This window comes from Deltaproteobacteria bacterium (assembly GCA_016235345.1).
Lineage (GTDB): Bacteria > Desulfobacterota > Desulfobacteria > Desulfobacterales > Desulfatibacillaceae > JACRLG01.
Genome location: JACRLG010000028.1, coordinates 210,809 through 268,139 on the forward strand (window position 1 = coordinate 210,809; position 57,331 = coordinate 268,139).

The window sequence follows — 57,331 nt, forward strand, 5'->3', positions numbered from 1 at the left end:
GGGAGATGAACACGTCAGCGCGGTCGGACGCACCAATTCCCTGAGCTTCTTTTTTTCTTCTTTCTTTCCCTCTTACCCTACCGGCGGGGCCTGGGGGGGCTCACGGGAGATGAACACGTCAGCGCGGTCGGACGCACCAATTCCCTGAGCTTCTTTTTTTCTTCTTTCTTTCCCTCTTACCCTACCGGCGGGGCCTGGGGGGCTGAGGGAGATGAGATGCAAGGAAGGCGAGGAGGGCGGGAAGGACGCGTACTAAAAGTACGCGACGCGCCGCCCGACGAAGTCTGACGCCGCAGCTCGCTCCCTCAGCCCCCCAGGCGGCAGGCGGGGCAGAGGAATTGGTTGTCCTTGGCCGCCATGCACTTGTCGCAACAGGGCTTTTTGCACTTGGGGCAGATCACGTCCGCGAAGCGGTCCGGGTGCCAGGGGCAGATGTTGGCCCCGGCGCGTGGGGGCGCGGGGCTTGAGAGCGCTGCTTCGACTGCCTTGGCCGGTGAAAAAGAGGGCGGGGTGTCGCGGGAGCCGGGGGCCTCGTCTCCGGTCTTTTGGGCCGGGCTCACCGGGCCTTCCTCCTTTGGGGAGGGAAAAGAGCGCGTTTCGATGGTCCCGGACAGCGCGGATGCCTGCTCCTCCTGCTCCTTTACGGGCGACGGCGCGGAAATGGCCGGGCCGTTTACGGGCGGCGGTTTGGGGGCCGGGGAGGGCTTGGGGGCGGCCATGTTGTTCAAGTTGTGGAAAAGGGTCTTGTCCGCCGGGTCGTCGTCCTGTATCGATTCGTCGTCAATGCGTTCATCCGGCCTCACGAAGCGGTATTTCACCGTGTCGAAGGCGACGGTCATGCCGGATTCCAGGCGCACCCTTGTGTGGGGGCTTATGGGCTTGTCGTTTATTATGGTCTTGTTGGCGGAATTCTGATCCTCTATGTAATAGGCTCCGTCCTTGAATTCTATGACGGCGTGAAAGCGCGAAATGGCGGGGTTGTCTATCACCACCTCGTTGCCCTTTTTGCGGCCTATGCGGGTAATGGGGTCGCGGATGATGATGGGCAGAAAATCCGGCGTGCCCGAAAGAGGGAGCATCTCGGCCTTGGGCTGGACGGGCTTTCTGGAAAGATCGGGGCTGCCCAGAAATATGGCGTCCCGTCTGAGTATTACGCTCTTGTGGGTTCTTTTCCTGTGCATGAAAAACAAGACTGCGGAAAGGCAGGCGGCAAGCAGGAGGCCGCCCAGAAGCACAAGGCCGGAACCGGCTTTTTCTTCGGCTGGGGGCGTTGCCGGGCTGGCGGGGGGCCGGACGGCGGGGGCGGGCTGCGGTACAGCGGTCGCGGTTTCAGGGGCTTTTTCGGTCTCGTCGGGCGCAAGGGCCGCTTCGAGGACCTCGTTAAAGACGCCCCTTATCTCCTCCGGCAAAATTGCCCTGTAGTAGCCGCCCGAAGTGCGTTCGGCAAGGCTCTGGATGAGCTGGTAGTCGGCTTCCTCGGTGAAGGCCGCGCCGAATATGCGCACCCCGTTTTTTTTGCACTGGGCCGTGATGTCGGTTAAGAGCCACTCCCTCTTTCTTGCGTCCTCCTGCCTGTCGCCGGTATCCACTATGCCGTCGGTGAGGAAAACGATGATCTTGCGGCTTTCCGGCCTGCCCTTTTTAACAAGCTCGTAAAGGGCGCGTTCGATTCCCGCCGGGCTGTCGGTGAAATCATCGGAATAATCAACTGCCGTGATTCCCGAAAAAAGCGCGTCAACCGCGCCCGCGCCCGAAAGCAGGATAAGGGGCACGGTCTGCCTGGCCAATTTTCCGAAGACCACCATGCCGCAGGCAGAGCCTTCGGGCAGGCTCTGGATGAAGTTTTTCACAAGCTCCCGGCTCAGAAACTTCGGGTCGTTCTTCCTCATGCTCCGGGAGTTGTCCAGAACCAGCACAACGTCAAGAGTCGCGTCGCCCGAAGGCTCAGCCGAAACCTGGCCGGGAATCCCGAAAGCCGCCGCCAGAAGAACAAGCATCAAAAGGCCCGCGCCAAAACGCCGCATAAGTCCGTCCCCCCCTTTGTCCTGTATCGGATCATTATCATTTACACCAAAAAGCGGTTTCGGGCAATTCCTCAATAAGGGTTGGCTGCATCGGCGGGAAAAAATGCATCGGAAGGGCGGCCCGCCTTTTTCCCAAGGCCCCGGATTTCAATAAAAATCATATTTTTGGGCCAATCGTTGACACTCGTGTTGCCTTGATGTTTTTTTCCGTGTTATACATTTTCGTTTATGAGAATTTACCGTGGGGAAAGGCGCAAGCCCAACTCTTTTCCACCCAAACCTGCCAAGGAAGAACCATGACACTGGATGAAAGACGCAAAGACGAACTTACCGGCTTAGGCCTCACCAACCTTGGACAAATTTACTGGGACAAGCCCGCTCCGAGCCTTTACGAGGAGATAGTGAGGCGAAGGGAGGGAATAATCTCCTTCATGGGGCCGGTGGTGGTAAGAACCGGGCATCACACCGGGCGTCTTCCCCACGACAAGTTTTTCGTCAAGGAGCCCACGAGCTGCGACAAAATCTGGTGGGGGGATGTGAACAAGGGCATGGAAGAGGCCAAGTTTGACATCCTCTACAGAAGGATGCTGGCCTATCTCCAAGGCAAGGACCTCTTCATCCAGGACTGTTACGGCGGCGTCGACCCGCGTTACCGGGTGCCCATCAGGGTGATAACCGAAAACGCCTGGCACAGCCTGTTCGCCCGCAACATGTTTTTGAAGATCAGGGACAGGGACGAGCTGGAGGCCTACCGGCCCGAATTCACCATAATAAACGCCCCGCGCTTTCACGCTGTGCCCGAAATCGACGGCACGCGCTCGGAAGCCTTCATCATAATCAACCTTGGCCGCAAGATCATACTGATCGGCGGCACCAGCTACGCCGGGGAGATCAAAAAAAGCATCTTCACCCTCATGAATTACCTCCTGCCCCAGAAAAACGTGCTTTCCATGCACTGCTCCGCAAACGTGGGGGATAAGGGCGACTGCGCGGTGTTTTTCGGGCTTTCGGGCACGGGCAAGACCAGCCTTTCGGCGGACCCGGAACGCAAACTCGTTGGCGACGACGAGCACGGATGGAGCGACAACGGGGTCTTCAACTTCGAGGGCGGCTGCTACGCCAAGGTGATAAGGCTCTCGCCCACAGCAGAGCCCGACATCTACGCCACCACCCGCATGTTCGGCACCATCCTGGAAAACGTGGGGATCGACCTGGAAACCAGGAGGATCGACCTCAACGACGCCAGCCTCACCGAAAACACCAGGGCGGGCTACCCTCTAACCCACATAAGCAACGTGGTGGAGGAAGGCTTTTGCGGGCACCCGAAAAACATCGTGATGCTCACCTGCGACGCCTTCGGGGTCATGCCCCCCATCTCCAGGCTCACCCCGGAGCAGGCCGAGTACCACTTTCTTTCGGGCTACACCGCCAAGGTCGCCGGAACCGAGGTGGGCCTCACCGAGCCGTCCACCACGTTCTCCACCTGCTTCGGCGCGCCCTTCATGGCCCTTCCCCCAAGCGTCTACGCCACCCTTCTGCGGGAGAAGATAAAGGCGCACAAGGTCAACTGCTGGCTTCTGAACACCGGATGGATGGGCGAGCCCGCAGGAAAAACCGAGCGCATCCCCATACGCTACAGCAGAGCGCTTGCCAAAGCGGCCCTTTCCGGCGAGCTTGACGGCGTACCTTACGAAACAGAGCCCTTTTTCAGGCTTTCCATACCCCAAAGCTGCCCCGGCGTGCCGCCCGAAATACTCAATCCGAAAAACGCGGCAAAGGACTGCGCGGAATACGAAAACCGGGCCAAAAGCCTTCTGGGCAGTTTCAGGAAGAATTTCGACCAGTTCGCGGATTGTGTGTCGCCTTCTGTGCGCTGCCTTCTGGATTAGCAGCCCGTCTAAAAAGGCAACTATACAGGCTGATCAAAAACGATGAGCCGCAAGGCGTGCGAAAAGCCAATGAGTCAAGCGTACTAAAAGTACGTGACGGAATTGGCTTTGATGCGCGAACACTGCCGGATCGCGTTTTTGGACGGCCTGTTAACTTCCAGGGTCCCCGGACGGAACTTGTCCGGGGCCGGAAAAAGAAAAAACCGTGACCGAAAAAGCCAAACCTTCAATGATAAAGGCCCTGGCCAACCCGCGAATGCTGGTGAGCCTTCTCATGGGCTTTTCCTGCGGCCTGCCGCTTCTTCTCACCATAACGGTGCTCCAGGCCTGGATGAAGCAGGAGGGCGTGGACCTTGGATCCATCGGGCTCATCTCCCTGGTGGGCCTGCCGTACACGGTAAAATTCCTGTGGGCGCCCTTTCTGGACCAGATCACCCTCCCGTTTCTGGGCAGAAGGCGGGGCTGGCTCCTGGTGGCCCAGATCGCCCTTATGGGGGCAATAGTGGGCCTTTCCCGCTCGCACCCGGCCCAGTATCCGTGGCTCATGGCCCTGGCCGCCCTTGGGGTGACATTTTTTTCCGCCTCCCAAGACATCGTGGTTGACGCCTATAGGCGCGAGGACCTCACGGACGAGGAACTGGGCCTTGGCTCGGCGCTTTACGTCAACGGCTACCGTCTGGGGATGCTCCTGGCATCCGGCCCCGGCCTCATAATGGCCGACTACATGCCCTTTTCCTCGGTCTATCTCATCATGGCTGCCTGCATGATTCCGGGAATCGCCACCACCCTTCTGGCCCACGAGCCCAAGGTGGAAGGCAGGCCCCCGCGCACCCTCCGTGACGCCGTGATCCTGCCTTTAACCGAGTATTTTTCACGTGAAAACGCCGTCTGGATACTTATCTTCATCCTGTTCTACAAGCTTGGCGACACCATGGCCTCGTCCATGACCATCCCCTTTTACCTGGACATCGGCTTCACCAAGACCCAGATAGGTGCGGTGGTGAAGCTCTTCGGGTTCTGGGCCAGCCTTGGGGGCTCGCTCATCGGCGGCATTCTCATGGTGAGGCTCGGCATCAACAGGAGCCTGTGGATTTTCGGCGCTCTCCAGGCCGTGGCCCTCATCGGCTTTCCCATCCTGTACTGGTCCGGCACCAACACGGTGCTGCTCGCCGTGGTCATCACCCTGGAGAACCTCTGTTTCGGCATGGGCACATCGGCCTACGCTGCCTTCATGGCGTCAATAACCGACAAGCGTTTCACCGCCACCCAGTACGCGCTGCTCTCAAGCCTCATGGGCATACCCCGCGTGGTGATTTCAGCGCCCACCGGCTTCATGGCCGAGGTCATGGGTTGGCCGGTGTTCTTCTTCACCTGCATGGCCGCAGCCATTCCGGGGCTTCTGCTCCTGGTGAAATTCGCCCCGCTGTGGGCAAAAGAGGCGGCTGACGGGAAAGCGAAAAATGGCATCTGATTTAGGCGAAAGCGATCTTGCCGCACGGGGGCCGGACATTTCGGAGGTTCGCGCCCACCTAATGGCCATGGAGCCCGAAAAGGCCCATGACGCCATTCTGGACCACCCCTGGGCGACCGCCCTGGTGCGCTCCTTGGCGAGCCAGGACTTTTACCTTCTGGTAAAGGAAATCGGCCCGGAAGACGCCATAGAACTTCTGGCCCTGGCTTCCCAGGAGCAGTGGCGGCACTTTCTGGACGTGGAAACCTGGAGCCGGGACCGCCTGGACCTTTCGCGCATGGACTACTGGCTTGACATCCTCCGCCAGGCCGACCCGGACCGGCTGGTCAGCTTTCTGGAAAACGAGGAGCCCGAAGCCTTCAAGTTCTGGCTCAACAAGAGGGCCAAAATAGTGGCCCTGGACGAAGACGAGGACCCCACCGACCTTCCGGGCGACTGGTTCACCCTGGACGGCTCCATGTACCTTCAGACCATTTCGGACGACACGCCCGAAACAACCGCCGGAACCGAACCCGCAACCGATACTGCAACCGAATCGGAATCATCCGGGGTGGACCGGGACAACCTTGTGCGGGCCATTCTGGACCGTCTGGCCGGAAGCGATTACGAGATATACCGGGCCTTTCTGTTCGAGACCAACGTGGTGATTCCGAACGAGACCGAGGAGGAGCTTTTCAGGCTCAGGAACGTGCGCCTTGCCGAGCAGGGCTTTTTGCCCCATCACGAGGCCGTGGCGGTTTACGCCCACCTGTCGTCCAGGGACATGGCAAGGTTCCGAAAGGCCGGGGAACCGGCCAAAAAAGCGGAAACTCCCCAGCCCCTGCCCCTTTTGCCCGGCTTCACCAGAACGGCGGGCCTTTTTACGGACGCCCTGGCCCGGTTGAACGACCCGGAAACCCTTCTTGCGAAGGAGGAGGAATTCGCGGCCCTGTGCAACCTGATCGCCTCTGCGGACCAGATACGGGTTAACGGCAGGGACGACCTGGCCGCAGTGGTGCGCAAGGCCTGCGGCTACATCAGCATGGGGATCGAACGCCTTGGCGGCAGCGCCCCGGAAGCGGCCTCGGCCCATATCGGGCAATACCCACTGGACGCCCTTTTCCGCCTGGGTTATTCCTCTGTTCTGGACATAAGGGCAAAGGCCGTTACATGGCGCAAGGAGGCCTGGTTCCAGCGGGTCGGCCTGCCGCTCGATTTCTGGGGCGAAACCTGGCTCGGCCACTTAGGCGGGCTTTTGCTCAAAAAGCCCCTTTGCTTCGACAACTACCAGTCGGGCAGGCTCTACCGGGAATTCGACAGCCTTAACGACGCCAAAACGGCGGAAAACGCCCTTTCAAAGGTCATGGCGCTGGATTCCTTCCTTTCCGGCTGGAGTGTTGACCAAGGATTTCTCAAGGTTCCCGGCCTTTGCTGGGACGCCATGATTCTTACGGTCTGGGCCAGGGACTTCTGCGGGCTCGCCCCGGAGTTTGCCAGGCTCACCCGGAGCGAGTTCAAGGATTTCTTCACAAATCTGTGGGATGCGAGCCGACCCGTTCAGAGGGTCTCCCTGGAAGCGAAAAAGGCCTTTCTGGAATTTTGCGTCAAAATGAGCGGCTGGGACGAGGAAAAAATCAGAACCGGCTTGGGCGATGTTTTCGACGCCCTCTTCACCGAGCTTGAGGAGGAGTACGGCGCGGTGGCCGTATCGAGCCTGGAGCCCGCTCTGGTGCGGCATCTGTGGGCAATGCCTTGAGCGCCCGTCTAAAAACGCGAATCGCTGTGTCAGACTTCGAGGCGCGGTCCGCCACGTACATTAAGTACGCTTGCTCCCGCGCCACTCGTCAACCTTAGCGCTTCATCGTTTTTATCCAGGCTTAACGTCGCGCCTTCTCAAAGGGTGCTAAAAATAACGTACATTAAAAGCAGGTTGATCGATTTTTTTGACGGGAGTTTTCCGGGGGTCGTTTAAAGGTCAGCATCCGGTTGGCAAGGCTGACCGACATGGGAGGAACGTCTGATGATGCGTGTAAAAGCTGTCCGTTTTTCCGCCGTACTCGGTTTCTGTCTCGTTTTCATTTTCGCTTCTTCGGTTTTTGCGGCAAACGCCCCAAAGGCGAAGGCGGCCCCGGCCAAAAAGGGCAAAATTGTGTGGCGGGTGGCCACTGTGGTTCCGGGCGGCATGGGCTGGAGCAAGAGGGCCAAGGAAATCCTCCTTCCCTACATCGACCGCTTCACCGGCGGCGAGCTTGACGTCAAAATCTTCTGGGGCGGCATCAAGGGCGACGACGACGCCATCCTCAGGCAGGTGAAAAGGGGCGAGCTGGAAGGCGGCGGCTTTTCAGGCTACGGCACTGTTGCGGCATGCCGGGAATTTTCCGTTCTAACCCTTCCCTTTTTGTTCAAAAACTTCGATGAGGTGGATTTCATCAGAAAATCCATGTATCCCGAGTTCGACCGACACGCTGAAAACAGGGGCATGAAGCTCCTCTTGTGGGTTGACCAGGATTTCGACCAGATTTACTCAATGAAACACGATCTCACATCCCTGGCGAAAATCCGGGCTTCCCACTTCGTGCGCTGGTACGGTGACATAGAAAAGCACCTTTTTACCACCCTTGGTGTTAAGTCCACACCGGCAAGCATAACGGACATAAACCGCATAATCGGCAAGGGCGAGGTTGACGCGGCAATCGCTCCGGCCATGTGGGTTTTAGGCTCCCAGATTTTTCCCTTCGTCAAATACATCCTGCCGGTAAAGGTGCGCTACTCGCCGGTGACGGTGATGATTTCCAAAAAAGTCTGGAACGCCGCCCCCGAACAATACCGCATAGATTACATGAAGGAGCGCGAGGCCATAACAAGGGAGTTCAACGATTATTCCCGCAAGGACTCCGAACGCTGTATGCGGGCGATGATAGCCTACGGCATTGTGGAAGTGAAAATCGACCAGAAGGAGGGCGCCCAGTTGCAGGCCATGGCGAAAACCGTCTGGAAACGCGCCGCCGGCGACCTTTATCCCCAGAGCCTTCTGGACGAGGTGATTGCTAAGCTGGAGCAGTACCGCAAAGCAAAAGGCTGACAGGCGAGTGGGCAGACTGGAATCGAATCTTTTGGACATGGCCCGGCTGGAGGACCTGGCGGCGGGCGACAGCTTCGTCCACCGGCTGGACCCCAGGTCCAAGGTCATCGTGACCGCATTTTTCCTTGTCACGGTGGTCTTGCGGGACAGCCGCGACCTTTCGGGCCTTCTACCCCTGGTTCTCTACCCGGTGGCGCTTCTGGCCGTGTCCGGCCTTCCTGCGGGCTACCTTGCGGGAAAGCTCCTTCTGGCAAGCCCCTTCGCCCTTCTGGTGGGAATCTGGAACCCCATCCTGGACCGAGAGATCATAGCCCACGTCGGCCCCTTCGGGGTGTCGGGCGGGGTGATCTCGTTTTTGTCCATCATGCTGCGTTTCGCCCTCACACTTTCGGCGGCCCTCATCCTGGTGGCGGTCACGGGCTTTGACCCCGTGTGCAGGGCCCTCACCAAAATGCGCGTCCCACGGGCCTTCGTGGTGCAACTGGGCCTTTTGTACCGCTACATCTTCGTCCTGGCCCGTGAGGCGGGCCGCATGATGAGGGCCTACTCCCTACGGAACCTCGCGGACGAAAAGCCCACCATGCGCATGTACGGCACTCTTTTGGGGCATCTGCTCCTCAGGGCCATCGACCGGGCCCAGAGGATCCACATGGCCATGCTGGGCCGGGGTTTTGACGGGGAAATGCGGATGATGCGGCCCATGCGCATGACCGGCGCGGATTTCCTGTACATCGCCTTCTGGACCGGCTTTTTCATTCTGACCAGGGTTTACGACCTGCCGCTTCTGCTTGGAAGCCTTGCCACGGGACTTGCGCCATGAGCCATCACATCGTTGAGGTGAAGGACCTTCACTACAGATATCCGGGCGGAAAGCGCGAAGCCCTTTCCGGGGTCGGCTTCCGCATAACCCACGGCGAGTGCGTGGGCATAGTGGGGGCCAACGGGGCGGGCAAGTCCACCCTCCTGCGGCACCTTAACGGCTACTGGGTGCCTGAAAACGGAACTGTGCAGATCGGCGATTTTCCGGTGACCAAAAAAACCGTGAAGTACGTGCGGCGCACGGTGGGAATGGTTTTCCAGGACCCGGACGACCAGCTTTTCATGCCCACGGTCTACGACGATGTGGCCTTCGGGCCGCTCAACATGGGACTTGAACCCCAGGAAGTGGCAGAAAGGGTCAACCGGGCGCTGGAAACCGTGGGCGCAGGCCACCTTGCCGACCGGCCCCCATACCGCCTTTCGGGCGGCGAAAAGCGGGCCGTGGCGGTGGCCACGGTGCTTTCCATGTCGCCGGACATCCTGGTGCTGGACGAGCCCACATCGAACCTCGACCCCAGGGCAAGAAGAAGCGTGATGGAGCTTCTGCGCAGCTTCGTCCACACAAGGATCATAGCCACCCACGACCTCGACATGGTGCTGGACCTCTGCCCGCGAACCATCGTGATGTGTGAGGGAAAGGTTCTCGCGGACGGCAACACCCTTGAAATATTCAAAAACGACGAGCTTCTCTCCCGCTGCCGCCTGGAGCGGCCCCTAAGGCTCCAGGCCTGCCCGGTGTGCTCAGGAAGCGTGTTCTTCCCGCCGGTGTTTGATTGAGGCGAAGTTGCATTCAAATAGAAATGGAAAAATTCCCGGACGAGGATGGGACCGCTTTAGGAAGGAAGAAGGGGTAATATTGTCATCACAATATACATGCACCACATAATCACTATTACTATCTTAAAACTCCACTTATTTTTATCAGCATAAAAAATCCTTAGGTTTGTCTCAACTCGCCCCATTACTAATGAATCACAAATAGAAAACAGAATAATCAAGGAACATAATGCACTTATAGTGACCTCTTTAAAATTATCAGTTTGGATAATATAATAACAATAAATTATAATATTTATTAAATATACAAAAATTACTTTTGACGTAATTACTCTTTTAAATATTATAGATATATTACCATAATATTTTTCCTGGATATATAATTTTTGATCCATTGTTTCAGTTTTTTTTGTGCTACATTCAGATTTATTATATTTAAAAATAGATAGTATAAATGCAATTAACAATAATATAACCCCAAGTAGCTGAAAAATAAAAAATGTTTTTTGCGCGCTACTCAAAAAGCTCATAACAATCATTAAGACGCCGAACCCCAATAGCAACCTTACGATAAAATAACTACTCTTTTTACTTACCATTCCATCGAGTCTTTCATTGAAGATGAATACTATCGTATTCGCACCATTTTCCTCGCTGACGGTCCACTTCCCCTCTCACCCCGCCTGCACGCCGCCTTTGCGCCGTAAAATCCCCAGGGTTTTGGTCATGGGAAGTTCGTCCCAGAGGCCGGAGGCTTTGGCAAGCTCGTAAACGTGGCGGGGGGCCTGTCCGCCCTCGTCGGGATCGAAGAAGATGTCGTGGATGACCAGATACCCTCCGGCCTTCACGAAGCCGCTCCAGTTCACGTAATCGGTGGTGGCCGCCGAAAAGGTGTGGCCGCCGTCGATGAAGACGAGCCCCAGGGGCGTGGTCCAAGATTTGGCCGCAAGGGCGCTTTTGCAGACCAGCGGTATGACGGTGTCGTCAAGGTCCGCGAGGCTCAGGGTCTTGCGGAAGAAGCGGAAGGTGTCCATGAGGCCCGTCACCGGGCAGACCAGTTCCGGGTCGTGGTAGGCCTCGCCCGGCTGCTGCTCCTCGTTTCCCCGGTGGTGGTCTATGGAAAAGAGCACCGCGCCGTTTTCCCGGCAGGCCGTTCCCAGAAACAGTGTAGATTTTCCGCAGTAGGAGCCTATTTCCAGGCAGGGGCCGATTTCCGCCGCCAGAAGGGCTGTTTCGTAGAGCCTTTCCGCCTCTCCATCATCCATGAAGCCCTTCACCGGCAGGGCCAGCAGCCCGCTCACCGTCGTTTCAGCCGTATTTCCCATTAATCCGCCTCCAATAAAAAAGGCCCTCAACGGGGCCTTTCAAAAATCAAAATCAGATGGCTGCCTCACCCAAAAGCCCGATTCCTTACCAGCCTGTTGAAAAAGGGCCGAGAAGACAGCCTGGATAAAAACGATGAGCCGCAAGGCGGGCGAAAAGCCAATGAGTCAAGCGTACTGAAAGTACGTGACGGAATTGGCTTTGAAGCACAACACAGCGGATCGCGTTTTTATCCAGGCTGTCACTGGTAGGTGCGCGTATCCGCCAGGGCCTTGTCCTCCGGTTTGACCTCGGTTCCGTCGGCCCGGAAAACCGCCGCGTCGGAGTTGGTCTGGCGGGCGGCGTAAATATTGTAGATTTCCTTGACCCGGCTTACGTAGGAGCGGGTTTCGGGAATGGACGGGATGCGCCTTCCGCATGAATCCACCGCGCCGGGACCGGCGTTGTAGGCGGCCAGGGCCAGATCGACTTCGTTGCCGTAATTGGCCATCATCTGTGAGAGGTACTTGGACCCGCCCATGATGGAATCGCGGGGGTTATAGGGGTCTTCGATGCCGAGCTTGCTGTAGTTGAAGGGCATGACCTGCATGAGGCCCTTCGCCCCCTTGGGCGAGCGCGCGCGGGGATTGAAATTGGACTCCACCTTTATCACGGCCTTGACGAGCGCGAACTCCAGGCCGTAGGTCTCGGCGGCTTCCCTTATGATGTTGTCGTAGGTGTCGCGGTCGGTGAAGCGCGATTCCCGGCTGGCGTAGTACCTGGCCGCCCGGACCTTTTTGGATGAGGTGCGGGAGCGCTTTTCCCTGATGAAAACCCTGTAGCCCTTGTGCTTGGGGGTGTCCGTGAAGTGGGTCACGCCGTCTTCGTCAACCCAGCGGAAAACGTCGGCAACGGCGTTAACGCCCGAAAAAAAGAAAAAAAGAGCGGAAAGAAACAAGGTTCCCGAAAGAAGAAGCGGAAGGCAGGTATTTCGCTTTTCAGTCATGAAGCCCCCTGGTCAGGGTTTACTCAAAATGTCGGAAAGCCTTTTGGCATCGCCAGGGCTCACGACGGTGAACTTGACCCCCATGCCCACGGGCCTGGCGACCGGATCGTTGGTCTGGCTGCGGCTCCACGCCACCGTTGCGGTGACGGACATGGGTTTTTCATCATCCGGCAGATGAATGTCTAAGGTGAAAATCTCGCCCTGGTTCAGGGGGGTCGGGGTCTTAATGAAAAGACCGGTTCCCGATACGTTGTGCGTGTATGCTTTTACAAACGAGCCCTTGTCCTTGAAGGTGAGGGCCAGTACCTTTGGAATTCGCAGCTCCCGGCGGCAGTCGGTTTTTCCCACGCAGGCGTCGGTGGTCTGCTTGAGCCTTATGGCAAGGCTTTTGATGACGAGCCTGAAGGTCGGGGTCATCTTGTTGTATTCGTGGTCCAGGCTTTTTCGGTCTATGACCCCCACCACAGTGTTCCCAAGGGCCCTTGCCGATGCGGTTCGCGGGTAGCCGCCTATGAAGGCCAGCTCACCGAAAATCTCGCCCTCGCGGGCAACCGCTATCACAACGATTTTTCCGTCCACCAGCCGGTACAGCTCCACGGCCCCCGATTCCACGACGTACACCCAGTCGCCGGAGCTTTGCTCCTCGAAGATGACCTGGCCGTCCTCGTAATGTTCCTCTGAAACCACGTCAATCATTCCGGCCTCGTCGAGCCTTTCCCCGTTCAACCCGTCCCCTCCCTGCCGCTTTCAGCCTTGTGAAAGTGTCTGTTTCCGGTCCATTTCCGGCGGCATATTTCGAGGGGTAAATTCACCTTACCCTAAATTGACGCCTTGTTCAACATTAAAGTGATCTTACGCGAAATCGAAGGACATCTGGGTCGGCCCCAAGGGCCTTTTTTTTGCCGGGCCGCGCGGGCGGTCTTCTTCCAAACAGTCTGAAATCTCAGCTAAAAACGGCGAAATGGCTCGATCTTCGGTGTTGCCGAAAACAATTCTGCGGCTGGCGGCTGTGAACCGCAGGACCCTCCGGGCGCGGGTGGCGGCCACGTAAAAGAGGCGGCGCTCCTCGCCCGGATCGCCCGGTTTTCCGGGCATATGAAGGGGAAAAAGCCCGTCCTCGCACCCGGCCACGAAAACCGCCTCAAACTCCAGGCCCTTGGCCGCGTGAACGGTCATGACGGCCACGCGCTGGGCTTTTGGATCAAAGGAGTCCTCGTCCCTTGCCAGGGCTGAAAAGGAGAGGAAGCGGGCCGTGTCTCCCCCGAAATCATGGGCCTTTTCCGTCAGCCTTTCATATGCGCTTTTCGGGCCGCCCATGGTTTCGGACACACCCAGAAATTTTCCGGCAAGTTTTATTTTTTCCGCCACGGTCCTGCCCTTCATGTTCTCCGACAGGATGCCGAGATCGGTTCCAAGGGCCACGAGCTTTCTTTGCGGGGCAAGGTCCAGGCCCGGCATGGGAAGGCGTCTCGCCTCGTGAAGGGCGTCGAAAAGGCTGGCTCCAAGGCGGGCCGAAAAGTCTTCAAGGGCGCGGATGGAAGCCTCGTTGACTCCCCTCTTGGCGACCCTGAATATCCGGGCCATGTCGGCGTCGGTGGCGGCTTTTTCCGAAAAACGAAGAAGGGAGAGGATGGCCGGGTTGGGCTGGGCGTCGAAGAGATTTTTCCTGTCCACGATCTCAAAGGGGATGCCGCTTCGGGCGAAGGCTTCCGAAATCGGGCCGAAAAGGGCCTTTACCCTGACCAGCACCGCGAAGTCCCCGAAGCCGAAATCCCGTTGATCCGCCCCTGCCCTGCCCGAATCCATGGAAAAATGGCTGGTTCCTCCCACCATGTTCTCGATGGCCGCCACTATGGTTTCGGCCTCGGCTGCGGGGGTGGCCGGGCGCGACAGGCGGATGGGGTTCTCCATCGGGATGCCCGATTCCAGGGGCTTTTTGGGCGTCCACAGGCGGCCTTTTTCCACGATCCGTGAGGCTGCGCCCAAAATGTTATCGCTGCTCCTGTAATTCCGCCAAAGCTCCACCACCCGCGCTTCCGGGTAGTCGTGGACGAAGCGGGTGAAGTAGCCCACGTCCGCGCCCCGGAACCCGTAGATGGCCTGATCCGGGTCGCCGATTGCGGCAAGGCTCGCGCCCGCAGGGCATAGCGCCCTCACCAGCCTGTACTGGCTGGCTGAAACGTCCTGGTACTCGTCCACCAGGACGTGCAAAAAACGGCGCTGGCATTTTTCCCTGAAATCCGGCTCGCTCTCCAGCATCCGAACCGTGCGGTAGAGAAGGTCGTCGGTGTCCAAGGCCCGGTTCCGGGCCAGAATGCCCTGGTAGGCGGAAAATGCTTCGGGATCGAGCCCCTCCCCAAGGTCGGGCTCGGCAACGGGTATCCACACCCTGTCCTTGGCCCGGCTGATTTTTTCCGCCACCTCGGCGGGCTTGGCGCCGGAAACCCCGCAGGCGGCCAGGGCCTTTTCAACGAAGGCCAGCCGGTCGGCCTCCGAAATCACCGAAAAGGGCCTTTCCCGGCCCAGGGTTTCGGTGAGGAGCATAAGCCCCAGGGCGTGGAAGGTGGCGACGGTGACGCCGGACGCTTCGGGCAGAAGGGCGGATATCCGCTCCTTTAGCTCTCCCGCCGCCTTGTTGGTGAAGGTGACCGCCAAAACGCTTTCCGGGGCCGCGCCCAGGTTTTTCACAAGATGGGCCGCACGATATGCCAGTGTGCGGGTCTTTCCGGTGCCGGGGCCTGCCACTATGAGAAGCGGGGCGGGAGGAGCCTCCACCGCCGCAAGCTGCTCAGGGTTCAGTTCCGGGGCGGCGGTTTCGGGCGCGGACAGCTTGGGGTGCGCGGGCTGGTCGGTCTCTTGGGAAATTTCGTCGGAACCGGCCTTTTCAGCTTTCTTCCTCCCTGCCCTCTTGGGCTTCAATGTCTCAGGAGCCCCGAAAAGCGCGTCCTGCCCAAGAAGGCTTTCGCGCTCGCCGGGGGCGAAAAGCCCGATTTCGCCGTAAACCCCGTCGTAGCCCGGAATCAGTTCCACCCGGCCCTGGCGAACCCGGCTCACGGCCTCTGCCAGAAGCGGGATCGGGAGCCTCGAAAGGGCCGCCGTGTCAGCGTTCCGAAGAACCCCGATTTCCGGGCCTATGGCCGTCAGGACAGCCTCGTAGGCCGCGTTCACCCTGCCCGTGTCCGGGCCGCAGGAAAAAATCTCCGCCAGGATTCCCGAAAGCCCTATAACGCTCTCGAAAACCTGCCTTTTCGGGCATTCCGCTTGATTTTTGCGGTCGGCAAGCTCGTTCACCCGGTAGAGCACCCCAAGGGTCAGGGGGTCGCCGCACACGGGGCATCTGCCCGAAAGGCGTACGGATTCTTCGGGATCGAGCCGGACATCGCATTTCCGGTGCCCGTCCGCGTGGTATTTTCCCTCCTCCGGGAAAAACTCCAGGGTGCCGATGAACCTTTCCGGGTCGCCCGTAACCAGCGCATCCTTAATATGATGGTAGGAAAGCTCCGTATCGAAGATGTTGGCCTCGCGCCCCAGTTTTTTGGCGGAATGTGCGTCGGAGTTGGACACCAGCACCCAGGGGTCCAGGCCCGAAACCCGCCGGTTCATGGGAGGGTCCGACGACAACCCGGTTTCGAGCGCCGTGATAAAGCCGGTCAAATCCCCGAAGCACTCCTCTACGGCATCAAAACCCGATTTTTCCCCAAGGAGCGAAAACCAGGGGGTCCAGATGTGGGCCGGGATGAACATGGCTTCCGGCGAGCACTCCAGGGCGATTTCCAACAGGTCCCTGGAATCGAGCCCCAGGATGGGCCGTCCGTCCGATTTTATGTTTCCGATTTTTTCGAGCCTCTTGTTGAAGCGGGAGGCGGCTTCAAGATCGGGGAAAAATACCAGGTTGTGGACCTTGCGGGTCCGCCCATCCTTCTTGTAAATATTTGAAATCTCGACTGATAATATGAAGCGCACCTCCGCCCTGCACGATGGCGGAACCGTTTGATCCACCGGCCCGGCGAAATCGTCCTTCAGGCGGAAAAGGCCGGGTTCGGCGGGAACGAGCTTTTCGGAAATCTCGGCGAACCAGGCCGGATGCGTGAAATCCCCCGTGGCCACGACATTCAGCCCCTTTTTCTGGGCCCAGAAATGGAGGTTCTCGAAATCGAGGTCGCGGGCCGTGGCCCGGCTCCACTTGGAATGAATGTGCAGATCGGCCAAAAATTTCATGGGGCTCTTTCGGGGTTGGCGTTTTCTTGTTGTACGCGAAAATCAGACGGGTTATACACCCCTCGCCCCATCAAAAACAACCTGGAGGAAACATCATCATGGGATTTTTGTCCGCGTCGGTGGCCGTAACCCGATACGCCGTAAACGGCGAGATTGCCGAGCCCTTCATGGAAACCGTGGCCAAGGGCCTTTCCGCCAACGTGATCCAAGAGATCAACGGCGACCCCCAGAAACGCTCGGTGGGCTGGGCTCCATTCGACAAGCCCTACACGCCGGATTTTTCGGCGGCCAGCTTCGTGGTGGCCGACACCGTGGTTTTCTGCCTTCGCATAGACAAGAAATCGCTGCCCGCCGGGACCGTCAAGAAGATGTACGCCGCCGAGGTGGACAGGCGCTTGCGGGAGTCGGGCCGGGAGTTTCTGTCCAAGGATGAGAAAAAGGAAGTGAAGGAGCATGTGGAAAACGTGCTTCTGATAAGAATGCCTTCGGTTCCGGCGGTTTACGACGTTCTGTGGAAGTACGGGGAGCAGCGGCTCTATTTTTTCTCCACCCAGAAGGCCGCCAAGGACGAGCTTGAAACCCTCTTTTACAAGAGCTTCGGCGCGCCTTTGATACCCCTTTTCCCCTTCACCACGGCGGAAACCTCCTGCGGGCTCACCGACGCCCAGATTGACAGCCTGGCCCAGGCCGCCCCCTCCACCTTCGCAACGGAGTAAACCGACATGCTGGACGTTAACTACAGCTTCAAACGCTACGGCTTCCTGGGAAACGAGTTCCTCACCTGGCTTTGGTACCTCACCGAAAACGACCAGAAGGCCGTGGCGGAAATACTCAAGGAATCCATCACCTTAACCCTCGGAAACCGCATAGCCCTGGAAAAAAAGAACAAGGACGACGTGGAAAGGGTGACGGTTAAGGGCGACACGGCCAGCATGGACGAGGGAATCCTGGCCCTGCGCAAAGGCGCGGTGGTGAGCGAGGCCCACTGGGTGATGGAGATGGCCGACTCCAAGTGGACCTTCACCATAAAGGGCGCGAGCCTGGACATCGCGGGCCTCAAAACCCCGCCCACGGCCCCCATAAAGATGAACGCCGAGATCGAGGGCGCGGTGCTGGAAAAGACCTCCCTCATCGACCGGCCCGTGAACGCCGTCAACGCGCTTTTCGCCGCCTTCGCAAAAATCCGCATATCCCCGGAATGGGAGAAGGTGCATGTTACCAGAATGAAGAACTGGATCCAGGGGGTCTGAGGGAGCGATCTGCGGTGTCAGGCGTCGACGGGCGGGGCGTAGCGTACTTTTAGTACGCGTCCTTCCCGCCATCCTCGCCTCCCTTGCATATCATCTCCCTCAGCCCCCCTGGCCGTGGCGTGAATGCAGGCTTGCAGGGTTTATTAGCGGGTCGGGCTGTTCCGCTGGATGGTATTCCTGATTTGATCCGAACCTAACACAACGTAATTCTTGACAAACGCAAAATTTCCGTCCAAAATGCAATCACACTGCATATTGGACGGAAATTTCATGTACAGGCAAAGAACAATCGAAGGATATTTTCGGCGGGCGTCGGAACAGTTTCCGGTGATGCTGGTTACCGGCGCGCGCCAGGTGGGCAAGACCACCTTTCTGTCCCGCATTTCGGAAGAGGGGCGGCGATACGTCACACTTGACGACCCACTTCTTTTAAACCTTGCAAAAACCGACCCCGGCCTTTTTCTCTCGCGTTTTTCCCCGCCGGTCATAATCGATGAAATCCAGTACGCGCCGGAGCTTCTGCCCTTTATAAAAATGGAGGTGGACAGAACCGGCCTTCCCGGCCTTTTCTGGCTTACCGGCTCCCAGCATTTTCACCTGATGAAAGGCGTTTCCGAGTCCCTGGCCGGAAGGGTGGGGATAGTGCGGCTCCTTGGGCTTTCCCGCCGGGAGGCAGAAAACGCGGGCTACGACTCGCCGCCCTTCCTGCCGGACCCCGTTCTTGTCCCGGACCGCCTTGCATCAGGCGGCGGGCTAGGATTGAAGGACCTTTACCGGACCATCTGGCGCGGCTCCTTTCCCGCCTTGGCCCTAAACCCCGGCATGGACCGTGACCTTTTTTACTCCTCCTACGTGGAAACCTACCTGAAGCGGGACGTGCGCGACCTTGCAAGGGTGGGGGACGAGGCGGCCTTCACGCGGTTTCTGCGGGCCTGCGCCGCCCGCACCGCCGGTTTGCTGAACATGGCGGAGCTTGCCAGGGACGCGGACATCGCGCCCAACACCGCCAAAAGCTGGCTGTCCATACTGGAAGCATCGGGAATCGTTTACCTTTTGGAGCCCTTCCACGCCAACGTCACAAAAAGGCTCATAAAGACCCCCAAGCTGTACTTTCTGGATACCGGGCTTTGCGCGTGGCTTACCGGATGGTCCAGCCCTGAAACCCTGGAGGCCGGGGCTCAGGGCGGCCAGATTCTTGAAACCTGGATTTTTGCGGAGCTTTTAAAAAGCTTTTGGCACAACGGAAAAACCGCGCCCTTTTTCTTTTTCCGGGACAGGGAGCAAAACGAGATCGACCTATTAATTGTGCAGGACGGAACCGCATATCCGCTTGAATTCAAGAAAAGCGCCGCGCCCAAAAAGGAGGACGCCAAGGCTTTTCCGGCCCTGTCCAAGCTAAAAATCCCCGTCGGCCCCGGAGGAGTCATCTGCCTCTACCCGGATTTCCTGCCTTTGAGCGATGGAGTGTTTTCAATCCCCGTTGGGGCGGTGTGAGAAGACAGCGGCAGTGGGCAGTCGCAACCGTAGGTTGGGCTGAGGAACGAAGCCCAACAATTGATCCGGCAAGGCGTGTACCTTCTGCCTGCCGCGCTGCCTGTCGGTGTGGAATAAAAGTTGAACCAATCTTAGGTTGGACCAAAAAAATATGGAATGAAATCAATTTGTTGGGCTTCATTCCTCAGCCCAACCTACGAGACCGCCAGCCTTAGACAACAGTGGCACCAATTCGATCTCTCAATCGCGCTATAAAAACTTCAAGTTTATGCTCATCCACCGTATCATCATCATTAGCTTCCCATTCGATGCGGTTTCTATGAGCAAGATCAAAGTGTACGCCTTCGATTTTGGCATTTTCGATTATCGGTTTTCCGTCTTTATTATATAATGTCCCAATTTTATTACTATATTCATCATATATATCTTGATTCTCCGCCCAGTCTTTACGGCAGGTGTATATGACTTGAAGCCCAAGGCCATAAGCGAAACCCGCTTCAAAATAAACCCCGCCACGATATCCGGTAAGATCGCAGACCATGAACTTGCTTCTGCGAATTTCCGCAATTATTTTATCATTTATATCACCATTATGTTCCACATTATCTATTCTAACAGCACGATATTTTGACTTTTCTTGGCCTTTCCCGGTATATTCGACAGCTTTTTCGATTGCTTTATAAATGATATCCATTTTTTGATTGAACCACATTGCAACAAAACATTGATTGCCTTCACCTTTAGTTTTTAATTCAGCTAATCTATTATACCCATTATAAGTAATATTAATATCTAACAACACAGAATTAATATTCAGAACAATTAATTTTGAATCATGTATTAGACTAAAAAATGGGACCATATGGCCTGCATCCAAACAATAAAATAAGGGATAATCATCATATATATTTAATGTTATTTGTTCGCCAACGTAGTTAGTAAGTTTATCTAATCTCAACAAAGCATTATTTATTAATTCAATACTATCCTTAACTTTATATGATTCATATAAGTCTTTTAAATCCTTAATAGATAAAAAATCATTTTTCCCCTTTAAATTATTTTTATCATCTTCATATCTATTCCTAAGAATACTGCATAATATTTTTTTTCTGCCACCCTTGAATAGATCATTAATACGCTGTTCATACGAAATATCGAATATATCACTTTTTGTATAAAGACTAACAAATCCACATTTTTTACATTTGTACTTCAAATAACTTGAGTCTTGGCTATAAGGTCTTTCATCAATTTCTGAAATATTTGAATCGTCACAAAAAAAACATTTATCCATTTCAAATACCTCGCCTTGCGCATGGTTATTAAATACACTGGCCTATCTTGATATTGCAACAAGTAGTCAGCCGCATACCAGAACTAGTGCCAAAATCATTGCTGCACCTCTTGTGCTTCGCACCCCGGCAACGAGTTGCCGGGGCCACCCATAGTTACCTTGGCTTTCAAACAACCCGGTCAACGGAAACGCCGCTGACGAGCGGGTAATTTTCCGGGTTCATGATGATTTCGGTTGTAAGGTCAACGTCCAGGTCGGGCCAGTGGAGGTGGCCGGGGCAAGGCGTTTCCACGTTCAGGATTTTTTTCACGGGCGCGTCCGCAAACCAGGGGAACTTGTCGAAGGATAGAAACATCTCGGAATCATTCAATAAAAATGCTTTCATATGCCCCTGGGGACTGCCGCTGTGTCGAATTCCGTATCCAGCCTTGAAATTTCGCCGTCCTCGGAGAAGGAAAAGTAGCGGTTCGCGCCTATTACAAGGTGATCCAGCACCCTTATGCCCATTACCCGGCAGGCGAAAAGCACCTCGCGGGTGACGGCGCGGTCGTCGGCTGAGGGGCGCGGCTCGCCGGAGGGGTGATTGTGGGCGATTATCACCCCCGCCGCGTGATGGGAAAGGGCCTTGCGCACCACCTCGCGCGGGTAGACGTGGCTCGCGTTCACGGTGCCCTCGAAAAGGGTTTCAACTCTTATCACACGGTTTTGTGAATCGAGAAAAATGGCCGTGAAGCATTCGGTCTTGCGGTCGCGAAGGTGATGATAGAGGTAATCGAAGGTTTCCCGGGTGGAGCGCAGGGGGTCTTTGCCCGCAAGGCCGCTTTCCAGAAATCTCTTGCTTACGGCCTGGACCAGGAGGATGCCAAGGGCGTTTTTGGGGCCGATTCCCTCCACCTGGGCCAGTTCGTCAGCATCAGCCGAAAGCACCCCAGAGAGCGTCTTGAAGCGCGCCATGGCCGCCTTGGCCGCGTCCTTGCAGTCCCGGCGCGGAGTGGCGAGAGTCAGAAGCAGCTCCACCACCTCGTAGTCATGGAAGCCCGTGAGCCCCGATTTCAGGAATTTTTCCCGAAGCCGCTCCCGGTGCCCCTCGCCCTTGTGCCCCGCCTTATCAATCATGTCGGATCCAAAAAATTGAAAATTTCCTTTTTGCCTTAACCCTTCCAAACGGCGCAGCGTTAAGCCTGATCAAAAACGATGAAGTGCAAGGAAGGCGAGCGGCGCGGGAAGGAATAGTACTTTTCGTACATGACGACCCGCGCCGCGAAGTCTGACACAGCAATTCGCGTTTTTGGACAGGCGATCAAGGTCGCAGATCTGCGTCGGCGGACTTGGCTTCGGGCTCCGCCGGAACCCGGCTGCGGATTAAGGGAAGCTGCTGAACCGAGCGCACCACTTTATCGACCTCCCTCATGCTCTGGCGCACGTCGTCCATGCTCCTTTGTGTTGAATCCGTGAGCTTGGGCACGTCGTGGCTGGCCTTTTCCACGTTGGAAAGAATCTGGTTCACCTGGAGCATGGCCTTTGTGACGCCTTCCAATACCTTCTGAAGCTCGGCCAAGTCCACGTGGGCCTGGCTCACGGCCCCGCCCGCCTTGTTGGCCGTGCCGCCGATGCTCTCCACCGCCCCGCCCACCTTGCCCACGGTGCCGGGAATGAGCGCCGTGGCCTCCTTGGTGTGCCGCAAAATGGCGTGGATTTCCGCCATGTTGGCCTCTATGGCCACCAGAAGGCGGTCGCTTCGGATGGCCCCGCCAAGGGTGCCCTCGCCGCGCTCGATGGAGCCGAGAAGGCTTTCGGTGTGGGCCAAGGAGGCGTCCAGCTTGGCTATGGCCTTGAATAGCGGGCCTTCCTGGTCGTGCATCTGGTGAATGATCTCGGTCAATTCCTGAACCGCGAGAACCACCTTTTTCGCGGTTTCCTCCACCCGGAACTCATTTAAGATGTCGGTCACGGATTTTTTGGCCTCGGAGGGGATGACCCCGTTGGGAGGGATTTCCGGGGCCTTGGGGTCTCCGGGCTTGATGGAGACGTACTCCGCGCCTATGAGGGTGGGGCTTTCAACGGTGGTGACAGAGCCTTGCCGGATGCGGGGGGCGTAGGCGGAAAGAATGGCCAGGTCCACACGCACAAGGTCGCCTTCCAGCTCGATTTTCTTCACCTTGCCGATGTTGGCCTTGGCCATTTTCACCGGGGCCTTTTCGTCCAGGTTGTAGGCCTGATGAAAAACAGTGTAATAATGGACGTAGCTTCGGAACCAGTCCTTGCCCCTGCCTATGGCGGCAATGGTGGTTACCAGAAGAAGGGCGGTTATGACCAGAAACAGCCCGACGATTTTTTCCCGCCGCCTGTAAACCAGTTCCACTTTTTCACCTTGCCGGGGATTTTCGCTCGTCCACGTAAAGCGCGCCGCAGCTTATGCGCACGATCTTGGTGGCAAGCTCGTTCATCAGTTTTTGGTTGAAGGTGTAAAGCACCAGGGGCAAGCCCAGGGCCGCAAGCTCCCGGAGCCTTTCCAGGACCTGCATGTGGCTTGGGTGGTCCAGGTGCATGGATGGCCGCTCGATAATGAAAAGATCGGGGTTCTTCGCAAGCTCCCGCACCAGGATTGTGAGCCGCACATCCTCCTCGTAGGCCTGGGCGGGCCTCAGATCGAGCTTTCCCGCTATCTCGAAATGCCCGCACAGGGCCATGATGGCCGGATCGATTACGCTCGCGTCAACCTCGCCGAAATAATGCGCCGAAAAAAGCAGGGTCTCGCCCAGGGTGCGGTTGGAGAAAACCGCCGAATCGGATGCAACGTAGCCCACCCGGCGCTTGTAGGCAAGGGTCCTGCGATAGTCGGAAGCGTCGGCAAGTTGACCGTTATGATACAGTTCCCCCGAAAGCGGGCGCTCCAGGGCGGCCAGTGCCCGAAGAAAAAGGTGGGCGTCCTCGTTTTTGTCCGCCACCACCCCGGCAACCTCCCCCCGTTCGAGGGAAAACGAAAAGGGGGCCAATCCGTTTCCCTGGCCCCAGGGCGCGTAGGAGCAGTTTTTCAGTTCCACCACAGACATTCGCACCGCCTAAAGGTAGAAAAGAATCGACAGGAAGATATTGGCCGCCAGGATGTAAAAAAGGGTTTCCACGGCCCCGCCGGAGCAGGCAACGGGAATGGCGGTCATCTCCTTTTTCACGGTGAAGCCCCGGTGAAGGCTCACCACGGTGATTATCACTCCGAAAAACAGGGCCTTGGCGATTCCCACGGCTATGTCGCGGCCTCCCAGGGCCTTGGCCATCTGGGGCAGAAGCTCCTCCATCTTTATGTCCGTGAGGCTCCAGGCAAGGGCGTAGCCCCCGAATACCGCCGCAAGGTCGAATATGATGAAAAGCCCCAGCATGGCGGTGGTGATGCCCACCAGGCGCGGATAGCCCAATACGTGCATGGGGTCGATGCCGTAAAGCTCTATGGCCTCGATTTCGTTTAGAATCCGCATGTAGCTGATTTCGGCGGTAATGGCAACGCTGCTTCGCAAAATCACGATGAAGGCCGTGAGAAGCGGCCCCACCTCGCGTATGAGTATGAGGACGGTGATTTTCCCGAGGTCGTACTGGCTGGCCACCTTGCCGAACTGGACTATGAGCATCGCCCCGATGAGAAGGGCTATGGGGATGATGATGGGAAGGGCCTGGACGGCGGTGAAGTATATCTGCTCCACAACGATTCGGTGGACCAGGGGTTTTCCCACCAGGGGCTTTCGCACCGAGAGGGAAAAAAGGCGCCACGTGAAGGCCAGAAGGTCAGCCGCGTGGTGAAACCACGTGAGGCCGTACCGGCCCAATGCGCCAAGGGAATTTGAAACGCCTGAGGTTAGTTTCATGGCCCCCGTGATCGATGACGGTGAATACGCCCCGGTTTTCAGGACCGGGAAGCCATTGTAGCCTTAAGGCGGGAATACGTCAACAGCTCCGGGCAGTTGGGCCGCCCGCGTTGAAATTCCGCCCCGGCAACGCTTTTCAAGCACAGCAATGCTAAGGCTGGATACCAGTCTGAATATTGGCGATGAAGCGCAAGGAGAGCAAGAAGCCAATGAAGGAGCGTACCCGCCCAAGAAATCGCAGAGTTCTTGGGCTAAATCATAATGTTTGTACGTGACTGAAATTGGCTTCGCAGCACGACACAGCGATTCGCGTTTTTATCCAGCCTTAGCCCCAGCGGAGAAGCATTCGGAGTATGGCCATCAGGCTCCTGGGATAGGGCGGGCGAAGGAAGCCCTGGGTGTTGGGGGTTTTCTGCCAGAAGACCGCCTGCTTGTGGGAAAAGGCCTCGAAACCCTCCCGGCCGTGGTACTGGCCCATGCCGCTTTCGCCTACGCCGCCGAAGGGCAGCTCGTCCTGGGCCACGTGGAGCATCACGTCGTTCACGCAGGCCCCGCCGGAAACGGTTTTGGACAGGATGCCCTCCACAAGTTTCCGGTCGTTGTCGAACACGTAAAGGGCAAGGGGACGGGGCCTTTGGTTTATGAAGGCGACGGCCTGGCTCAGGTCGTCGTAAGGAACCACCGGCAGGACCGGGCCGAAGATTTCCTCCTGCATCACCCGCATTTCGGGCGTGGGGTCGAGAACCAGTGTGGGGGCGATTTTGCGCCGCGAAGGATAAAGGGTTTCGTTGGTGGGGTTTATGTGCTGGATCCGCGCCCCCTTTTGCTTGGCGTCATCCAGAAGGCCGTTGATGCGCTCGAAGTGGCGCTGGCTGATGATGGAGGTGTAATCCGGGTTGTCGGCCAGCGCCGGGTAGCTCTTGCGCCAGACGGCGGCGACCTTTTCGGCGAAGGCGTCAACCCTGGCCCTTGGGACCAGGGCGTAGTCGGGGGCAACGCAGGTCTGGCCCGCGTTGAATGCCTTTCCCAGGGCCACCCGGTCCGCCGCCAGGGAAAGATCGGCTGAAGGCCCCACGAGCGCCGGGGACTTGCCGCCAAGCTCCAGGATTACCGGGGTGAGGTTTTGGGCCGCTGCGGTCATTATGTGACGCCCAACTGTGGTGGAGCCGGTGAAGAGCAGGATGTCGAAGGCGAGCGCCGAAAAGGCCGCCCCCACCTCCGGGCCTCCGCAGACCGTGCAGACCCGTTCGGGCGGAAAGATTTCAGATAGCATCTCCTTCATGAGGGCGGCTGTGGCGGGCGCTTCCTCGGAGGGTTTCAGCATCACCCGGTTTCCGGCCGCCAGAGCTGTGGCAAGGGGCATGATGGCCAGGTAAAAGGGGTAGTTCCAGGGCGAGATTATTCCGGCCACCCCGCGCGCCCGGTAACGGACGCCTGCTTTTGCGGGCAGGAAGACCTTGTTGACGGGCCGGTTTTCCGGCTTCATCCAGGAAGCGAGATTCTTTTTGATGTGGCGGATACCGGCCAGGGTGGTGTAAAGCTCGGCCACGTAGGATTCGTGACGGCTGCGGTTGCCGAAATCGGCGTTCATGGCGTCCGCTATGTCATCGCATTTTTCGGCTATTTTGGATGCAAGGCGCGAAAGATCGGCCAGCCGGACTTCGCAGCAGGGCTCCCCGTCCTCCAAAAAGGCCTGCCTCTGAGCAAAAAGGGCGCTGGCCAGCTCCTTTTCGGGAGCGCGTTCAACGGTTTTTTCCGGCATTGTGAGCCCTTTCCCGGTATTCCTTGAGATACCCCAGAACCTCGTCCAGAAGCTCTTTCGGGTAATCCTTTCCTGCAAGTTTTTTCCACAGGGGAGCCACCTGTTTTTCCAGGCGGGCAAGCTCCGCCGGGGTCGTCTCCACCCTTTTGACCCCGTAGCGCACCATTGAATCCACGGCTTTTTTCGCCTCGGCGCGGTTTTTGGGGTTGAACTGGGCCGCAAGCTCCTCCCGGCCTTCAACCAAGCGATCCCGGTATTCGGCCTTGAGGGCCTTCCAGGGGCCTGTTCCGATTATTATTCCCGCCGGGGAGTATCTTATCGGAAGGGTGTTTATGTATTTTGTCACGGCGTGAAGCTGGGCCCCCACGGTGTAGAAGACTGGGGCCACGAAGGCGTCGGCCTCCCCGGTGCGAATCTTGGCCGAAAGCTCGGCCACCGAGCCGGAAACCGGAATTGCCCCAAGGGTTTTCAGCACTTCGGCCTCAAGGGGGCCGCACCAGTTCATGAACTTTCTTCCGGCGAAATCCGAAAGTTTCGTTATCGGGACCGAGGCCGAATAGAGTTCGTCAAAGTCCTGGTCGCCGTAATAGAGGTATTTCATGCCCCGGCGTTCGGCGTACCGGTCCAGGGTGGTGCGCAGCCGGTGGATGACGTAATCCACCTCGTCGTAACCCCGGAAAAGGAAGGGAAGCTGGAGAACGCCTGCTTCGGGCACCGCAAGAACCACGCCCCGCCCGGAAAAACCAGCGCCCTGTATGGTTCCCGCGTGTATCTGCTTCACGAAGGCCACGTCGTCGCCTAAAACGCCGTTGTAGTACCACTTGAAGACCAGGGTTCCGTCAGTGGCCTTTTTCACAGCCGGGGCCACCACGGTATCCAGCAAAATGGACCAGCCCACTCGCTTGGGGGCTATGGTGGCCAGTTTCCAGGTAACCGGTTCGGCCAGGGCCGCGCCCGAAAGCGGTGAAACAAGAAGCAGGCAGGCGGCAAGCATGGCCAGGGAAAAACGCCTTGCCGCCGACACGTGTGAAATCATGGCCCCCTCCTCGACGCGGGGAATTTTGTTGGGTGTCACAAACCGGTAATCCAGCGGATGACGTCGTTTACTACGAAAAAGATCATGATGGCAATGAGAAACACCATTCCGGCCTGGGTGGACAATTCCCTGATCCTAAGGCTTACCGGACGCCTGAAAACCGCCTCCAGAACGAAAAACAGGAGGTGGCCGCCGTCCAGCACCGGTATGGGGAAAAGGTTTATTATTCCGAGGCTTGCGGATAAAAGCCCCAGAAAGGAGAACAGGGTCCACAGGGTTCGCACAAGGTCCGAATCCATATTTTTCGTGATGGCCCCGGTGGTGCGGGCCATGGTGATAGGCCCGCCTATGGTCTCCCTGGCGCTCACCGTGCCCTTGAAAATCCTGGCCACCGTGCCGACGGTGAGATAACAGACCGTATAGGTCTGGCCCACAGCCTCCCGGATGGCCGCCACCGGGCCGCCCGGAACCATGAGGCTTGGGCCGGGGCCTATTCCTATGGTGTAGCGGCTTTTCTTCTCGCCGTATTCGTTTTGGCCCTGGGTTTTCCGGGGGCTGACGGAAAGGGCCACCTCGCGCAGAGGCCCTTTTTCGATGGTGCGCCTGAAATGGTGGGGGGCTGCGCCCAAAAGTCCCGCAAGGGGAAGGGCTGTGACCGGGGGTTTTCTTGAAACCACCACGCTTACCGGGCCTTGCCCCGTTTTCTGCACCAGGGGGGAGATTTCCTCCCAGGCGGTGATCTTCTCGCCGTTTATGGAAACAATGCGGTCTTCAGGCAGAAGCCCGGCGTGAAAGGCGGGGGAGTCGGGCATGACATCGCCTATCACGCTCGTGGAAACAGGAACTCCCCTGGCCATGAAAAAAAAGAAAAAAACCAGCACTGCCATGATGAAATTGGAAAACGGCCCGGCCACCACGATTATCATCCTGGCCCACACGGGCTTTAATGCAAAGGATACCGAAAGGCTCTCGACGGAAACCTCGGAGGTTGGGTCTTCGCCCGTCATTTTCACGTAGCCGCCGAAGGGGAGCGCACTCATTCGGTACTCGGTGCCGTTCTTTTTCCGGCTCCAGAGCGTGCGCCCGAAGCCTAAGGAAAAGACCTCCACCCCAACGCCCAGGCTCCTGGCGGCCAGAAAATGCCCCAGCTCGTGGACAAAGACCAGGATACTCAAAATAATCAAAAAAATAAGTATGTTGAAAAAAACCTGGGCAACGATCATGGCATCCTTTCAGCCGCCGGGCCAAGGGCTGTCGTCACGACAGGCGCATGCCCTTTTTCTCCAGGTCCTTCACGCCCCTGTAAATCACCTCGAAAATGTCCTTCACATCGTCTTTTTCAAGGCAGGAGAAGGCCACCCGTATGTCGGTCCTTCCAAGGGCAATCACTCCCACGCCGTATTCGTTCAGTATGTGGACCCGAAGTTCATCTGCGGGAACGGTCTTGAGCTTTAAGCACATGAAATAGCCGGAATTGAAGGGATAAACGCTCCAGGCGTCGCCGAAGGACGGGTCGGCCAGAACCTTCTTAACCTCAAAGGCCCGGTCCTTCATGATGCCGAACTTTTCGGCCTTTTCGGCGGCGTATTCGGGGGATTTCATGGCCGCGAGAACGATGGACTGGGACAGGTGGGAGGCGTTTGAGATGGTGCCCCGCACCGCCCCCGCCGTCTTGCGCTCCAGGGCCTCGTAGGCGGCCTTCTCCTTTCCCTGGGCGAATTTTGCCCCGTAGGTGATGAAGCCCACCCTAAGGCCCCACACGAAATCCTCCTTGGTGGCCCCGTCCAGCTTCACGGCGAGAAGCCTCTCGTGAGCCCCGGAAAGGCCAGCGAAAAGGGATTCTTCCATGCAGTCGTCTTCGTAGAAAAGACCGAAATAAGCGTCGTCGCACAGGGCCACCACGTTCACGCCGGATTCTGCGGTGCGGACCAGGATGTCCTTGACGGCGCTTGCCTCGCTTTTGGTGAGAGTGTAGCCGGTGGGATTCTGGGGAAAGTTCAGAAGCGCGATTATCTTGCCGTTTTTGGCGGCCTCTTCCTTTATTTTGGCCTCGAAGGCTTTAAGGTTGAATCCGCCCATTTCGTCGAAAAGCGCGTACTGGCTGATTCTGGCCCCGCGCCTGACGTTTAGGATAAGGTTGTAGTTGCCCCACATCTGGTCGGGCAGGATCACCACGTCGCCGGGGTCCACGAACATTTCGCCGAAAACGCAGATTCCGTGGGTGATGGCCTGGGTCACAACCGGAAGGCTCACGGTCTTTCCGGAAAGGCCGGGGTTTTTCTTGAACAGGGCCTCCTGCCACAGCTTGCGCAGCTCAAGAAGTCCGAAGGATGGGGCGTAGGTCAGGCAGTTGGATGGATCGATCCCCGGAATTTTGCCCATGACGCTTTTGAGGTACATGGGCTTTTTGCCTTCGGTGGCAATGCCTATGGTGGCGTTGTGGCGGTGCGCCTTCTCCTTGGCCTCGGCGCTCTGGGCCAGTATGCCCTTGGGGAAGAAGAGGCTTTTGCCCACGCTTGAAAGCATTGAAAAGACGTTTTCGTTGGCTGCGGATAGATTGTCGTTAAGTTCCCTGGCAAGCGGATTCATGGGGTTTGGTCCTTGATAGAACATTATTGATGGAGCCGGAAAAAGGCCCTGTTCGATGGACGCCCAGGGTGTCCAGGCGTAAAGGTTGACGCCCGAAATCCCCGGTTTCCATTAAAAAGCCCCGCCGAAAACCCAAAGGCTTTTTCCGGCGAGGCTTGTCAGCCTTTCTAAAAACGCGAATCGCGGTGTCGCATTTCAAAGCCAACTCCGCCACGTATATTGAATACGCTTGCTCGTTGGCTTTTCTTACTCCTTCGCGCTTCATCGTTTTTAGAAAGGCTTCGCATCCAGCCTTATTAAAGGGCTGTTATACCCTTTTCACATGGTTATCCGGTTTCGGCGGCCCGGCTGGGCCAGCCTGTGCGGCGTGGAGCCGGGCCTGCGAAGGTTTGGACGCAAGTCCGGCGTTCGGACAAAAAAATCCGCCCGGAATCCAGGCCCGTTTCGTTTCGGCACTTCTTTTTCCGGGCCTAAGAGGGGCTACTTGCCCTTGCTGGCCCGCTTGGACGCCTTCAAGGGATTCAGCTTGCCGCCCTCGGCGCTCTTTTGCGCTGCGGCCACGTGGGTTGCAAGGTTGCATACGCCGCGCTTCCACTTGGCGGCGGGGTCGGGGCAGGCAATGCAATAGGAGCCGTTTGAAAGTTCCACTGCCTTTGCGCAGCCCTTGCAGTTGTCAACGATGGGAAGACAGGTTCCTGCGGCGTAGGAGCAGCCCTTCTTGGACATGAAGCTGCATTCCGTGCCGTTTTTTGTCGTGGTGCACAGCATGGTTATAATCCTTGGCGCGATGGGGTTAAAATTTAGATTCTGTGATATCCTTGACCACAGCCTTTAATTTTTATCCGGGAAGGCCGAATGTGTCAAGGAATAGTTTGATGAAAAATTGCGAAACAAGGCAGGAAGAGGCCTCCGAAAAAAACCGGAGACCTCCTAAGGGGGTGTTCCAGGAGGAATTACCGGGCCAGAGGCTACCCGGAAACCTTCCATCCTGTGAGGCATCGGACCAGTCCCGCCCTGCCTTAAACGCCCTACGCCGTGCGGCGCTTCGCGTTTGCGGCCAGGCTTTTCAAAAAGCCTTAAAGGGCAGTGAAAGGTCCATTTCTAATATTGGCATCATTCGGCCATTGTCAACCCGGAAAAGCGGACGCCGGTTTCAGGGCGAAACCGGTATCCGCTCTTTCGGGCTCTTTTTCAACGGGCGATGGTTTCCAGAAACGCGCCCACCCTCGTGCTTATCTGGCCCATGTCTTCGGCGGCGTAGTCGGTTTCCAGCCGCAGCACCGGCAGTTTCCTGGCCGAGAGTGCGCCCGCAAGGCCGCCCGATTCCATGAGGTAGGGCGTGCAGAACTGAAGGGAATAGTGGATCACCCCGTCTGCGCTGTAGTCTTTGCCCATCTGCTCCACGTGCGAAACCCGGTCCGGGTTGGGAGTGAAAACCGCGCAGTCCACCTGAAAATATCGGTCGACAAGGGCTTCGATCAGGCCGTCCACGGTGTCGGCGGAATCGTCCACGAGGTTGCGCACGCCGCGCTCGCCGGTGCAGAGCTCCTCGCCCACTATCACCGCGCCCAGGCTTTCGACCAGGGCCGGAACCTTCCAGTTGGGAACCGCCATGGGGCAGCCCGAAAGAAGGAGACGCGCCGCGCCCCGGGGGCAAACTCCTATTCCGTCCCTAATTCTTTGTGAAAGCTCGTCGCAGATTTTGTTGACTGATTCGGTGAACCTTGCCGGATTGTCGTAGAAGGAGACCTGGTTGACCAGAAGCGCGTCCAGGCCGGAGATGGGCGAGGGGTCGGCGGCCCGGAGCCTAGCCAGCCGGTGCAGGGCCTTTCTCTTGGCGTTCACCGTGGCGATGCCCGATTTCAGGCTTTCAACGCTTATGGTTTTTCCGGTCAGGTTTTCCACGGCCTTTAAAAATTTCGTGAATTCCGCCTTCATCAAGGCCCGGCCCTCGGCGGATTTCATCTGGGGAAGGTCCATGACGTAAAGGTTCTTCACAAGCAAGCCCAGAATCTCGTAGGCCTTTTTCTTGCCGTCGCAGGTGTTTTCGCCCACGATCATGTCGGCGGCTTCCAGGTAGGGGCAGACCTTGCCCAACTTGAACCCGAAGGACGACTTAATGAGGGCGCAGGTGTTTGCGGGAAGAAAGCGGTGAACCTCCTCCACCGCGAAATCCGCGCCCGCGCAAAGGCCCACCAGGGTGGCGTTTCCGGCCAGGGCGATTTCCTCCGGCACGAAAACGCAGTAGGAGCCGATTATCTTGCGCCCGGCGGCTTTTTCGTCCAGAAGCTCCCTTATGCGGAGCCCGTGGACCTCGCTCATGACAAAATCGAAATACCCCATGCCCTGGGGCCGGTTTTTCTGGGACATGTAAATATCGCCGTAAGCCTTTCCAAGAACGGACAAAAGGGCGTCGTGGGCCGCGAGATCAAGCCCTAAATCCTGCCACATGGCGCGATAATCTTCGGACATGGTTTTCTCCTTAAAGGGTGGGATGGGTTAAGGGCGCACGGGGGCGGCCTTGGAGGGATTTAAAGAGAAAAAGTCTATAGGTCAAATTGATTAAATTAATAGCAAGAAAAGCGGGAATTGACAATATCTATCTGGAAAGGGCGGAGGGGGGTAAGGCGTAAAAAAGGTCAGGCGGGAAGGGGGTTCACAAAGCGCCCCGGTAGACCTCGTCGAAGAGTTCTTCGGGCGTTGTTATGTCCGGCCTGCGCAAGAGGGCCTTGGTTATCATGTCTTTGGCCTCGTTCGGGGAATGGCCCAACTGGCGGGTGAGGACGTCGGTCACCTGCTCCACGGCCCCCCTTGTTTCCTCCAAAGGTTCGATCCCCGGGGTCGGCCCGGCGTGGGTATCCACGAAGCGGCCCAGCTTGCCGTTTAGGGTGGCCACTATCTTGTCCGCAGTGCGCTTCCCGACCCCCTTCAGGCGCAGAAGGGCGCGGGAGTCGCGGTTTTCCACGGCAAGGGCGATCTCGGTTATGGGTATGCACAGGGCGGCCACGGCCTTTACCGGGCCTATGTCCTCCACCGAAAGGAAGACCTCGAAAAATTCTCGTTCCTCTTCGGAGTTGAAACCGATGAGAAGCGGCTTGGGGGAGCGCTCGGTCTGGTGCCAGTAGATGAAAAGCCGCAGAAAATCGCCGGGCCCGGTTCCCGCAAGGCTTTCGGCCACTACCTGGGGGAGGAGGACCTCGTAGCCGACCCCATTGGCCAGCACCATCACCCGGTCGTCTTTTCTGCGGAAAAGGCTGCCTTCGATGTATCCGATCATGGAGATTTCCGGGAAAAGGGGGAAAGGCCCCGGTAGAGGCCAACCAGGGCCAGGGCCAGGGCGTCGGATGCGTGGGAGGGGCGTATGGCCTCGGTGCGGCCAAGCCTGCTCCGCACTGCCAGCTCAAGCTGCTCCTTGGTGGCGGAGCCGTTTCCGGTGAGAACCTTCTTGGCCTCCCGGACGGCCACCTCCTCCACGCTGACCCCGCAGAAGGCCCCGGCTGCCATTATGGCCCCCGTGGCCTTTCCGAGGAGAATGGATGACTTGGGATGGCGGGAAAGGGTGTAGACGCCTTCCACGACGATGAGGTCGGGCTTTTTCGCCTCCACGGCGGCCCTTATCTCCTCGAAAATGTGCAGGAGCCGAAGGCTCGTGGCAGTGGAGGCCGCAGTGCGGACCACCCCGAAGGAGTAGGCGGCCACCCGGAGGCTGTCGCCCGTGACCACCGCAAGCCCGGTGGAGGCGAGGCCCGGGTCTATGCCCATTACTATCACGGCGTGCGAATTTTCGCCCAAGGCCCCTTGCTGGGTCTCATTTGAGGCCTTCCAGCTTCTTCTTGGCCTGGGTCGCCTCGCTGGACTTGGGGAACTTTTTGATGAGCTCCCGGTAAATGAGCCCGGCGTTTTCCTTGTCTTCCATGGACTCGAAGCTCATGGCCTGGCGCAAAAGCGAGGCCGGGACCTTGTCGCCAGCCGGGTATTTTTCGATAACCGTCTGAAATTCCAGTATGGCCCGCTCGTACCATTTTTCCTGGAAATAGGTTTCACCCACGTAATACTGGGCGTTGTCCGCCAGCTTGGCCCCACCGAAGCGGGAAAGGAACTCGGTGAGATAGATGCGGGCGTCCTCGTATTTCCCCTCTTCCACAGCTTCCTTGCCCTTGGCGAAAAGGTCCTTTTCGTTCAGTGACTTGGCTGCGGTTTCCACGGGAACCGCAGGGACCTCAGGGGGCGCTTGCTCGGTAACCGTCGGAACGACAGGCGGGGCGACAACCGGGGCTCCTGGCGGAACCACGGCAGGAGCGGCAGCGGGCGGCGGGGCCTGCGTTCTCGCGGCGGATGTCGGGGCCTGTCCGGGCTTTCTCCCGCCCTCAACGTCCACGAAATCCTCAAGCCGGGAAAGCCGAACATCCATGCGGGAGATGATTTCCTCCATGCGGTTGATGGCTTCCTGGCGCTTTTCAAGGTCGTGGGCGGCTTCCTCGGCCTCGCCGGTCACCTTTCGGAAATCGCTTCTGAGGGCGTCGATCTCAACCCCGAAACGGGCAACCTGGTCCCTCATGGTCTGCATGTCCGAGGCCTGGGTTCTTTCGGCTTCAGCCAGGGCCCTTTCCAGGGCCGCTATGCGCTTGTCCTTCTTGCCGGTTTCCGTCTCCAGGAAGGCCAGGCGTTCGTCGATCCGCGCCTGGGAACGCGCCACGGTCTCCTGCTGCTGTTCTAAGGTGTAGGCCCTTCTCGCCACCGACTGCATGTCGTCCTTGGAGGCGCAGCCCGTTATCAGGGCAAGGCTTGCGACACACACGAGAAATCTTGCTTTTCCCATGACATCTCCGCAAATGGGGCCGCCCTTCGGGCGGATTGGCTCCGTCCGAAGGGCAAGTGTGTTTCAGGCAAAGGGACCGCCTGGAAACGGAGTCTGGGCGCGGTAAAATCCTTCCTTTCCGGCTTGCGGGAAAGGAAGGATTTGCGCCTTAAGGCAGCCTCCTGAAAACGCTAACAGCTATTTTATGATGAATTCGCCACGGCGGTTCATGGCCCAGGCAGCCTCGGTGGACGCTTTGTCCAGGGGCGCTTCCGCTCCCATGCTCACGGCCTCCATGCGGTCTGCGGCGATGCCCTTTTTCACCAGGTAGTCCTTGATGGCGTCGGCCCGGCGCTGGCCAAGGGCCAGGTTGTAATCGGCGGTTCCGCGCTCGTCGCAGTGGCCCAGGATGGTGGTGGTGACCATGGGGCTCGCCTTGAGGAATTCGGCCTGCTTGTCGAGAATGGGGATGTCCACGGCGCGGATGAGGGCCAGGTCGTAGTCGAAATGGACCAAAGCCTTTTCAAATTCCTCGCGGGTTGCGCGGAACTTGGCTTCGCGGTCGTCAACCGCCGCCACTTCCGATGATACACCGGCTTCGCGCTCAGAGGACAGCGAGCTGGCGGCCACTTCCTCGGCCTCGGTGGAGCTGGAGGCTTCGGCTCCCTGTTCCGATGAGGAACTGACCGGGACAATCGCCTCCGGCTGGGGAGCCGATACGCATTCCACGGCCTTTATGGGGCCCGTGGACCCGTCAACGCCCGGCCTTGACACGCAGGCCGTGAAGGTCAGAAGGAACATCGCTGCAACCATCAAGGCCAAACGGATTTTCCAGGTCTTTTTCATGGTCGTTTTCTCCTTGCTGTAATGCGCTTGGGGTGTTTCGTGAGAGCCGAAGACCGGCCTCTGATCATTTGACCTGAAACGCCACCCTGCGGTTTTTTGCCCAGGCGTTTTCGTCGTGGCCCTTGTCAGCGGGCTCTTCCTCGCCCATTGAAACGGTTTCCAGGGTGCCTGCCGGTACTCCTTTTTCAGACAGGTACTGGCGGACGGTTTCGGCCCGGCGCTGGCCAAGGGCAAGGTTGTAATCGGCGGTTCCGCGTTCGTCGCAATGCCCCGAAAGAAGAATTTTCACCGTTTTGTTGGCCTTGAGCGTCCCCGCCGCCTGATCCAGGACCGGCAGGGCGTCGGCGCGAAGGTCTGCGGAATCGAAATCGAAATACACGGCAAAGGTTGAAAGCCTGGCTTTTGCCTCGGCGTCCAGGGCCCCCGTGGGAGAAACAGCCGCCTGGGCCGCCGCAAGGCGCGCTGCGGCAAGTTCAGCCGAATATTCTTCATCCCCGGAGGCTGCCTTCTCCCTGGCGGAAAGGGCGGTTTCGCCGGTATCGGGCTCGTCGGGAATCGGGGTTGAGGTGATTTCGTCCTGCTGGGGTGCGGTGCCAGAGGGCTCTCCGGGCTTGTCAGCCGACGCCGTTGCGTCTTCTCCCGGCACCCCGGAACCCACTGCGGTGGTCGTGGGCATGACCGTGTCTTTTTTCGGGCACCCGGAAAAAATCATCAGTGCGATCAGGGCCGCAACCAGCAAGACTGCGGTATTTACGGAAGTCTTCATCTGAACCTCCCTTAGTATTTCAATCAAATTGAACCCGTTCAAAAACCGCCCGCCACAGGCCTGATCAAAACCACCCGCCCCAGGCGTCATTAAAACCACCCGCCCCAGGCGTCATTAAAACGATGAACACGGCGTGCGAGCGAGTGGCGAGGGAGCGTACCCGCCCAAGAAATCGCAGAGTTCTTGGGCAAAATCAAGATGTTCGTACGTGACTGAAATTGGCTTTGCCGCTCGACACAGCAGTTCGCGTTTTTATGTCGCCTGTCAGCGGAAGAGGCGCGGCGACCAACTGGGCTGCGTCTGCTCGCCCGACATTTTGAAAAGCCTGCGCTGATTCTGGCCGTTTGCGTTCATTATGTAGATTCGGGACGGCCCCTCCCTGGTGGAACTGAATGCTATGAAATTGCCGTCCGGCGACCACGTGGGGCTTTCGTTGTCGTGGCTGCCGCTCGTGAGCTGGGTCGGGTTCTCGCCGCCCGCGCCCATCACGAAAATATGGAAAACGCCTTTTTTATCGCCCGAGAAGGCTATGCTTTTCCCGTCCGGGCTGAAACGGGGCTCGGTGTTGTATTTGCCGGAAAAGGTCAGGCGCTTGGCCGAGCCTGTTCCGGGGCTCATTTTGTATATCTGGGGCGAACCGCTTCGGTTGGAGACGAAAACTATTTTCGAGCCGTCCGGCGACCATGACGGGGACACGTCTATTCCCCAGTCATCCGTTAATCTTTTAATGATTTTCCCGTCTCCCGTCAACGTGTAAATCTCCGGGTCCTTGGTCAGGGAGAGAGTGGCGGCCAGTTCAAAGGCTCCGGGACGCCAGCGGGGGGTAATGTCCATGCTGGAATGGGAAACGGCCCTGGTGCGGTTGGTGCGCCTGTCTAAGATGTAGATGTGGGGCGCGCCGTCCCTGTAGGCGGTGTAGGCTATGTGCCTTCCGTCGCCGGACCAGTCGGGCGACATGGCTATGCGGCTCTTGCTGGTAAGCTGCAACTGGTTTGCGCCGTCGAAGTCGCAGACGTGGATTTCCTTGTGGCCGCTGGTGGTGGAGACAAAGGCAATCCTTGTGTTGAAAACCCCCTCGCTTCCTGTGAGGTGCCTCATCACCTCGGCGCAGAACTTCATGACCGCGCCCCGCACGCCCATTGCGTTGGGGTATTGACGCCCGAAGATCATGCGCCCGTTCACCGGGTCGAAAAGCCTTAAGGATAGGGAAAGGTTCTGCCCCGTAGCCCCCACCTCGCCGGTGATGAGAAGCTCGGCCCCTATGGCGGACCAGTCGGCGTAGCGCAGGCTGTCCTCGGACGCGCCGGAGAGCTTCACCAGATGGCTTTCCGGGGGAAGCACCTTGAAAAGCCCGGTGAAATCGAGGGTTTCCTCGCACAGGTCGCGGGCCTCGGAGGCTGCGGCGAAGGCCGGGGGCTTTCCGGGAGCCTGGACAAAGGCCGGGATGGCTATGGGAATCTTCCTGAGCTTGGGATCGTTTATGGTCAAGTCTATCCGCTGGGATGAAAGCGTGGGAGAGGTCACCAGGGTCGCGGCCCGCGCCTCGGAGGGGGCTGTGGCCGGGCCTGAGAAAGCCGCCTGAGGGGCATTGGATACCACAGGGCCTTCGGCCTCCACCATACGCGCTCCGGGAAGGGCGAGCAGGGCAGCGGCCAGGAAAACAAAACGGAAAAAAACCAGCAATTTTTTCTTTTCAGTCATTTGATCCCCGAATCGTTACTCGGGCGGAATAAAGATAAGCCCGATCTGGAACCTGTCGTCCGCGTATGTGGGAGGCAGGGGCGGCGCAGGATTGGATTTTTTAATGGCCTTGTCCACCGAATCGTCGAAATAGGCATTGCCCGAACGTTGCTCGAAAAAGTGGTCGGCTATGGTCCCGTTGCGCATGATGGTTACAAGTACACGGGCCTCCAGGTTTTTGTTTCGCCCTGCAAGGCTGGACTCGAAGGCCCAGTGGGCATTTATGTGTTTATTCAAAATGTCGTATACGTAAAACTGCATGATCTTGGGCAGGGCCACCGCGTCGGAAAGACCTTCTCCGCCAGGAAGCCCCGAAGATACACCCGTCTGGCCGACGCCCACTGCTGCAAGCCCGCCCGGCGAAGCGCCCCTTTTTTTAAGCGCGGCAATGGCCTTGGCCACGGAATCGGGCCTGCTCCTTGCTTCCACCTTTTTGGAAAGGGCGGCCAGTGCCCTTTTCTTGGCGGCGTCAAGGTCTTCTTCGGGCTCAACGGACTCTGCCGGTTTCGGTTCCGGAGCTTTTTCCGGGGCCTTGGCCCCTGTTTTCTCCGCCGGTTTTTCCACGGGCTCCGGGGGCTTGATCTCGGCCTTTTCAACGGGCTTGGGCAAAGGTTCCGGCGTGGGGGGCTCCTCGGGCTCCTCCACCACGGGTTCGTTTACGGGCTCCTCGGCTTTGGGCAGGGCGCCCGCCGGGGCCGCCGACCTTGGAGCAGGCGCGTAAGCGGCCATGTTCATGAGGTCAACCGTTACGAAGGGCACGGGCGGCGCGGCCTTTGGCATGAAGGAGGGCAGAACGAAAAGGGCTATGCCAAAAAAAAGATGGCAGGCGGCGGAAAGGCCCAGCATGCTCATCAAAAGCCGCTGGTCGTTCCTGTATAGTCGTGTGCGTGCGGCCATCGTCATGGAGGCTTTTTTCAGCGATTAACAGCCGGTTTTTCAACTTTTCCGCCGCTGGCCGGAGACGCGGGCGCAGGCTCGGTGACAACGCCCAGCTTGTCTATCCCGGCCTCCTTGACGGCGGCCATCACCTGGACCACCACGCCGTATGGAGTATCCTTGTCCGCCCTCAGAAAGACCCTCTGTTCGGGCCGCCCCTGGTGCATGGCCGAAAGCTTGGCCGTAAGGGTGGGCAGGTCGGCCTTGTAATCGTTTATGTAGATTTCCCTGGCCCGGTTTACCGATAGCACCAGGTTGTCGTCGGTGGAGTCCATGGGCGCGGCGGACGTCTGGGGAAGGGCCACCGCAACCCCCTGGATCATCATTGGGGCGGTGACCATGAAAATTATGAGAAGAACCAGCATGACGTCCACCAGGGGGGTCACGTTGATCTCCGCCATCAGCCTGCCTTCGTCGCCTCCGCCGCCTGTCATTGGCCTGCTCCGGGATTCTTTGCGAGGTTGCGTTCCAGAAGGTTCAGAAGATCCGATGAAAAGGCCCGCATGTCGGATTCCACAACGCGGATTTTGGACAGGAAATGATTGAAGGCGATGACTGCGGGAATGGCAGCCGCAAGCCCCGCCGCCGTGGCGATGAGGGCCTCGCTGATGCCGGGGGCCACAACGGCCAGGGAGGCCGAACCGGAGGCCCCTATGCCCCGGAACGAGTTCATTATGCCCCATACCGTGCCGAAAAGGCCTATGAAGGGGGCGGTGTTGCCGGTTGTGGCCAGAAAGGGCACCCACTGGGACAGGCGGGTGGTCTCGGTCTGCATGGCGCGCCTTAGGGTGCGCTCCACGTTCTCGGTGACGTCCAGCCGGGCCCCGCCGCCGTCCGCCGCAGAGGCCGCGTCGGTCTGGATCTGGGTGGACCGGGTGAACTCCTTGTAGGCCGCGTGAAAAACGCGGGCCACCGGCGAGTTGGGGTAGCGCTTGGCAAGGGCGCTCACCTTGCCCAAGTCCCTGTTTTCCCAGAAGGCTTCCAGAAACTGGGCGTTTTCGAGGCGGGCCTTTCGGAGTTGAAGGCCCTTGGTGAAAATCACCGTCCAGCAGCCCACCGAAAAGGTGAGAAGGGCCAAAAGCACGAAACGCACCATCAGCCCGGCGTTGATTATGAGATGAAGTATTTCGGTGTCCGTGGAACCCATTTTTTCCTCTTCGGGACTTCGCGGGCCGATGGCGAAGCCTTTATGGTGCAAAGGGTTTTAGAGTCAAGAATCCGTTTGCTGGAAATATTCACCGATGATTGAAAAACGGAGAGACCTCGCCCCTTTTTGGGGCCACACAATATTAAGGGAGGGGGGCCGGGATGTCAAGGACGGCTTCTTGCATAAACGGGTAAACGTATTTGAAAGGCTATGGGGAATCGTAAACGGCGGGATGCATGTTTCGGTCAGGGGCCGGCCTTTTCGGGCGTGATCCCATCCGCCTGGGCCTTAGCGGTGGCTGCGGGCCGGGCCTTCACAGCCGGTACGAAAGGGTCGTCCTTTGCCCCGCATCCGAAGAAAACCAGGGGGCACGCCATGAGGGCGAAAAGGGCTATCAGCCCGCCAAGAGATTTTTTCATGGGGTTTTCCGCGACGAGATATGATGCTGTCCAAAAACGAGGCAACCTGTACGCAAAATATCAGCCTTCCTAAAAACGATGAAATGCAAGGCGTGCGAGCGAGCGGCGAGGGAGCGTACGCTGTTGTACGTGACCGAGCCGCGAGGCGACGCACAACGCAGCAGTTCGCGTTTTTAGGAAGGCTGATAAAAGGCACAGGGGGCGGGGGTTAACCCCGTCCCCTGTTTTTCATGCCTGAACCGAAGTTCGTTCCTTACGGAGCGGGAGTGGCCTCGGGAGCAGGAGCCTCGACAGGAGCCTCGGGAGCGGTTGCTTCCATGGTGGGCTCGGTCACCGGGGCGGCCTCGGCAACAACCGGGGTCACGTCTGCGGGCACGGGCGGCGCCACGGGCTCGACAACCTCGGGCGGCGTGATGGGCGCTTCCTCAGCCTTTTCCTTCGGCTTGCAAGCCACGAACACCAGCGCGAAGCAGAAAATCACCGCCAGAACGATAAAAAGTTTACTATTGCGCTTCATTACAACCCCTCCTTTTTTTCCTTGATCACCTTGGATTATGGGCTTTGGGCCCTTTTCGCCCGATTTGAGCGGGCGAGCGGGGAAGATAGAAGAACGAATCTCCCCTGTCAACTGGAAAAAACATATTTCAAAAAAAAGCGGTCTTTACGGCCCTTTTTGGGCATGAAAACAAAAAACCGGCCGTTTCGGACACGGGCTTTTATCACCGCCCTTCAAAGGATGCAAGTCCCCATGCGAACCCGTCAAAAGCCCGGGGAAATCATTTTCAGCCATCCTTATGTATTGGGAATTTTCGGCGAAGCTGCTTCATCTGCCGAAAAGGCTTAATAGACAGTGGTTTTCGGGCCGGGGCCTTACGGATGATGAGACAAAGCCGTTTTCCCGCAAGCCCGCTGCAAAAAAACCCTTGCCGTCGCCCCTCAACCCCGTTTACAGTGTTCATAGAAAACAGCCCGGCCTTGCCTCGATTGAAAAAATCAATGGCGCTCATGTAAGGCCGCACACGAAATCTTATTGTCTTGAACAAGCGGGAACGCTATCACATTAAAATGCATACAACAACAAAAAAAATCGCCCTTTTCGTAAAAGACGACGGACCCGCCCTGGAAAAGGCCCGTGAGCTTTCCGGGTGGCTGGCCGGAAAAGGAGTCAGCGTGCTTTTCGAGATATGCGGCCCGCCTGTGCCGGACGTTCTGGCCCAAAGGGCCGCTCACGCGCCGCCGGACATCTTCTGCGTGCTGGCCTTGGGCGGCGACGGAACCTTTCTGTCGGCGGCCCGCTGGGTGGGCGACCTTTCAACCCCCATCCTGGGGGTGAAATTCGGCGAAGTGGGCTTTCTGTCGGAAATCACCCACGATCAGGCCTTTGGCGCGATGGAGGCCATTCTTTCCGAGAGCTTTTCCGTGGAGCCCAGAACCCGCCTGGATGTCACCGTCACCAGAAATTCCGAAACCGTCACAAGGCAGACGGTGCTGAACGACGCGGTGCTGGTCCAGCGCACCCTGGCCCGGCTCTCTTATATAGAGGTGCACGTTGACGGCCAGTATCTCACCACCTACCGGGCGGACGGGCTCATCGTGGCCACGCCCACCGGCTCCACGGCCTACAGCCTGGCAGCGGGCGGCCCAATACTGCACCCTGCGGTGAAGGGCACCATACTATCCCCCATCTGCCCCTTCACCCTCACCAACAGGCCCCTGATCGTGCCGGACTCCGCGAAGCTGGAACTGAATCTCAAAAGCCCCTCGGAAACGCCCGTTACCCTCACCTTCGACGGCCAGGCCGGAATGACCGTGGGCACCGAGCACATCATCACCATCACCCAGGCCCGGACCCCCACCAACATCATAAGGGTGGGCGGACAGCACTACTTTGATGTGCTCAAGACCAAGCTCCGCTGGAGCGGCCGCCTGTGAAGCCCGCCTAAAACGCGAATCGCTGTGTCACGCATCAAAGCCAATTTCAGTCACGTACGAAAAAGTACGCTCCTTCATTGGCTTTTCGCGTTCCTTGCGCTTCATCGTTTTATCCGGGCTTCAAGCCCCTGCGCCAGCCCTGTCTGCGGCTTCTATATGAATTATGAAAGTCTATAGCAGGTTGGGTGGTTCTGCCCGAAGGGCAGGTTCACCCAACCTACCGGTGCTTGCATTTCATCGCTTGCGCCTGCCCTGTCTGCGGCTACAAAATCAGCTTGGAAAAAAACGCCCGGAAACAATCTTCAGCACTGCTCGCTGTTGCCCCTTACCCGCCCGGCGCGGCCAGGGCGGCTGAAAGCGATGAAATGCAAGGAAGGCGAGAAGCGCGGGGAGGAATAATACTTGTCGTATATGACCGACCCGCGCTACGAAGCCTGACACAGCAGTTCGCGCTTTCAGTCGCCCTGGAAGTCGGGGAAGTCGGCGTTGGTGGTGACATTCTGCACGTCGTCGCAGTCGTCCAGGGTTTCCAAAAGCCTCATCATCTGCTCGGCTTCCTTGCCCGCCAGAGCCACGGTGTTCTGGGGGACCATGGCCACTTCGGCGTCGGTGAAGGGGATTCCCGCCTTTTCCAGGGCCTCTTTCACGGTCTCGAAGTCTTCAGGGGAGGTCTGGACCTCGAAGCTGTCGTCCTGGTCCACCACGTCCTCGGCTCCGGCGTCCAGGGCCACTTCCATGAGCTGGTCTTCGGAGGCCTTGTCCTTGGCCACGGTCATGGTGCCTTTTTTGGAGAACATCCAGGCCACGCAGCCGGACTCACCCAGGTTGCCGCCGCACTTGGCGAAGATGTGGCGCACATCCGCCGCTGCCCGGTTCTTGTTGTCGGTGAGCACGTTGACCAGGACCGCCGCTCCGGCCGGGCCGTAGCCCTCGTAGGTGAATTCGTCGTAGCTCACGCCCTCGATTTCGCCCGTGCCCTTTTTTATGGCCCGTTCGATATTTTCCTTGGGCATGTTTTCCGCCTTGCCTGCCAGGACTGCGGTGCGCAGGCGCGGGTTGCCGGAGAGGTCGCCGCCGCCCATGCGCGCCGCTATGGTGATTTCCTTGATAAGGCGGGAAAAAATCTTGCCCCTCTTGGCGTCAGCCGCGCCCTTCTTGTGCTTGATGGTGCTCCATTTATTATGACCTGACATCCTCTTACCTCCCTTATTGATTTTGGGGCTTTTCGGCCCCGCTTGTTTTCACGTCGGATTTTTTGCCGGAAGCTATGATGTATATTTCCCGGCTTTCCTTGCGGCATGCTTCGGGCTTGAAAAGCCGCGCGCCGGAAAAGCGGTTTTTGACCAGGCGGAAAAAGGCGTCAAAGCCTTCTCCCTGGAATATCTTGCACACGAAGCCGCCGCCGGGCTTAAGCACCTCGCAGGCGAGATTAAGGGCAGCCTCGCAAAGCGCCGCCGAGCGTATGGCGTCAACATCGCGGAAGCCAGTGGTGTCCGGGGCCATGTCCGAAAGCACAACGTCGTAGCCTCCGCCCAGAAGCTCACGGTCATGTTCGGAAAGCTCGAAAATGTCAACCGCCATGCTCCGGGCGTTCTTGGGAAGGGCTATTGCGACCGGGTTGCGATCAAGCCCCACTGCCCGGCCCTTGCCGCCGACCTGCCTCGCCGCGTACAGAAGCCACGATCCGGGGGCGCAGCCAAGGTCGAGCACCGACATTTCCTGCCGGAAGAGCCGGAAGCGCTTGTGGATTTCCTCCAGCTTGTAGACGCTCCGGGCCGGATACCCCTCCTTTTTGGCTCGTTCGGCGTAATGATCGAACCAGGGGTTTTTCGGATTTTTTTTGACGAGTGATGCGATGCCGCTTCCCCGATCATTTGGGCAAATTTTTGAGACTAAGCAATATCGCCTTATATTACGGTATGATAGGATTGAAAACCCCATGCCGCAGACAGGCTTGCGGCCAACCCATAGCATCATTTGTCCGCTTCTTCAATCTTGAACGGACGTTTTATCAAAGGGTCTTGTGAAATCTGCGAACAGCCATAAATAGGATGAGGGTCCCCAGAATCGCCAGGGCCAGAAGCTCCCTCCACAGGATGTCCGCCCCCACCCCTTTCAGGAATATTCCCCGAAGGATCACCAGGATGTAGCGAAGCGGGTTCACGATGGTCAGAATCTGAACGGGACGCGGCATGTTGGCGATGGGAAACATGAAGCCCGAAAGGAGCATGGCGGGAAAATAAAAGAAAAAGGTGCTCATCATGGCCTGCTGCTGGGTGCGGCTTACGGTGGAGATGAAAAGCCCGATTCCCAGTGTGGTCATGAGGTATAGAATGGCCGAAAAAAGCAGAAGCAGAAGGCTTCCCCTTATGGGAACCTGAAACCAGGCCACGCCCACGACGGTCACCACTATGGCGTCGAAAAGGGCGATGGCCGCGAATGGCGCGGTCTTTCCCAGGATGAACTCGAAGGATGATATGGGGGTCACCATTATCTGTTCTATGGTGCCCGCCTCCTTTTCCCGAACAATGGCCATGCTGGTGAGCATGAGGGTGATGAGGGTGAGCAGGATGGCGATGACGCCCGGAATGAAGAAGTTGCGGCTTTCCAGGTTCTCGTTGAACCAGGCCCTGGTGGACGCCTCAACCCGGCGGGGCTCTATCCTGACTCCGTTTCTGGAAAGGAAGCGCTCAACGATTATTTCCTCGGAATACCTTGCAACAATGCGGCTGCCGTAATCGAAAAGAATGCGGGCCGTGTTGGAATCGGTTCCGTCCACGATGAACTGGAGCATGGCCGTGCGGCCTGCGGCAAGGTCGGCGGAAAAGCCCCTGGGAATCTCGATGACCGCCCGGACCGCGCTTTTGTTCATGAGCCGCGCCACGTCCTTGGGGCTTTGGGCGATTTCCGCAACCCTGAAATACCCGGATTCCGAAAAGCGCGAGACCAGGGTGCGGCTCTGGGGCGAGTTGTCCAGGTCGTAAACCGCCATGTCGGCGTTTTTGACGTCGGTATTGACCGCGTAGCCGAAAAGCAGGAGTTGGATCACCGGCATCACCAGCACCATCTGCTTCATGCGCGGGTCCCGGAGCACCTGGATGAACTCCTTGATGAGCATCCTCTTTATTCGCTCGAACATTTTTCGCCCCTGTAAATCGGTCAGGCCATACATCTGGATATCAAAAGTAAGCTCCATACTTCCGGTAGGTTGGGTGGTTTAAGCCCAAGGGCAGGTTCACCCAACATCTTGCCTCTATTCCGCAATTGTTGGGTGAACCCCGGCCTTTGGCCGGGAACCACCCAACCTACGCAAGGCTTTGTAATGCCTGCTCAAGACAGCTTTTTCTTAAATTTTATGATGCTCAAAAACATCATGAAAAGTCCGAAGATCACCAGGAGGGCCACGTCCAGCCCAAGGATTTCCAGGCCCACGCCCTTCAGGTAAATACCCTTCATCACCGCCACGAAGTACCTTGCCGGAACAAGGTAGGTGACCACCTGGATCACGTGGGGCATGTTGCTGATGGCGTACATGAAGCCGGAAAGCAGGAAGGCCGGCAGGAAGGTGAGAACCATTGAAAACTGGGTGGCCATTAGCTGGTTCTTGGCCGCGATGCTTATGAAAACCCCCATGCATAAAACCCCGGTCAGAAACACCGAGGCGACCCCGAACAGAAGGGCCGCGTTGCCGCGCAATGGCACCCCGAACACGAATTCGCCCATGTAAATGGCGATGGCAACGTCGGTCAAGCCTATGGCGAAATAGGGCACGAGCTTTCCAAGGACCAGTTCCGCAGCCTGTACCGGGGTGGCTATGAGCTGCTCCATGGTTCCGCGCTCCCACTCCCTGGCAACGGTAAGGGAGGTGAGAAGGGCCGCGATCACCATCATGATGACCGCTATAAGGCCCGGAACGATGTAGTTTTTAGACTTCATCTCCTCGTTGAACCAGACCCTGGGGCGGATTTCGAGCGGTGGGGACAGCGGCCTCATTCCCTTTCTGCGGATTTCGGCTGAAAGCACGTCCTGGGAAAAGGTGCGCACGATTACGTCCGCGTAACCGATGGCGATGGTGGCGGTGTTGGAGTCGCTTCCGTCCACAATTATCTGCACGTGGGCCGTGCGCCCCTGGGCCAGGCGCTTCGGAAAGTCGGAGTCTATCACCATGCCCATCATGGCGGCTCCGGTGTCTATGGCCCTTTCAAGCTCCGCGTGGCTCCACACCATGCCTTTTAAGCTGAAATAGTTGGAGCCGGTGAACCGGGAGATGAAATCCCGGCTCTGGGCCGTCTGGGACCTGTCCCACACCACCAGGGGCACGTGGTCAACATCCAGGGTTAAGGCGTAGCCGAAAAGAACCAAGAGCAGCATGGGAATGGCCACTGCCATGCCGAGGCTACGGGGGTCCCGGATAACGTGAAGAAATTCCTTGAAGGCCACGGCCTTTGTTCGCCTGAAGTTCACCTCTATGGAGCCTTTCCGTTGGAATCGGGCAGGACGAAGTTTTTCACCGCCGGGCTTTCCGGGGCAAGGGCTCTGGCCTGGACCAGAAATTTTTCCGCGTCTTCCGTCCTGCCAAGGCTGTATAGCGCCCTGGCCAGGTTCAGCCTGCTTTCAATACGTCCGGGATCGAGCTCAAGCGCCCGCATGAGGGGCCTAAGGGCGTCCACCGGCCTTCCCGAAGCAGCCAGGGCCGCGCCAAGGTTGGAAAGGGCTGTAGCCCAATCCGGCTCCATCATAACGGCCTTTTCGAAAAATTCCACCGCCCTTTCCGGGCGGCCGCTCGCCATGAAAACGTTTCCGAGGTTCGAGAGGGCCATGGCCCTTTCCGTCTTTTTTATCACCGGCGAGGGGCTTTCAACAACCTTGGCGAACTGGTCCACCGCTTCCTGAAGCCTGCCCTTTTTTGTGAGAATGCTCCCTAAGTTGATGCGGGCGACGGCGAAATCAGGGTACAGGTTTATGGCCTTCCGGTAAAGGCTTATGGCTTTTTCCGTCTCTCCCCGTCCCTCCGCGATTTTGGCCAGGGCCGCCCAGGCTCTTGCGCTTTTGGGCGCGACCGAGAGGGTGGCCGTCCATATGGCTTCCTCGCTGGCGTAATCCGCGTTGCGATGGAAGGTGGCCGAGCCCAGAACCACCGCGATGGCCGCGCCCAATGCAGCGCAGGTTTTTCCGGAAGCTCCGGCGTGTTTGAGAAAAAGGTAAGCCGCCGTCATGGTCAGGGCCAAAATGGCCGCCAGGGGAAGGTAGGCGCGGTGCTCCTCGGCCACCAGGAAAAGGGGCAGGATGCTGGACGTGGGCGCCAGGAGCAGGAAAAAGAGGCTTGCCGCAAGGCCCGCCGCCCGGCGCTTCAAGGTGAAAAAAGCCCCGGCGAAAAATGGAGCCGCCAGGGCTGCGGCGAAGAAGAGCTTGACCGGCAAGGCCGAATCGAAAAGGTTTCCGGTGGAAATTCCGTGCTGGCCGTAGTCGAAGCATAGCCCAAAGGGAAAAATCGCCAGCCTGATGTAATGCCAGATGACGCGCGGCTGGAAAAGGAAGTGGTCGAGGCCCGAAAAGGCCGCGTTTCCCCCGTAGGCGTGCCCCGCCGTCTGGCCCGACAGGACAAGGGCGGCCAGAAGGCCAAGGCCCACAAGATAGCCCAGGTAGCGCCGGGGGGACCGGGAAAGAATCCGTGAGGGGCCTTTTCCGGTGACCGTCCACTCGTAGAGGATAACCGCAAAAGGTGCGGTTACCAGGGTTTCCTTGGACCCCACCCCCAAAATGAAGGCGGCGACCGAAACCGCGCCCCACCAGTGACTGCTTTTTTCCGAAGCGCCCGGTTCGACGCTCCGGGCCGCCCCGTAAAGGGTGGCGAGGTAAAAGAGCGCGGCCAGGGATTCCAGGCGCTGGGTTATGTAGGTCACGGCCTGGGTTGTAAGGGGATGCGCCAGCCAGGTCAGGGCGCAGAAAAAGGCCAGCCAGCGGGCCTCGTTTTCGGAAAACGTATATTTGTCGGCGGTGGACCGGCCAGGGGCCGGAAAAATGCGGCCAAGGAGACCGAAAAGCACCAGGCCGGACAACACGTGGATCAGAAGATTTACCGCGTGGTAGCTCCAGACTGAAGTTCCTGAAATCGCATGGTTTACGGCAAAGGTGAAGGCGGTGACCGGGCGGCCCGCAAGCCCTGTTCCGACTGAGCCCGTGTTGGGCCACCAGGGCGGCCACAGGCGCTCCATTCCGGGGTTTTTCACCAGGTTCCAGGCGTCGTCCAGGAGCATGGGAACCGAAAAGCTGTTTGACCAGGCGAGGATGGCCAAAAGGGGGAAGGCGAAAAGGGCGAAGGAGGGGAAGCGCCAGCCGACCTTTCCGGGCTCCCTGGGCGGCTTTCCGCCGCGTTCCCCGCCAAGTTCTGAATTTCCGCCTTCCACGTCTTGCGCCCCTTTTGAGGGAGGGTGTCCGGTTTTCGATTTTTTTTATGTTAGCCCGGCATCTATCCGCTTGCAAGAGTGGGCTTCGATGTTGTATTTTTTCCGCACGTAAAAAACCCCTGCGGCGGGCATTTGGCCGCGACCCTGGAAACGCAACCTGTATACAAGGAGCCAGCCATGTCTTTCAAGGTCAACATTGACGTAACCAAGGAAATCACCCTGTCCTGCGATTTTGACACAGCCTTTGAAATTTTTTCCAACGTGCGGGAAATGGCGGAATTTTTTCCCGACGTGGACAAACTGGAGGATATGGGCGGCAATGCCTGGAAATGGACCATGAAAAGCGTGGGCATCTCGAAATATTCCATGGCTGTCCAGTACGCCGCCAAGTACGTGTTCAACAAGGACGAGTGCTGGATACGCTGGAGCCCTGTCATGGGCATAGGAAACGGCGTCAACTCAGGCTCGGCCAAAATCAGGAAGGCCGGTCCCAAGACCACGGTGGTTGATTTCGCCACCTCCCTGGAACTCGAAATCCCCTTTTCAAGCCTTGCCAAGCCCATCCTGAAGCCCTTTGTGGAGAGCCAGTTCACCGCCACCCTGGAGAAGTTCGAGCAGAACGTAATCAATGGCGTCAGGGGATAGACTTTCATACCTGGGAGCAGTGTCGTCTTGTCAGTATTGTGCGCCCTGGCGCGTCAGTTAGTTCCATTTTTAAAGGCAGCGGCCCTATTTCGTCATTCCGGCGTAGGCCGGAATCCAGTTTTTGGCTGTTTGCAGGCTATCCCTGGACCCCGGCTTCCGCCGGGGTGACGGATAACCCATCATAAAAGATGTCGGAAGCCTAGAAATGAACACCCTTGACCAACAGGCGGAGTACTGGGACCGGGTGGCGATTGAAAAGACCTTCACCCATCCCCTTAATATGGCTCTTGTCGCGTCCTTCCTGCCTAATGATTCAAGGATTCTGGACTACGGCTGCGGCTACGGCAGGCTTGCCGCCCAGTTGCGGGAAGCCGGTTACGAAAAGGCGGTGGGGCTCGACGTCTCGCCGCGCATGATCGAACGGGGCTTTCAGGAGTTCCCAGGCCTCGATCTGCGGGTGACCTCCGGCCCGCCCCTGCCCTTTCCGGACGAATCCTTCGACCTGGTTCTGCTTTTCGCGGTTCTGACCTCGATTCCCAGCGACGCGGGGCAAACGGAGCTTGTGGCGGAGATCAAACGGGTTCTGGCTCCGGGCGGCTTCATCTACGCCAGCGACTACCCCCTGCAGGACGACGAAAAAAACCTCGCCCGCTACCGGGAAAACAAGGAAAAATTCGGGAGATACGGGGTATTTGAACTCTCGGACGGCGGGGTGATGCGCCACCACGACAAAGCCTGGATGGACGGGCTTTTTGCCGGATTCGACGCAACGGATCAAAAGGAAATTTCGGTAAGCACCATGAACGGAAGCTCCGCCACGGCTTTTCAGTTTTTCGGGAAAAAGAAGGAGCGCCCCTGACAACCTGTTGAAAACGACCGGACGTGAAGCCTGGATATCAATTTCGATATCCGCGATGAAATGCCAAGGCTGGCGAAAAGCCATAAGAGCCAAGCGTACCACAGGTACGTGGCGGAATTGCCTTTGATGCCTGACACAGCAGTTCGCGTTTTTAGACAGGCTGTTAAATCAAAAAATCTTCCCCGGATTCATTATGTTGTTCGGGTCGAAAAGGGCCTTTATTCCCTTCATTAGCGCCATCTCCGCAGGGCCTATTTCCTTGGAAAGCCAGGGGGCCTTGGTGAGGCCCACCCCGTGCTCGCCCGAAAGGGTGCCCCCAAGGGCTAAGGTGTAATCGAAAATCTCGTCAACGGCCTTTTCCGCTTTTGCCGAAAGCGCCGCGTCAGCCTTGTCGTACATTACGTTTACGTGCATGTTGCCGTCCCCGGCGTGACCGAAGGTGACGAGGCTCAAACCGTCGCGCTTCCGTATTTCCTCTATTTTTGAAATCATGTCCGGGATTTTGGTGCGCGGAACCACGATGTCCTCGTTGAGCTTGTTGGGCCCAAGTGCGAACATGGCCGGGGACAGGGATTTGCGGGCCTTCCACAAAAGCGCGGCCTCCTCCTTGTTATCGGCGGGTATCACCCTTTTCGCCCCGGTTTTTTCGCACACGGCGGCGGCGGCCTTGGCCTGGGCGTCTGCGGAATCCGGGTCGCCGTCCACTTCCAGCAGAAGCACCGCCCCGGCGTCCGTGGGAAGCCCTGTTTTAAGGTGGGTTTCGGCGCAGGCCAGGGCGGCCCTGTCCATGTACTCCACCGCCCTGCATATTATGCCCGCACCGAAAAGGGCCGCCACCGTACGGGCAGCGTCCCGTATGTCGTCGTAAATCGCGCACAGGGTGCGCACAGCCGCCGGAAGGGGCAGGAGCCGGACGGTAAGGCCCGTTATCACGGCAAGGGTACCCTCGGAGCCCACCAGGAGACGCGTGAGATCGTAGCCCACAACACCCTTGGCGGTGACCACCCCGGTTTTTATCACCGCTCCGCCCGGAATCACCGCCGTAAGGCCAAGCACGTAATCCCGCGTCACCCCGTACTTCACGGCCCTTGGGCCGCCCGCGCATTCGGCGGCGTTGCCCCCCATGGTTGAATAGGCTGCGGAGCCGGGATCCGGCGGATAGAAAAGCCCCTTTGCCTCAACTGCGGCCTGGAACTTTCCGGTTATCACCCCCGGCTCGACACGCGCGATGAGGTTTTCCGTGTCGATTTCAAGGATTTTGTCCATGCCCGAAAGAACCAGGGCCACCCCCTCGTTCAAGGCGATGGAACCGCCCGTCATGCCGGTTCCCGCGCCCCTGGGGGTGACCGGAACCCTTCGCTCGTGGCAAAGGGCCATGATGCGGGAGACCTCCTCCGTTGTCGCGGCAAAGGCCACCGCCCCCGGAAGGCCCTCGCGGCCCGTGGCGTCGGTGGCGTAGGGAATCCTCTCCTCAGGGCGGGTGAGGCAGCGATCCCTGCCCACGATTTTGGCAAGGTCCTTTAAAAACGATTCGGGCAGGGGCATTAGGATATGCTTCCGTCTATTTTAAATTCGTTGAAAACTTGAATCGACAGGCTGACATAAAACGATGAGCCGCAAGGCGTGCGAGAAAGCCAATGAGTCAAGCGTACCCGCCCAAGAAATCGCAGAGTTCTTGGGCTATATTTGGATGTTCGTACGTGACGGAATTGGCTTTCTCGCAGAACACTGCCGGATCGCGTTTTAGGGCAGCCTGTTACAAGGTGATGAGGTTGTATTCCGTGCTCCCCAGGCCGATTTCCTCGCCGTAGTTCAACTGGATGTCGCCCTTGGTGTAGCTCCAAAGGCCCGCGAACTTGTCCGCGCCCGGCTCCAGGTTCTTGTGCAAATGCGAGCCCGCGATTCCGGCCTTCTGGTTGATGAGGTCCACCGAGGCCTTGTCCAGGGCCACCGGGTCGTGGGACGCCAGAATTCCAACGTCGGCCACGATGGGGGTGTCGCTCCAGGGGATGCAGTCGCAGTCCGGGGTCACGTTCATAACGAAATTTATGAAACCCACCCTGCCCCGCTTTCCGGTTATCGCGCCCAAGGCGTATTCCGTCATGCGCTCCATGAACTCCGGGATGTCGGTTGCCCAGTCAAGGTCAATGCACTTTTCCGGGCACACGGTAACGCACTCTCCGCAGCCTATGCAGCGGCACTTGTCGATTTCGCTCTTGCCGTCCGTCACCACGGCGGCCCCTGCCGGACAGACCTCCTCGCAGCTTCCGCAGCCCACGCACTTGTCCTGGTTCACGTAAAAACGGGCCGAGTGCTGCTCCTTTTTTCCGGCAGCCGGAGCGCAGCCCATGGCCAGATTTTTTATGGCCCCGCCGAAGCCAGCCAGCTCGTGGCCCTTGACGTGCGAGAGAACGATCATGGAATTTGCCGAAACAATGTCCCGGGCGATTTTTACCGCAGAAAAGCGCCTGCCCGGAATCTGCACGTCCACCATGCTTTCGCCCTTTAAGCCGTCGGCGATGATGACGGGGGCTCCCACCACGGAAAACGCGAACCCGTGCTCGGTGGCCGTGATTATGTGGTCAACTGCGTTCTTGCGGCTTCCGGTGTAGAGGGTTCCGGTGTCGGTGAGAAAGGGCCTTGCCCCGGCGTCCTTGATCTTATCCACGACCGCCCGCACAAAGGAGGGCTGAATGTGGGTGTGGTTGCCCCTCTCGCCGAAGTGGAGCTTGACCGCCGTGAGATCGCCCTTTTTGAGAACTTCCGCCAATCCTGCCTTGTCGAACAGGCGCTTGATCTTGTTTGTGGCGTTTTCCTTGAAGCTTCTGCTGCGAAAATCCACGAACCATACATCTGATGCCATGACGGCCTCCTTTCTGGCGGTGAAAATGTCGGATTGCTATTTACGTTTTAATTTATGCTTCCTTTTACGCTTTGATATGATTTCATTCATAAGGTTGTCTCTCCTTATTTTTTGGTCTCTTTTTTCTTTCCTTTCATCCATTTTATATAATATGAAAGAAGATAAACATAATAAACATATAAGTATGGAAAGTGTCCCTGCTATTGGCGAGAGAAGAAATTTCATCACAAATTTGGAGTGGCTATAGTTGGGTATTTTTAAATACGGGATTCCAAAACCGACATTTGCAATATAGTAATAAGAAAAATATGTGGAAAGAATCACAATAAGAATAAATGCAAGCATCATACAAGACATTATCCAATTAAATTTCATGGAATTGTTCCAGTTGCAAGTTATGTAGATGTTGCATAAAGGCCTTTAGAACTCGTCTACACAATAAGCGCCCGATGTAAAATTATATACGATAGCTTGGCAGGCTGGTGGTTTTGCCAGTCGGGCGGAACCACCAGTCTGCCGTTTTCCCTTACCAAAGCGCCCGGTGGAATTCCGACACTCCGTGAACATTATCGAGTTTCACCGGCTCGCCGCCGGGGGGTGTGAGGGTGCCGGAATAGGAGCCGAAAAACTGGCGGAACCAGGTTTTAAGAAGCACTGCGTTCACCTTTTCCGAGCGCTCGCCCAAGGGGGTGAAGGTCAGATCCACGGTTCCGGCCTCGTCCCACAGATGCCAGGGCTTGTAGGGCTCCTGGGCCGAGAACTCGAAGATCACCCGGCTTACCCGGCTGCGCTTGCCCACGCCCGCCCAGAAGGCGTTCTCGGAGAAAAAGGCCTCGTTGGTCAGCGCCGCGAAATTGGCCCCCACGGGAATTTCGGCCCCTGAGGGGTTTTTTCCGAAGCCCGAAAACGCCGCCCAGTACCAGTTGGTTTCACGCCTTAAGTATCCGCCCGACCAGTCGTAGAGAATGGTCACCTGGCTGGGGTCCTCCACAAGCTCCTTACCGTTTAACTTCACGGAAATCGCGTCGCACAGGATGGGCGCGGCCTTTTCGGTGAAGGTGAACCGGAAGGGCTCGGAGGGGTTCAGAACCCGCAAAGGCGTCTGCACGTCAAGGCCGTAGCGGGCCGAAAGGGAGACCGCCAGCTTTCCCGAAAAATTCGCCTCCGCTGAAAGGGTCTTGTTTGCGTGGCTCTTGGAAAGATTCAGAAACGATCCGCCCTTCTTGAATTTTATGGCGTACTCGTCGGGGTTGGCCGGTAAATCAAGGAACATGTTCCCGGGGTTTTTGGCGTCGTATTGCGCCACCAGGCCCTTGCCGAACTGGTAGACGTAGGCGAAGACGGTGTTTAAGTAGCCTAAGCGCACGGCTGCGAAGCCCACGAAGTAATCGCCGAACGAAATTCCCAGGTAGTTGAAGGCGTGAAAGGCCCAGCGTTTGCGAAACCCGCCGATTTCCTTGCCGAAAAAATTCCAGAGCCGGAAGTCTTCGGAGTTGAAGTTCACCGGCTCGTCGAACACGCCGTAGTTCACCCTGTTGTCCGGCCCGATTATGCTTTTCATGTTGTTTTCCCCTTCAAAAGAATCCGTAACGCCTTAATTTTCAGTATAATTCCATAACCGATTTGAACCGTTCAAGCTCGGTTTCCCGGGCCAGTCCCTTTTGTTCCAGAAGCTCCACCATGTCGGGCTCGTTGAACCGCATGTAGGGGTTCACCAGGAGTTCCTCGGCAATGGTTGAGCAAACCCTGGCCGGGTCGTATTTCGCCTTCATTTCATCTATGTGAGGATTAGCGGGAGTCAGAATCCGGGCAAAGGTGAGGGACGCGGCCACGTAGTCGTGACCGGCCCAGACCACCGTTTCGGGCGGCAGGGCCATGAGGAGCGCAACCGAGCGGTAAAAGGCGTCAAGGTCGCCCGAAAAGCAGTTGCCCACGGTGAAGTTGAACAGGGTGTCGCCGGAGACGAGGTTGCTCCCGGCCAGAAAGCAGAGGCTGTCATCCGTGTGGCCTGGGGTTTCCAGCACCTTTACCACCGAGTTTCCCACCATAACGATTCCGGCCCGCACAAGCTGGTCACGGCTCATGAGCCGCGCGCCGGTTTCGGCGCAGAGCCTTCCCGTTCCGGCTGTGTGGTCTGCGTGATTGTGGGTGTGGAAGGCGGAAACCAGCGAGATGCCCTTTTCCTCAACGTAACGGGCAATATCACGCACCGCGCCGCCGTCCACGGCAACGGCCCTGTCCCCGTCAACCAGCAGATACCCAAGGTTGTCGGAACTGTATCTGAATTGCACAACTTCCATCGAAGTCCTTCCGGGTCAGGCTTTTTCCGGTTTCCAGTTTTCCGCCCTACCTTCAGCAAGGGCGATTTCTTCGGCGTTCATGAGGGAGCGCAGCTTTTCCACGGTCTTGTCAAGCCCTCCAGCGCCCAGTTTCCGGGCCGAAAGAAACCAGAAAAGGGCCTCGATCCGGTCCTTCAAGACGCCGTAGCCGTTTCCGTGAAGCACACCGAGCCGGGCCATTGCCGAAAGCTCGCCCTTTCCGGCGGCTTTCCGGTACCACCGGGCGGCCTCGGCCATGTTTTTGGGAACGGCTTGGCCGGTTTCGTAGAACTGGCCCAGTTTGTACATGGCTTCAGGGTTTCCCTGCGCGGCCCAGACCCGGAACTGGGACACGGCCTGTGCGTATGCGTGGGCCTGATTCTTCATGGCTTGCTCCTTCCCGCCCGATTAAACCAAAACCGTGCGCCCTTGTCGAGAAAAACCGGGCGGAATGAACGCAGCCTCAAATACCGTTGACAATACCCCCATCGGGGTGATATTTTTTCCAGGATTCGGAATCGCGCTAAATAACGGGTGATTACGGTCGGAGGCGGCCAGGGTCAAAAGTGATTTGCCTCACACTGGCTAGATGAATGAAACTTCATTAAAAAATAATCATTAACATGCATGGAGAAATCCGTGTAAAATATGTCGCGTTAGCCGGGTCCGGGCAGGGGCGTGCCTGGTGCGGGGGCGTTGAGGAACCTGACAAAAACAGCGGGAGGACGAAGGTCATGCGGAAAATTCTTGCGGTGGTGGTTCTGGTTTGTTTTCTTGCAGCCCCGGCTCTGGCCAGGGAAGTTGGCGGCGTAACGGTTCCCGATTCAATCTCGGCCGGTGGAAAATCACTGGTTCTGAACGGAAGCGGCGTGCGCAAAAAATTCGGCGTGGTGAAGGTTTACGCCGGGGCTCTTTATCTTGGCCAGAAAAGTTCCGATGCTGACAAGATCCTTGCCTCCGACGAGCCCATGGCGCTGGTCATGGCCTGGATCAAGGACGGCGTGGAAAAGGCCGATGTTTCCAAGGCCTGGCACGAGGGATTCGCACGGGCCATGAATGGCAACACCGCGCCCTTGAAGGCCCAGATCGAGACCTTCGACGGCTGCTTTCCGGCGGTCTACAAGAAAAAGGACGTGTACAAGTTCATCTACGAGCCGGGCGTCGGCACCACTGTCGAGATCAATGGCCAGAAAAAGACCGTGATTCCCGGCCTTGCCTTCAAAAAGGCCCTTTTCGGCAACTACCTTGGATCAACGGGCAAGGACGGCGGGCTGGCGACCCTCAAGACCGGCCTGCTTGGAAAGTAACAGCCCGTCTAAAAACGCGAATCGCTGTGTCAGGCTTCGAAGCGCGGGTCGGTCATATACGAACAGTATTATTCCTCCCCGCGCTTCTCGCCAACCTTCGCGCTTCATCGCCATTATTTAAACTGGTATCCAGGCTGTCCATTCGGCCCTTTTTCAATCCGAAATAGAAAGCCCCCTGGGAAGCCGGAACCGGCCTTCCAGGGGGCTGTTTTTTAAGGGCCTCCCGATTAAGGGGGGCCTTTTTATTCCTGTTTCTTGATTCTGAGCGACAACTCCGCAAGCTGGACCGCCGAAACCGCCGACGGGGCGCTTGTCATGAGGCAGGCGGCCTTCTGGGTCTTGGGGAAGGCGATAACGTCCCTTATGGACTTTTCCCCGCACAGGATGGCAACGAGGCGGTCCAGGCCGAAGGCGAGACCGCCGTGGGGGGGCGCACCGGAGGCCAGGGCCGCCAGCAGGAACCCGAACTTTTCCTCGGCCTCGTCGTGTCCTATCC

52 protein-coding genes (1 of these 52 only partly in view) are annotated in these 57,331 nt (G+C 57.8%); 13 read left to right on the plus strand and 39 right to left on the minus strand.

Annotated elements, in window-relative coordinates; all coding sequences use genetic code 11:
• Positions 1-305: 305 nt before the first annotated feature.
• On the minus strand, positions 306-2,024 hold the full coding sequence (locus tag HZB23_14570) for an FHA domain-containing protein (protein MBI5845880.1): 1,719 nt from the start codon (positions 2,022-2,024) through the stop codon (positions 306-308).
• Between the two features lie 296 nt (positions 2,025-2,320).
• On the opposite strand from HZB23_14570, the gene pckA reads away from it, so the two are divergent.
• The 6 genes from pckA to HZB23_14600 all read left to right on the plus strand — a co-directional run bounded on the left by pckA (position 2,321) and on the right by HZB23_14600 (position 10,041).
• Positions 2,321-3,913, plus strand: a complete 1,593-nt coding sequence (pckA, locus tag HZB23_14575; protein ID MBI5845881.1) for a phosphoenolpyruvate carboxykinase (ATP) — start codon at positions 2,321-2,323, stop codon at positions 3,911-3,913.
• Positions 3,914-4,142: 229 nt separating this feature from the next.
• Positions 4,143-5,384: an AmpG family muropeptide MFS transporter gene (locus HZB23_14580; protein ID MBI5845882.1), complete on the plus strand. Its 1,242-nt coding sequence runs from the start codon at positions 4,143-4,145 to the stop codon at positions 5,382-5,384.
• A complete protein-coding gene (locus tag HZB23_14585) occupies positions 5,374-7,119 on the plus strand; it encodes a hypothetical protein (protein MBI5845883.1) in 1,746 nt (581 codons plus the stop codon). Before HZB23_14580 ends, HZB23_14585 begins: the two co-directional genes overlap by 11 nt.
• Positions 7,120-7,383: 264 nt before the next feature.
• Positions 7,384-8,445, plus strand: a complete 1,062-nt coding sequence (dctP, locus tag HZB23_14590) for a TRAP transporter substrate-binding protein DctP (GenBank protein ID MBI5845884.1) — start codon at positions 7,384-7,386, stop codon at positions 8,443-8,445.
• A gap of 7 nt (positions 8,446-8,452) precedes the next feature.
• Positions 8,453-9,265 (plus strand): cobalt ECF transporter T component CbiQ, encoded by an 813-nt coding sequence (cbiQ, locus tag HZB23_14595; protein MBI5845885.1) that lies wholly within the window; start codon positions 8,453-8,455, stop codon positions 9,263-9,265.
• Positions 9,262-10,041, plus strand: a complete 780-nt coding sequence (locus HZB23_14600) for an ABC transporter ATP-binding protein (GenBank protein ID MBI5845886.1) — start codon at positions 9,262-9,264, stop codon at positions 10,039-10,041. Before cbiQ ends, HZB23_14600 begins: the two co-directional genes overlap by 4 nt.
• Before the next feature lie 674 nt (positions 10,042-10,715).
• Here the strand turns inward: HZB23_14600 and HZB23_14605 are convergent.
• The 4 genes from HZB23_14605 to HZB23_14620 form a co-directional block, all read right to left on the minus strand.
• On the minus strand, positions 10,716-11,366 hold the full coding sequence (locus tag HZB23_14605) for a class I SAM-dependent methyltransferase (GenBank protein MBI5845887.1): 651 nt from the start codon (positions 11,364-11,366) through the stop codon (positions 10,716-10,718).
• A 239-nt stretch (positions 11,367-11,605) separates the two neighbouring features.
• Positions 11,606-12,349 carry a lytic transglycosylase domain-containing protein gene (locus HZB23_14610; protein MBI5845888.1) on the minus strand — a complete coding sequence of 248 codons (744 nt, stop codon included), beginning with the start codon at positions 12,347-12,349 and terminating at the stop codon, positions 11,606-11,608.
• A 12-nt stretch (positions 12,350-12,361) separates the two neighbouring features.
• A complete protein-coding gene (locus tag HZB23_14615) occupies positions 12,362-13,075 on the minus strand; it encodes a TIGR02266 family protein (protein MBI5845889.1) in 714 nt (237 codons plus the stop codon).
• 126 nt (positions 13,076-13,201) lie between these two features.
• Positions 13,202-16,567 carry a UvrD-helicase domain-containing protein gene (locus HZB23_14620; protein ID MBI5845890.1) on the minus strand — a complete coding sequence of 1,122 codons (3,366 nt, stop codon included), beginning with the start codon at positions 16,565-16,567 and terminating at the stop codon, positions 13,202-13,204.
• A 98-nt stretch (positions 16,568-16,665) separates the two neighbouring features.
• Here HZB23_14620 and rdgC point away from each other — a divergent pair, with 98 nt between their 5' ends.
• The 3 genes from rdgC to HZB23_14635 all read left to right on the plus strand — a co-directional run bounded on the left by rdgC (position 16,666) and on the right by HZB23_14635 (position 19,311).
• Positions 16,666-17,283, plus strand: a complete 618-nt coding sequence (rdgC, locus tag HZB23_14625) for a recombination-associated protein RdgC (protein MBI5845891.1) — start codon at positions 16,666-16,668, stop codon at positions 17,281-17,283.
• A 6-nt stretch (positions 17,284-17,289) separates the two neighbouring features.
• Entirely contained in the window at positions 17,290-17,817 is a 528-nt protein-coding gene (locus HZB23_14630; protein MBI5845892.1) for a hypothetical protein, read from the plus strand.
• Between the two features lie 270 nt (positions 17,818-18,087).
• Positions 18,088-19,311, plus strand: coding sequence for an ATP-binding protein (locus tag HZB23_14635; protein ID MBI5845893.1), 1,224 nt, complete (start codon positions 18,088-18,090; stop codon positions 19,309-19,311).
• A 211-nt stretch (positions 19,312-19,522) separates the two neighbouring features.
• On the opposite strand, the gene HZB23_14640 is transcribed toward HZB23_14635, so the two are convergent.
• From HZB23_14640 to HZB23_14750, 23 genes are all read right to left on the minus strand, one after another.
• Positions 19,523-20,608, minus strand: a complete 1,086-nt coding sequence (locus HZB23_14640; protein ID MBI5845894.1) for a hypothetical protein — start codon at positions 20,606-20,608, stop codon at positions 19,523-19,525.
• 166 nt (positions 20,609-20,774) lie between these two features.
• Positions 20,775-20,993 (minus strand): DUF2442 domain-containing protein, encoded by a 219-nt coding sequence (locus HZB23_14645; protein MBI5845895.1) that lies wholly within the window; start codon positions 20,991-20,993, stop codon positions 20,775-20,777.
• Positions 20,990-21,724 carry a DNA repair protein RadC gene (radC, locus tag HZB23_14650; protein ID MBI5845896.1) on the minus strand — a complete coding sequence of 245 codons (735 nt, stop codon included), beginning with the start codon at positions 21,722-21,724 and terminating at the stop codon, positions 20,990-20,992. The genes HZB23_14645 and radC overlap by 4 nt, the downstream gene beginning before the upstream one ends.
• Before the next feature lie 184 nt (positions 21,725-21,908).
• Entirely contained in the window at positions 21,909-22,970 is a 1,062-nt protein-coding gene (locus tag HZB23_14655; protein MBI5845897.1) for an MCE family protein, read from the minus strand.
• 4 nt (positions 22,971-22,974) lie between these two features.
• Entirely contained in the window at positions 22,975-23,661 is a 687-nt protein-coding gene (locus tag HZB23_14660; GenBank protein MBI5845898.1) for a hypothetical protein, read from the minus strand.
• Positions 23,662-23,670: 9 nt separating this feature from the next.
• The gene (locus tag HZB23_14665) at positions 23,671-24,465 is read right to left on the minus strand and encodes an ABC transporter permease (protein MBI5845899.1); all 795 of its coding nucleotides are present in this window, start codon (positions 24,463-24,465) and stop codon (positions 23,671-23,673) included.
• Positions 24,466-24,790: 325 nt separating this feature from the next.
• Positions 24,791-26,227 (minus strand): coniferyl aldehyde dehydrogenase, encoded by a 1,437-nt coding sequence (locus HZB23_14670; protein MBI5845900.1) that lies wholly within the window; start codon positions 26,225-26,227, stop codon positions 24,791-24,793.
• The gene (gene dctP, locus HZB23_14675; protein MBI5845901.1) at positions 26,208-27,263 is read right to left on the minus strand and encodes a TRAP transporter substrate-binding protein DctP; all 1,056 of its coding nucleotides are present in this window, start codon (positions 27,261-27,263) and stop codon (positions 26,208-26,210) included. Before dctP (HZB23_14675) ends, HZB23_14670 begins: the two co-directional genes overlap by 20 nt.
• Positions 27,264-27,298: 35 nt before the next feature.
• A complete protein-coding gene (gene rseP / locus HZB23_14680; GenBank protein MBI5845902.1) occupies positions 27,299-28,486 on the minus strand; it encodes an RIP metalloprotease RseP in 1,188 nt (395 codons plus the stop codon).
• Positions 28,487-28,520: 34 nt separating this feature from the next.
• A complete protein-coding gene (locus HZB23_14685) occupies positions 28,521-29,852 on the minus strand; it encodes an aminotransferase class I/II-fold pyridoxal phosphate-dependent enzyme (GenBank protein ID MBI5845903.1) in 1,332 nt (443 codons plus the stop codon).
• Positions 29,853-30,332: 480 nt separating this feature from the next.
• Entirely contained in the window at positions 30,333-30,620 is a 288-nt protein-coding gene (locus HZB23_14690; protein MBI5845904.1) for a hypothetical protein, read from the minus strand.
• A gap of 423 nt (positions 30,621-31,043) precedes the next feature.
• Positions 31,044-32,324, minus strand: coding sequence for a 2-hydroxyacyl-CoA dehydratase (locus HZB23_14695; protein MBI5845905.1), 1,281 nt, complete (start codon positions 32,322-32,324; stop codon positions 31,044-31,046).
• 184 nt (positions 32,325-32,508) lie between these two features.
• On the minus strand, positions 32,509-33,129 hold the full coding sequence (locus HZB23_14700) for a Holliday junction DNA helicase RuvA (GenBank protein ID MBI5845906.1): 621 nt from the start codon (positions 33,127-33,129) through the stop codon (positions 32,509-32,511).
• Positions 33,126-33,623, minus strand: a complete 498-nt coding sequence (locus tag HZB23_14705) for a crossover junction endodeoxyribonuclease RuvC (GenBank protein MBI5845907.1) — start codon at positions 33,621-33,623, stop codon at positions 33,126-33,128. The genes HZB23_14700 and HZB23_14705 overlap by 4 nt, the downstream gene beginning before the upstream one ends.
• Positions 33,624-33,660: 37 nt before the next feature.
• Positions 33,661-34,671 (minus strand): tol-pal system protein YbgF, encoded by a 1,011-nt coding sequence (gene ybgF, locus HZB23_14710; GenBank protein MBI5845908.1) that lies wholly within the window; start codon positions 34,669-34,671, stop codon positions 33,661-33,663.
• 177 nt (positions 34,672-34,848) lie between these two features.
• A complete protein-coding gene (locus HZB23_14715) occupies positions 34,849-35,451 on the minus strand; it encodes an OmpA family protein (GenBank protein MBI5845909.1) in 603 nt (200 codons plus the stop codon).
• A gap of 109 nt (positions 35,452-35,560) precedes the next feature.
• Positions 35,561-36,262 carry a peptidoglycan-associated lipoprotein Pal gene (gene pal, locus HZB23_14720; GenBank protein MBI5845910.1) on the minus strand — a complete coding sequence of 234 codons (702 nt, stop codon included), beginning with the start codon at positions 36,260-36,262 and terminating at the stop codon, positions 35,561-35,563.
• A gap of 264 nt (positions 36,263-36,526) precedes the next feature.
• Positions 36,527-37,963 (minus strand): Tol-Pal system beta propeller repeat protein TolB, encoded by a 1,437-nt coding sequence (gene tolB, locus HZB23_14725; GenBank protein ID MBI5845911.1) that lies wholly within the window; start codon positions 37,961-37,963, stop codon positions 36,527-36,529.
• A gap of 15 nt (positions 37,964-37,978) precedes the next feature.
• On the minus strand, positions 37,979-38,905 hold the full coding sequence (locus HZB23_14730) for a TonB C-terminal domain-containing protein (protein ID MBI5845912.1): 927 nt from the start codon (positions 38,903-38,905) through the stop codon (positions 37,979-37,981).
• 11 nt (positions 38,906-38,916) lie between these two features.
• Positions 38,917-39,372 carry a protein TolR gene (tolR, locus tag HZB23_14735; protein ID MBI5845913.1) on the minus strand — a complete coding sequence of 152 codons (456 nt, stop codon included), beginning with the start codon at positions 39,370-39,372 and terminating at the stop codon, positions 38,917-38,919.
• The gene (gene tolQ / locus HZB23_14740; GenBank protein MBI5845914.1) at positions 39,369-40,085 is read right to left on the minus strand and encodes a protein TolQ; all 717 of its coding nucleotides are present in this window, start codon (positions 40,083-40,085) and stop codon (positions 39,369-39,371) included. The genes tolR and tolQ overlap by 4 nt, the downstream gene beginning before the upstream one ends.
• A gap of 245 nt (positions 40,086-40,330) precedes the next feature.
• A complete protein-coding gene (locus HZB23_14745; GenBank protein MBI5845915.1) occupies positions 40,331-40,504 on the minus strand; it encodes a hypothetical protein in 174 nt (57 codons plus the stop codon).
• 253 nt (positions 40,505-40,757) lie between these two features.
• Positions 40,758-41,021 carry a hypothetical protein gene (locus tag HZB23_14750; protein MBI5845916.1) on the minus strand — a complete coding sequence of 88 codons (264 nt, stop codon included), beginning with the start codon at positions 41,019-41,021 and terminating at the stop codon, positions 40,758-40,760.
• A gap of 548 nt (positions 41,022-41,569) precedes the next feature.
• Here HZB23_14750 and HZB23_14755 point away from each other — a divergent pair.
• Positions 41,570-42,436 carry an NAD(+)/NADH kinase gene (locus HZB23_14755; protein ID MBI5845917.1) on the plus strand — a complete coding sequence of 289 codons (867 nt, stop codon included), beginning with the start codon at positions 41,570-41,572 and terminating at the stop codon, positions 42,434-42,436.
• A gap of 455 nt (positions 42,437-42,891) precedes the next feature.
• Here the strand turns inward: HZB23_14755 and HZB23_14760 are convergent, their stop codons facing one another.
• From HZB23_14760 to HZB23_14780, 5 genes are all read right to left on the minus strand, one after another.
• Complete coding sequence (locus HZB23_14760) at positions 42,892-43,629, minus strand: YebC/PmpR family DNA-binding transcriptional regulator (GenBank protein MBI5845918.1); 738 nt, start codon at positions 43,627-43,629, stop codon at positions 42,892-42,894.
• A gap of 13 nt (positions 43,630-43,642) precedes the next feature.
• Positions 43,643-44,377, minus strand: coding sequence for an RlmE family RNA methyltransferase (locus HZB23_14765; protein MBI5845919.1), 735 nt, complete (start codon positions 44,375-44,377; stop codon positions 43,643-43,645).
• A gap of 70 nt (positions 44,378-44,447) precedes the next feature.
• The gene (locus HZB23_14770; protein MBI5845920.1) at positions 44,448-45,575 is read right to left on the minus strand and encodes an ABC transporter permease; all 1,128 of its coding nucleotides are present in this window, start codon (positions 45,573-45,575) and stop codon (positions 44,448-44,450) included.
• Between the two features lie 191 nt (positions 45,576-45,766).
• A complete protein-coding gene (locus tag HZB23_14775; GenBank protein ID MBI5845921.1) occupies positions 45,767-46,900 on the minus strand; it encodes an ABC transporter permease in 1,134 nt (377 codons plus the stop codon).
• A 2-nt stretch (positions 46,901-46,902) separates the two neighbouring features.
• Positions 46,903-48,843 carry a tetratricopeptide repeat protein gene (locus tag HZB23_14780; protein MBI5845922.1) on the minus strand — a complete coding sequence of 647 codons (1,941 nt, stop codon included), beginning with the start codon at positions 48,841-48,843 and terminating at the stop codon, positions 46,903-46,905.
• A gap of 177 nt (positions 48,844-49,020) precedes the next feature.
• Here HZB23_14780 and HZB23_14785 point away from each other — a divergent pair, with 177 nt between their 5' ends.
• Positions 49,021-49,488 (plus strand): hypothetical protein, encoded by a 468-nt coding sequence (locus HZB23_14785; protein ID MBI5845923.1) that lies wholly within the window; start codon positions 49,021-49,023, stop codon positions 49,486-49,488.
• Positions 49,489-49,693: 205 nt separating this feature from the next.
• The gene (locus HZB23_14790; protein MBI5845924.1) at positions 49,694-50,347 is read left to right on the plus strand and encodes a class I SAM-dependent methyltransferase; all 654 of its coding nucleotides are present in this window, start codon (positions 49,694-49,696) and stop codon (positions 50,345-50,347) included.
• A 168-nt stretch (positions 50,348-50,515) separates the two neighbouring features.
• On the opposite strand, the gene HZB23_14795 is transcribed toward HZB23_14790, so the two are convergent.
• The 5 genes from HZB23_14795 to HZB23_14815 all read right to left on the minus strand — a co-directional run bounded on the left by HZB23_14795 (position 50,516) and on the right by HZB23_14815 (position 55,915).
• Positions 50,516-51,892: an FAD-binding protein gene (locus HZB23_14795; GenBank protein MBI5845925.1), complete on the minus strand. Its 1,377-nt coding sequence runs from the start codon at positions 51,890-51,892 to the stop codon at positions 50,516-50,518.
• A gap of 211 nt (positions 51,893-52,103) precedes the next feature.
• Complete coding sequence (locus HZB23_14800; GenBank protein ID MBI5845926.1) at positions 52,104-53,210, minus strand: DUF362 domain-containing protein; 1,107 nt, start codon at positions 53,208-53,210, stop codon at positions 52,104-52,106.
• 526 nt (positions 53,211-53,736) lie between these two features.
• Positions 53,737-54,771 carry a DUF2804 domain-containing protein gene (locus tag HZB23_14805; GenBank protein ID MBI5845927.1) on the minus strand — a complete coding sequence of 345 codons (1,035 nt, stop codon included), beginning with the start codon at positions 54,769-54,771 and terminating at the stop codon, positions 53,737-53,739.
• A 40-nt stretch (positions 54,772-54,811) separates the two neighbouring features.
• Positions 54,812-55,510, minus strand: a complete 699-nt coding sequence (locus HZB23_14810) for a hydroxyacylglutathione hydrolase (GenBank protein MBI5845928.1) — start codon at positions 55,508-55,510, stop codon at positions 54,812-54,814.
• A 15-nt stretch (positions 55,511-55,525) separates the two neighbouring features.
• Positions 55,526-55,915, minus strand: coding sequence for a sel1 repeat family protein (locus tag HZB23_14815; protein MBI5845929.1), 390 nt, complete (start codon positions 55,913-55,915; stop codon positions 55,526-55,528).
• A 347-nt stretch (positions 55,916-56,262) separates the two neighbouring features.
• Between HZB23_14815 and HZB23_14820 the strand changes: the two genes are divergently transcribed.
• Entirely contained in the window at positions 56,263-56,835 is a 573-nt protein-coding gene (locus tag HZB23_14820; protein ID MBI5845930.1) for a chalcone isomerase family protein, read from the plus strand.
• Positions 56,836-57,077: 242 nt separating this feature from the next.
• Here the strand turns inward: HZB23_14820 and aspS are convergent, their stop codons facing one another.
• Positions 57,078-57,331: the 3' end of an aspartate--tRNA ligase gene (aspS, locus tag HZB23_14825; protein MBI5845931.1), read on the minus strand. The gene runs 1,534 nt beyond the window's last position; only the last 254 of its 1,788 coding nucleotides appear in the window; its start codon lies off the right edge, out of view — the gene reads right to left on this strand; its stop codon occupies positions 57,078-57,080.

Excerpts from the sequence above, each read along its gene's own strand:
- HZB23_14755 (MBI5845917.1), top strand. The coding sequence starts at position 41,570 with ATGCATACAACAACAAAAAAAATCGCCCTTTTCGTAAAAGACGACGGA.
- HZB23_14760 (MBI5845918.1), bottom strand. The coding sequence starts at position 43,629 with ATGTCAGGTCATAATAAATGGAGCACCATCAAGCACAAGAAGGGCGCG.
- HZB23_14770 (MBI5845920.1), bottom strand. The coding sequence starts at position 45,575 with ATGTTCGAGCGAATAAAGAGGATGCTCATCAAGGAGTTCATCCAGGTG.
- HZB23_14570 (MBI5845880.1), bottom strand. The coding sequence starts at position 2,024 with ATGCGGCGTTTTGGCGCGGGCCTTTTGATGCTTGTTCTTCTGGCGGCG.
- HZB23_14745 (MBI5845915.1), bottom strand. The coding sequence starts at position 40,504 with ATGAAAAAATCTCTTGGCGGGCTGATAGCCCTTTTCGCCCTCATGGCG.
- pal (MBI5845910.1), bottom strand. The coding sequence starts at position 36,262 with ATGAAGACTTCCGTAAATACCGCAGTCTTGCTGGTTGCGGCCCTGATC.
- HZB23_14690 (MBI5845904.1), bottom strand. The coding sequence starts at position 30,620 with ATGCTGTGCACCACGACAAAAAACGGCACGGAATGCAGCTTCATGTCC.
- HZB23_14785 (MBI5845923.1), top strand. The coding sequence starts at position 49,021 with ATGTCTTTCAAGGTCAACATTGACGTAACCAAGGAAATCACCCTGTCC.
- dctP (MBI5845901.1), bottom strand. The coding sequence starts at position 27,263 with ATGATTTCACACGTGTCGGCGGCAAGGCGTTTTTCCCTGGCCATGCTT.
- HZB23_14665 (MBI5845899.1), bottom strand. The coding sequence starts at position 24,465 with ATGAAACTAACCTCAGGCGTTTCAAATTCCCTTGGCGCATTGGGCCGG.
- HZB23_14805 (MBI5845927.1), bottom strand. The coding sequence starts at position 54,771 with ATGAAAAGCATAATCGGGCCGGACAACAGGGTGAACTACGGCGTGTTC.
- HZB23_14600 (MBI5845886.1), top strand. The coding sequence starts at position 9,262 with ATGAGCCATCACATCGTTGAGGTGAAGGACCTTCACTACAGATATCCG.
- HZB23_14750 (MBI5845916.1), bottom strand. The coding sequence starts at position 41,021 with ATGAAGCGCAATAGTAAACTTTTTATCGTTCTGGCGGTGATTTTCTGC.
- HZB23_14610 (MBI5845888.1), bottom strand. The coding sequence starts at position 12,349 with ATGACTGAAAAGCGAAATACCTGCCTTCCGCTTCTTCTTTCGGGAACC.
- HZB23_14640 (MBI5845894.1), bottom strand. The coding sequence starts at position 20,608 with ATGGATAAATGTTTTTTTTGTGACGATTCAAATATTTCAGAAATTGAT.
- HZB23_14815 (MBI5845929.1), bottom strand. The coding sequence starts at position 55,915 with ATGAAGAATCAGGCCCACGCATACGCACAGGCCGTGTCCCAGTTCCGG.
- HZB23_14620 (MBI5845890.1), bottom strand. The coding sequence starts at position 16,567 with ATGAAATTTTTGGCCGATCTGCACATTCATTCCAAGTGGAGCCGGGCC.
- HZB23_14635 (MBI5845893.1), top strand. The coding sequence starts at position 18,088 with ATGTACAGGCAAAGAACAATCGAAGGATATTTTCGGCGGGCGTCGGAA.
- HZB23_14670 (MBI5845900.1), bottom strand. The coding sequence starts at position 26,227 with ATGCCGGAAAAAACCGTTGAACGCGCTCCCGAAAAGGAGCTGGCCAGC.
- HZB23_14820 (MBI5845930.1), top strand. The coding sequence starts at position 56,263 with ATGCGGAAAATTCTTGCGGTGGTGGTTCTGGTTTGTTTTCTTGCAGCC.
- HZB23_14730 (MBI5845912.1), bottom strand. The coding sequence starts at position 38,905 with ATGACGATGGCCGCACGCACACGACTATACAGGAACGACCAGCGGCTT.
- tolB (MBI5845911.1), bottom strand. The coding sequence starts at position 37,963 with ATGACTGAAAAGAAAAAATTGCTGGTTTTTTTCCGTTTTGTTTTCCTG.
- HZB23_14660 (MBI5845898.1), bottom strand. The coding sequence starts at position 23,661 with ATGTCTGTGGTGGAACTGAAAAACTGCTCCTACGCGCCCTGGGGCCAG.
- HZB23_14810 (MBI5845928.1), bottom strand. The coding sequence starts at position 55,510 with ATGGAAGTTGTGCAATTCAGATACAGTTCCGACAACCTTGGGTATCTG.
- HZB23_14795 (MBI5845925.1), bottom strand. The coding sequence starts at position 51,892 with ATGCCCCTGCCCGAATCGTTTTTAAAGGACCTTGCCAAAATCGTGGGC.
- HZB23_14800 (MBI5845926.1), bottom strand. The coding sequence starts at position 53,210 with ATGGCATCAGATGTATGGTTCGTGGATTTTCGCAGCAGAAGCTTCAAG.
- tolQ (MBI5845914.1), bottom strand. The coding sequence starts at position 40,085 with ATGGGTTCCACGGACACCGAAATACTTCATCTCATAATCAACGCCGGG.
- radC (MBI5845896.1), bottom strand. The coding sequence starts at position 21,724 with ATGATTGATAAGGCGGGGCACAAGGGCGAGGGGCACCGGGAGCGGCTT.
- HZB23_14605 (MBI5845887.1), bottom strand. The coding sequence starts at position 11,366 with ATGGGAAATACGGCTGAAACGACGGTGAGCGGGCTGCTGGCCCTGCCG.
- HZB23_14585 (MBI5845883.1), top strand. The coding sequence starts at position 5,374 with ATGGCATCTGATTTAGGCGAAAGCGATCTTGCCGCACGGGGGCCGGAC.
- rseP (MBI5845902.1), bottom strand. The coding sequence starts at position 28,486 with ATGATCGTTGCCCAGGTTTTTTTCAACATACTTATTTTTTTGATTATT.
- HZB23_14645 (MBI5845895.1), bottom strand. The coding sequence starts at position 20,993 with ATGAAAGCATTTTTATTGAATGATTCCGAGATGTTTCTATCCTTCGAC.
- HZB23_14700 (MBI5845906.1), bottom strand. The coding sequence starts at position 33,129 with ATGATCGGATACATCGAAGGCAGCCTTTTCCGCAGAAAAGACGACCGG.
- HZB23_14765 (MBI5845919.1), bottom strand. The coding sequence starts at position 44,377 with ATGGGGTTTTCAATCCTATCATACCGTAATATAAGGCGATATTGCTTA.
- rdgC (MBI5845891.1), top strand. The coding sequence starts at position 16,666 with ATGGGATTTTTGTCCGCGTCGGTGGCCGTAACCCGATACGCCGTAAAC.
- HZB23_14685 (MBI5845903.1), bottom strand. The coding sequence starts at position 29,852 with ATGAATCCGCTTGCCAGGGAACTTAACGACAATCTATCCGCAGCCAAC.
- HZB23_14695 (MBI5845905.1), bottom strand. The coding sequence starts at position 32,324 with ATGTCCGAAGATTATCGCGCCATGTGGCAGGATTTAGGGCTTGATCTC.
- tolR (MBI5845913.1), bottom strand. The coding sequence starts at position 39,372 with ATGACAGGCGGCGGAGGCGACGAAGGCAGGCTGATGGCGGAGATCAAC.
- ybgF (MBI5845908.1), bottom strand. The coding sequence starts at position 34,671 with ATGGGAAAAGCAAGATTTCTCGTGTGTGTCGCAAGCCTTGCCCTGATA.
- HZB23_14790 (MBI5845924.1), top strand. The coding sequence starts at position 49,694 with ATGAACACCCTTGACCAACAGGCGGAGTACTGGGACCGGGTGGCGATT.
- HZB23_14630 (MBI5845892.1), top strand. The coding sequence starts at position 17,290 with ATGCTGGACGTTAACTACAGCTTCAAACGCTACGGCTTCCTGGGAAAC.
- HZB23_14715 (MBI5845909.1), bottom strand. The coding sequence starts at position 35,451 with ATGTTCCTTCTGACCTTCACGGCCTGCGTGTCAAGGCCGGGCGTTGAC.
- dctP (MBI5845884.1), top strand. The coding sequence starts at position 7,384 with ATGATGCGTGTAAAAGCTGTCCGTTTTTCCGCCGTACTCGGTTTCTGT.
- pckA (MBI5845881.1), top strand. The coding sequence starts at position 2,321 with ATGACACTGGATGAAAGACGCAAAGACGAACTTACCGGCTTAGGCCTC.
- HZB23_14580 (MBI5845882.1), top strand. The coding sequence starts at position 4,143 with ATGATAAAGGCCCTGGCCAACCCGCGAATGCTGGTGAGCCTTCTCATG.